This window comes from Streptomyces sp. NPDC046925, from assembly GCF_040644915.1.
Taxonomy (GTDB): Bacteria; Actinomycetota; Actinomycetes; order Streptomycetales; family Streptomycetaceae; genus Streptomyces.
This window is the reverse complement of the sequence record NZ_JBEYWZ010000001.1, coordinates 57,672-115,342: the sequence shown is the minus strand read 5'-3', so window position 1 is coordinate 115,342 and position 57,671 is coordinate 57,672. Positions and strand designations below refer to the sequence as shown.

Annotated in this window: 45 protein-coding genes (2 of these 45 cut by a window edge); 14 read left to right on the top strand and 31 right to left on the bottom strand. The window is 70.5% G+C overall.

From position 1 onward, the window contains the following. A protein-coding gene (locus ABZ906_RS00460) for a GTP-binding protein (protein ID WP_361375667.1) crosses the window boundary here: on the bottom strand, nt 1-1,071 show its 5' portion. The gene continues 33 nt to the left of window position 1, outside the view; 1,071 of the gene's 1,104 nt are visible here — the first part of the coding sequence; its start codon is at nt 1,069-1,071; its stop codon lies off the left edge, out of view. Between the two features lie 350 nt (nt 1,072-1,421). Between ABZ906_RS00460 and ABZ906_RS00455 the strand changes: the two genes are divergently transcribed. Together ABZ906_RS00455 and ABZ906_RS00450 are read left to right on the top strand one after the other, a co-directional pair. After that, nucleotides 1,422-1,946, top strand: a complete 525-nt coding sequence (locus ABZ906_RS00455) for a DUF6082 family protein (RefSeq protein WP_361197742.1) — start codon at nt 1,422-1,424, stop codon at nt 1,944-1,946. Nucleotides 1,947-2,080: 134 nt separating this feature from the next. Then, complete coding sequence (locus tag ABZ906_RS00450) at nt 2,081-2,317, top strand: hypothetical protein (protein ID WP_361197745.1); 237 nt, start codon at nt 2,081-2,083, stop codon at nt 2,315-2,317. A 188-nt stretch (nt 2,318-2,505) separates the two neighbouring features. Here the strand turns inward: ABZ906_RS00450 and ABZ906_RS00445 are convergent, their stop codons facing one another. Continuing rightward, nucleotides 2,506-3,681 (bottom strand): citrate synthase/methylcitrate synthase, encoded by a 1,176-nt coding sequence (locus ABZ906_RS00445; protein WP_361375664.1) that lies wholly within the window; start codon nt 3,679-3,681, stop codon nt 2,506-2,508. A 109-nt stretch (nt 3,682-3,790) separates the two neighbouring features. Here ABZ906_RS00445 and ABZ906_RS00440 point away from each other — a divergent pair, with 109 nt between their 5' ends. Genes ABZ906_RS00440 through ABZ906_RS00425 form a run of 4 tightly spaced genes read left to right on the top strand, consistent with a single transcriptional unit; the run spans nt 3,791 to nt 8,428 of the window. Further along, nucleotides 3,791-5,098, top strand: a complete 1,308-nt coding sequence (locus tag ABZ906_RS00440) for a citrate synthase family protein (protein ID WP_361375661.1) — start codon at nt 3,791-3,793, stop codon at nt 5,096-5,098. Between the two features lie 36 nt (nt 5,099-5,134). Continuing rightward, nucleotides 5,135-6,082 (top strand): sucrase ferredoxin, encoded by a 948-nt coding sequence (locus ABZ906_RS00435; RefSeq protein WP_361375658.1) that lies wholly within the window; start codon nt 5,135-5,137, stop codon nt 6,080-6,082. Between the two features lie 28 nt (nt 6,083-6,110). Beyond that, complete coding sequence (locus ABZ906_RS00430; RefSeq protein WP_361375655.1) at nt 6,111-7,751, top strand: sensor histidine kinase; 1,641 nt, start codon at nt 6,111-6,113, stop codon at nt 7,749-7,751. Continuing rightward, nucleotides 7,748-8,428, top strand: a complete 681-nt coding sequence (locus ABZ906_RS00425; RefSeq protein ID WP_361197758.1) for a response regulator — start codon at nt 7,748-7,750, stop codon at nt 8,426-8,428. Before ABZ906_RS00430 ends, ABZ906_RS00425 begins: the two co-directional genes overlap by 4 nt. A 52-nt stretch (nt 8,429-8,480) precedes the next feature. Here the strand turns inward: ABZ906_RS00425 and ABZ906_RS00420 are convergent, their stop codons facing one another. The 6 genes from ABZ906_RS00420 to ABZ906_RS00395 form a co-directional block, all read right to left on the bottom strand. Then, nucleotides 8,481-10,073: a cation acetate symporter gene (locus tag ABZ906_RS00420; protein ID WP_361375652.1), complete on the bottom strand. Its 1,593-nt coding sequence runs from the start codon at nt 10,071-10,073 to the stop codon at nt 8,481-8,483. Next, complete coding sequence (locus tag ABZ906_RS00415) at nt 10,070-10,621, bottom strand: DUF485 domain-containing protein (RefSeq protein WP_361375649.1); 552 nt, start codon at nt 10,619-10,621, stop codon at nt 10,070-10,072. Before ABZ906_RS00415 ends, ABZ906_RS00420 begins: the two co-directional genes overlap by 4 nt. 125 nt (nt 10,622-10,746) lie before the next feature. Continuing rightward, nucleotides 10,747-11,451 carry a response regulator transcription factor gene (locus tag ABZ906_RS00410; RefSeq protein ID WP_361197766.1) on the bottom strand — a complete coding sequence of 235 codons (705 nt, stop codon included), beginning with the start codon at nt 11,449-11,451 and terminating at the stop codon, nt 10,747-10,749. Further along, nucleotides 11,448-12,590: a histidine kinase gene (locus ABZ906_RS00405; protein WP_361375646.1), complete on the bottom strand. Its 1,143-nt coding sequence runs from the start codon at nt 12,588-12,590 to the stop codon at nt 11,448-11,450. Before ABZ906_RS00405 ends, ABZ906_RS00410 begins: the two co-directional genes overlap by 4 nt. After that, the gene (locus tag ABZ906_RS00400) at nt 12,587-13,099 is read right to left on the bottom strand and encodes a DUF1453 domain-containing protein (protein ID WP_361197772.1); all 513 of its coding nucleotides are present in this window, start codon (nt 13,097-13,099) and stop codon (nt 12,587-12,589) included. The genes ABZ906_RS00405 and ABZ906_RS00400 overlap by 4 nt, the downstream gene beginning before the upstream one ends. A 143-nt stretch (nt 13,100-13,242) precedes the next feature. Then, nucleotides 13,243-15,366 (bottom strand): DNA topoisomerase IV subunit B, encoded by a 2,124-nt coding sequence (locus tag ABZ906_RS00395; protein ID WP_361375643.1) that lies wholly within the window; start codon nt 15,364-15,366, stop codon nt 13,243-13,245. 441 nt (nt 15,367-15,807) lie between these two features. Between ABZ906_RS00395 and ABZ906_RS00390 the strand changes: the two genes are divergently transcribed. Then, a complete protein-coding gene (locus ABZ906_RS00390) occupies nt 15,808-16,035 on the top strand; it encodes a hypothetical protein (RefSeq protein ID WP_351173659.1) in 228 nt (75 codons plus the stop codon). Between the two features lie 169 nt (nt 16,036-16,204). Here ABZ906_RS00390 and ABZ906_RS00385 read toward each other — a convergent pair whose 3' ends face one another. The 7 genes from ABZ906_RS00385 to ABZ906_RS00355 form a co-directional block, all read right to left on the bottom strand. Then, nucleotides 16,205-17,035, bottom strand: a complete 831-nt coding sequence (locus ABZ906_RS00385; RefSeq protein WP_361375640.1) for a serine protease — start codon at nt 17,033-17,035, stop codon at nt 16,205-16,207. A 189-nt stretch (nt 17,036-17,224) separates the two neighbouring features. Continuing rightward, nucleotides 17,225-18,769 (bottom strand): RNA polymerase sigma factor, encoded by a 1,545-nt coding sequence (locus ABZ906_RS00380; protein WP_361197781.1) that lies wholly within the window; start codon nt 18,767-18,769, stop codon nt 17,225-17,227. A 419-nt stretch (nt 18,770-19,188) separates the two neighbouring features. Continuing rightward, the gene (locus tag ABZ906_RS00375; protein ID WP_361197784.1) at nt 19,189-20,076 is read right to left on the bottom strand and encodes a FadR/GntR family transcriptional regulator; all 888 of its coding nucleotides are present in this window, start codon (nt 20,074-20,076) and stop codon (nt 19,189-19,191) included. Between the two features lie 162 nt (nt 20,077-20,238). Beyond that, on the bottom strand, nt 20,239-22,341 hold the full coding sequence (locus ABZ906_RS00370; RefSeq protein ID WP_361375637.1) for an ABC transporter ATP-binding protein: 2,103 nt from the start codon (nt 22,339-22,341) through the stop codon (nt 20,239-20,241). 192 nt (nt 22,342-22,533) lie between these two features. Further along, the gene (locus tag ABZ906_RS00365; RefSeq protein ID WP_361197789.1) at nt 22,534-23,295 is read right to left on the bottom strand and encodes an NUDIX hydrolase; all 762 of its coding nucleotides are present in this window, start codon (nt 23,293-23,295) and stop codon (nt 22,534-22,536) included. 165 nt (nt 23,296-23,460) lie between these two features. Further along, nucleotides 23,461-25,365, bottom strand: coding sequence for a glycogen debranching N-terminal domain-containing protein (locus ABZ906_RS00360; protein WP_361375634.1), 1,905 nt, complete (start codon nt 25,363-25,365; stop codon nt 23,461-23,463). 465 nt (nt 25,366-25,830) lie between these two features. Continuing rightward, nucleotides 25,831-27,270, bottom strand: a complete 1,440-nt coding sequence (locus tag ABZ906_RS00355; protein ID WP_361375631.1) for a DUF4192 domain-containing protein — start codon at nt 27,268-27,270, stop codon at nt 25,831-25,833. A gap of 133 nt (nt 27,271-27,403) precedes the next feature. On the opposite strand from ABZ906_RS00355, the gene ABZ906_RS00350 reads away from it, so the two are divergent. Next, complete coding sequence (locus ABZ906_RS00350) at nt 27,404-29,593, top strand: RecQ family ATP-dependent DNA helicase (RefSeq protein ID WP_361375628.1); 2,190 nt, start codon at nt 27,404-27,406, stop codon at nt 29,591-29,593. Between the two features lie 213 nt (nt 29,594-29,806). Continuing rightward, a complete protein-coding gene (locus tag ABZ906_RS00345) occupies nt 29,807-30,445 on the top strand; it encodes a hypothetical protein (protein WP_361197798.1) in 639 nt (212 codons plus the stop codon). Between the two features lie 234 nt (nt 30,446-30,679). Here the strand turns inward: ABZ906_RS00345 and ABZ906_RS00340 are convergent, their stop codons facing one another. The 3 genes from ABZ906_RS00340 to ABZ906_RS00330 all read right to left on the bottom strand — a co-directional run bounded on the left by ABZ906_RS00340 (nt 30,680) and on the right by ABZ906_RS00330 (nt 32,795). Beyond that, nucleotides 30,680-31,354: a hypothetical protein gene (locus tag ABZ906_RS00340; RefSeq protein ID WP_361375625.1), complete on the bottom strand. Its 675-nt coding sequence runs from the start codon at nt 31,352-31,354 to the stop codon at nt 30,680-30,682. Between the two features lie 77 nt (nt 31,355-31,431). Beyond that, complete coding sequence (locus ABZ906_RS00335) at nt 31,432-32,133, bottom strand: ribonuclease HII (protein WP_361197803.1); 702 nt, start codon at nt 32,131-32,133, stop codon at nt 31,432-31,434. A gap of 47 nt (nt 32,134-32,180) precedes the next feature. Further along, nucleotides 32,181-32,795: a TetR/AcrR family transcriptional regulator gene (locus ABZ906_RS00330; RefSeq protein WP_361375621.1), complete on the bottom strand. Its 615-nt coding sequence runs from the start codon at nt 32,793-32,795 to the stop codon at nt 32,181-32,183. Between the two features lie 125 nt (nt 32,796-32,920). On the opposite strand from ABZ906_RS00330, the gene ABZ906_RS00325 reads away from it, so the two are divergent. Next, complete coding sequence (locus ABZ906_RS00325) at nt 32,921-34,477, top strand: MFS transporter (protein WP_361375618.1); 1,557 nt, start codon at nt 32,921-32,923, stop codon at nt 34,475-34,477. Between the two features lie 62 nt (nt 34,478-34,539). On the opposite strand, the gene ABZ906_RS00320 is transcribed toward ABZ906_RS00325, so the two are convergent. The 5 genes from ABZ906_RS00320 to ABZ906_RS00300 form a co-directional block, all read right to left on the bottom strand. Continuing rightward, on the bottom strand, nt 34,540-36,000 hold the full coding sequence (locus ABZ906_RS00320; RefSeq protein WP_361377983.1) for a DUF4173 domain-containing protein: 1,461 nt from the start codon (nt 35,998-36,000) through the stop codon (nt 34,540-34,542). Nucleotides 36,001-36,509: 509 nt separating this feature from the next. Next, on the bottom strand, nt 36,510-37,418 hold the full coding sequence (locus ABZ906_RS00315; RefSeq protein ID WP_361375615.1) for an ADP-ribosylglycohydrolase family protein: 909 nt from the start codon (nt 37,416-37,418) through the stop codon (nt 36,510-36,512). A 12-nt stretch (nt 37,419-37,430) separates the two neighbouring features. After that, nucleotides 37,431-38,090 carry a histidine phosphatase family protein gene (locus tag ABZ906_RS00310; RefSeq protein WP_361197815.1) on the bottom strand — a complete coding sequence of 220 codons (660 nt, stop codon included), beginning with the start codon at nt 38,088-38,090 and terminating at the stop codon, nt 37,431-37,433. Between the two features lie 100 nt (nt 38,091-38,190). Further along, nucleotides 38,191-38,796 carry a YdbC family protein gene (locus ABZ906_RS00305; RefSeq protein WP_361197818.1) on the bottom strand — a complete coding sequence of 202 codons (606 nt, stop codon included), beginning with the start codon at nt 38,794-38,796 and terminating at the stop codon, nt 38,191-38,193. An 83-nt stretch (nt 38,797-38,879) separates the two neighbouring features. Continuing rightward, complete coding sequence (locus ABZ906_RS00300; protein ID WP_361375612.1) at nt 38,880-39,215, bottom strand: arylamine N-acetyltransferase; 336 nt, start codon at nt 39,213-39,215, stop codon at nt 38,880-38,882. A 216-nt stretch (nt 39,216-39,431) separates the two neighbouring features. Between ABZ906_RS00300 and ABZ906_RS00295 the strand changes: the two genes are divergently transcribed. After that, nucleotides 39,432-39,968: a TerD family protein gene (locus tag ABZ906_RS00295; protein WP_361197824.1), complete on the top strand. Its 537-nt coding sequence runs from the start codon at nt 39,432-39,434 to the stop codon at nt 39,966-39,968. A gap of 141 nt (nt 39,969-40,109) precedes the next feature. Here ABZ906_RS00295 and ABZ906_RS00290 read toward each other — a convergent pair whose 3' ends face one another. Then, nucleotides 40,110-43,004, bottom strand: coding sequence for a vitamin B12-dependent ribonucleotide reductase (locus ABZ906_RS00290; RefSeq protein ID WP_361197827.1), 2,895 nt, complete (start codon nt 43,002-43,004; stop codon nt 40,110-40,112). A 134-nt stretch (nt 43,005-43,138) separates the two neighbouring features. Further along, the gene (nrdR, locus tag ABZ906_RS00285; RefSeq protein ID WP_361197830.1) at nt 43,139-43,693 is read right to left on the bottom strand and encodes a transcriptional regulator NrdR; all 555 of its coding nucleotides are present in this window, start codon (nt 43,691-43,693) and stop codon (nt 43,139-43,141) included. A 496-nt stretch (nt 43,694-44,189) separates the two neighbouring features. Between nrdR and lexA the strand changes: the two genes are divergently transcribed. Then, complete coding sequence (gene lexA, locus ABZ906_RS00280) at nt 44,190-44,972, top strand: transcriptional repressor LexA (RefSeq protein ID WP_190085118.1); 783 nt, start codon at nt 44,190-44,192, stop codon at nt 44,970-44,972. A gap of 108 nt (nt 44,973-45,080) precedes the next feature. Here the strand turns inward: lexA and ABZ906_RS00275 are convergent, their stop codons facing one another. From ABZ906_RS00275 to ABZ906_RS00255, 5 genes are all read right to left on the bottom strand, one after another. Beyond that, the gene (locus ABZ906_RS00275; RefSeq protein WP_361375609.1) at nt 45,081-47,093 is read right to left on the bottom strand and encodes an ATP-dependent DNA helicase; all 2,013 of its coding nucleotides are present in this window, start codon (nt 47,091-47,093) and stop codon (nt 45,081-45,083) included. A 40-nt stretch (nt 47,094-47,133) separates the two neighbouring features. Further along, nucleotides 47,134-48,978 carry an IucA/IucC family siderophore biosynthesis protein gene (locus ABZ906_RS00270; protein WP_361375606.1) on the bottom strand — a complete coding sequence of 615 codons (1,845 nt, stop codon included), beginning with the start codon at nt 48,976-48,978 and terminating at the stop codon, nt 47,134-47,136. Between the two features lie 74 nt (nt 48,979-49,052). Next, nucleotides 49,053-49,907 (bottom strand): GNAT family N-acetyltransferase, encoded by an 855-nt coding sequence (locus ABZ906_RS00265; protein ID WP_361375603.1) that lies wholly within the window; start codon nt 49,905-49,907, stop codon nt 49,053-49,055. A 36-nt stretch (nt 49,908-49,943) separates the two neighbouring features. Next, nucleotides 49,944-51,923, bottom strand: coding sequence for an IucA/IucC family protein (locus tag ABZ906_RS00260; RefSeq protein ID WP_361377980.1), 1,980 nt, complete (start codon nt 51,921-51,923; stop codon nt 49,944-49,946). A 172-nt stretch (nt 51,924-52,095) separates the two neighbouring features. After that, on the bottom strand, nt 52,096-53,511 hold the full coding sequence (locus ABZ906_RS00255) for a diaminobutyrate--2-oxoglutarate transaminase family protein (protein WP_361375600.1): 1,416 nt from the start codon (nt 53,509-53,511) through the stop codon (nt 52,096-52,098). A 327-nt stretch (nt 53,512-53,838) separates the two neighbouring features. Here ABZ906_RS00255 and ABZ906_RS00250 point away from each other — a divergent pair, with 327 nt between their 5' ends. After that, nucleotides 53,839-55,086 carry a hypothetical protein gene (locus tag ABZ906_RS00250; protein WP_361375597.1) on the top strand — a complete coding sequence of 416 codons (1,248 nt, stop codon included), beginning with the start codon at nt 53,839-53,841 and terminating at the stop codon, nt 55,084-55,086. Between the two features lie 221 nt (nt 55,087-55,307). Next, nucleotides 55,308-56,534 (top strand): hypothetical protein, encoded by a 1,227-nt coding sequence (locus tag ABZ906_RS00245; RefSeq protein WP_361375594.1) that lies wholly within the window; start codon nt 55,308-55,310, stop codon nt 56,532-56,534. A gap of 114 nt (nt 56,535-56,648) precedes the next feature. Here ABZ906_RS00245 and hflX read toward each other — a convergent pair whose 3' ends face one another. Next, nucleotides 56,649-57,671, bottom strand: the 3' portion of a protein-coding gene (hflX, locus tag ABZ906_RS00240) for a GTPase HflX (protein WP_361375591.1). 477 nt of this gene lie beyond the right edge of the window; the window shows 1,023 of its 1,500 coding nt (coding positions 478-1,500); its start codon lies beyond the right edge, outside the window — the gene reads right to left on this strand; the stop codon is at nt 56,649-56,651.

Below are 57,671 nucleotides of genomic sequence, written 5' to 3'. Positions count from 1 at the left end.
CTGGACGTATCGGAGGACGCCCCACATGCCGTGCTCATCGGCACCGGCCTGTGGGGCGTCCTCACGAGCCGCCCCGAGCTCCTTCTCCAGAGCGGGTACGTCGATGCCCGACCCGATGAGCACGAGCTGGGTCAGACGCGGCTCCCCCGCGGCCCACGGCTCGGGGTAGAAGCGCAGGAACCGTCCCACGGCGTGCACGGCGTACTTGTTGCGCGGGTCGGCGGCGCCGAAATCGACGTACCCCTTGATGCGGTAGAGCCCTTCGGGCCGACTGTCGAGGAAGGCCATGAACGGGCGGGGGCCCATGGGCACTTCGGAGGAGAAGGAGAGGCTCTCGTAGGCGGAGTGCAGGTGGTCGTGGTGCTCGGCCCCGTGCTCGTTGCTGTCCCCGGCCCCATGCTCGTGACCGTCCTCGTGACTGTGCAGGTCGTCGAAGGACAGCTGCCCGACCCGCTCCCCCACGGGCTTGCGGTCGAGGAGCAGCTCCACGTCGACACGCCCGTACGAGGCGGGGACGACGGCCGCGCGGTCGGCGAAGCCGCGCACGACGCCGGTGATGCGTTCCAGCTCCTCGTCGGGGACCCGGTCCGCCTTGTTGACGACGACGAGATCGGCGATCCCCAGATGCCGGTCGACCTCGGGATGTGCCTGCCGCGTCGCATCGAACTCGGCGGCATCGACGACCTCGACGAGCCCTCCGTACACAATGTGCGGATTCTCGCTGGCCAGCACCATCTTCACGAGCTCCTGCGGCTCGGCGAGCCCACTGGCCTCGATGACGATCACGTCGATCCGGGCGGCGGGCCGGGCGAGCTTCTCCAGATACACGTCGAGCTCACTGGCGTCCACGGCGCAGCACAGACAGCCGTTGCCCAGCGAGACGGTGGAGTCACCGAGCTGCCCGGCGACGGACATGGCATCGATTTCGATGGACCCGAAGTCGTTGACGATGGCACCGATTCTGCTGCCGCCGCTGCGGTGGAGCAGATGATTGAGCAGGGTCGTCTTGCCGGACCCCAGAAATCCGGTGATGACGACGACAGGGATCTGCCCCGCACTCGGCCGAGTCAACGCGCGACCCCTTTCACACTGACGCGTGCACCGGCGCGTGGCCGGCTCTCGTACGACGAATGACTTCCGCCCCAGCATACGAGCGCGTAGAAGGGCCGCGAAGTGAACGATTGTTAGCGGCGCAGGCGGGGCACACATTGGGCACGGCGTCGGGACATGCGACCATCGCTGCCTTCCGTGCGCCTCCTCTCCGCCTCCCTGCCGATCAGAGCCGCTCGGCATCCTGGGAGGCGGCAAGCGCGCCGCCCATCGCTCGCCGGTCCTCATCCTGTCGACCCGCATCCGACGACCGGCGGACGGTCGCCGAATCGGGGGTTGACATGGCCACACAGAAATTTGGGGTACGGAGGTTGGGGTCCGCCGCTGTCGCGGGCCTTGCTTTCACCGTCGGGGCTCTGACGGTCCTGACCGCCCAGCAACGCAAGCACGGGGCGCTGCGGCTGCGACTCGCGCGCACGGGACAGTCCGAGCAGGAGCGCAACGCCGCCTTGATCGCGCAGCAACAACTGCAGTTCAACATGCTCAGCAAGGCGATGGACGACCCCGACCTGGCGGCCGTCCTGGACACCTTCGACGTGACGCTCGACGCCCGGACGCTGCGGCAGTACCTCTTCGCGAACGCGGTGTACACCAACACCCTGCTGTTCTGGCGCGTCGGCAACCTCAGCTGGGAAGAGGCGCACGGGCATCTGCGTCTGATCTGCCAGAACCCGGTCTTCCGCAACTACTGGAAGGCCACCCGACCGCACCGGGCCAGCCTGCTCGACACTTCGGACGAGGCCCGCCTGGGCCGAATGGTCGACAAGCTCATACACGATCTGGAGGAAGCGGACACCGACGAATGGTGGGTCGTCGGGGAACCTCCGTACGAATAAGGGAAGTTGGCCCCTTCAGCGACGTCACACGCCGGGATGACCCGGCTTGTCTCGGGCATCTCCAGTCCCTAAGGTGGGCGCGCGCGCACGAATTACCCAATGCGCGGCCCCCCAAACTTCTTAAAGGGATACCGTTGAAAATCGTGCGTCGCATCGGAGTCTCTCCCCAGCAGCGAGGCAGCGCGTCGGGGCAGTCGTGCCCTGATGTGTTCGAGCTCAGCGACGGGAACTTCGCTGTCATCGGGACAGAGGCAACGGCGTCGCTCGAGAAAGAACTTCCGCCGGACGCCTCGCGGGCGGACTACGAACGCATCGTGATCGTGAGCCGCGAGACGCTGGTCCGCGCGAAGGTCGACATCCCTGACGCCTGACGCCTGCCGTCAGTCGGTGGACGTTCGTCGACGGACGTCAGTCGGCGGACGTCGGTCGATGGACGTCATGACGGGCTCGGCCGCTTCGGCGGCCGAGCCCGTTTCGCGTCTCTCCGCCTCCCGGAGGGGCCCTTCGGCCTGCGGGCCCCCGTGGTCCGGATGTCCGCCCCCTGTGGCCTGGAGGCCCTTCAGAGGGCGGCGGGCACCGGCTGGGGTGCCTGCTCGCCCACGTACCGCGCCGCAGGTCGGATGATCTTCGAGTCCCGCGCCTGCTCCAGGATGTTGGCTCCCCAGCCCACCACCCGCGCCGCCGCGAACGTCGGCGTGAACATCTCGCGCGGCAGCCCGCAGAGCTCCATCACGACACCCGCGTAGAACTCCACGTTGGTGTGCAGCTCACGCCCCGGCTTCAGTTCGGCGAGGATCGCCTCGACCTGCCGCTCGACCTCGACCGCGAACTCCACCATGTCGCCGCCGAATTGCCGCGCGATGTCCCGCAGCATGCGTGAACGCGGGTCCTCCGTGCGGTAGACGGGGTGGCCGAAGCCCATGATGCGGTCACCGGCGAGGACCCGCTCGCGGATCCAGCCGTCGATACGGTCGGGGGTGCCGATGGCGTCGAGGGTGTCGAGCGCGCGGCTCGGCGCCCCTCCGTGCAGCGGCCCGGACAACGCGCCCACGGCACCCACCAGGCACGCCGCGACATCCGCACCCGTCGAGGTGATCACCCGGGCCGTGAACGTTGACGCGTTGAATCCGTGATCAATGGTGGAGATCAAGTACCGCTCGATCGCCCGCGCACGTTCGGGGCCTGGCTCCGAACCCGTGAGCATGTAGAGGTAGTTGGCCGCGTACGACAGATCCTCGCGCGGCTCCACGGGGTCGAGCCCCTGGCCGAGCCGGTAGAGCGCCGTGAGCAGCGTCGGCACCACGGCGGACGCGGCGAGGGCGTCCTCGCGGCGCCGGTCCTCGTCGATGTCGTACACCGGGCGGAAGCCCTTGGCCGCGCCGAAGAGCGACAGCGCCGTGCGCAGCCCGGAGAGCGGTCCCGACAGGGCGCTGGCCCGGGCTATGGCGGGGAGCGCCGCGCGTACGTCGTCGGGCAGCCGGCGCAGGCGCGCGGTCCGCGCGACGAAGGCGGATCGCTGTCCGGCGTCCGGCAGCGTGCCGTGGAACATCAGGTGCCAGACGTCCTCGAAGCTGCGGGTCCGCGCGAGCTCGACGGCCGAGTACTGGCGGTAGTGGTAGAAGCCCTCGTACCCCCTGACGTCCCCGAGCCGGGTCTCGGTCACGACGACGCCCGCAAGACCGCGGGGAACTTCCACGGGTGCGGTGGGGGTGGTGGCGGAGCCATTGATCGGCATGTTCTTCCTCGACTTCCTCCCTGGACTTGATTTGACTGTCCATGCTTGACTGAATACCTGTCAATATTGATTGAATCAATGTCAGGTCAATCTGGATACGGTAACGCCCATGACGGATCGAGAAGTGCCCCGCACGGACGCCGGAACGTCGGGTCACACCACGTCGGAAGCCACCCGCGAGGGCCGGCGTCTGAGCACCCGGGAAGCCGCCGAACTGCTCGGCGTGAAGCCGGAGACCGTGTACGCCTACGTGAGCCGCGGTCAGCTCAGCAGCCGCCGCGGCCCCGGCTCACGCGGCAGCACCTTCGACGCCAAGGAAGTCGAGTCGCTCGCCCGCAGGAACCGCCGGGAGCCCGCGGCCGCCTCCGCGAGCGGCGAGCTCTCCGTGCGCACCCGCATCACGCTCATCGACAAGGACCGCTACTACTACCGCGGCGTCGACGCGACACGACTGGCCCTGGCGCACTCCTACGAAGAGGTCGCCGAGTGGCTGTGGACCGGCGTCATGCGCCCCGGAATCCGCTTCACCGCCCCCAGGGAGACCGCGAGCGCCGCACGCCGTGCCGTCGACGCACTGCCCGAGCACAGCGGCCCCACCGACCGGCTGCGCGTGGCGGCCATCTCGGCGGCCGCGGCCGACCCTCTCCGCTTCGACCTCTCCGAAGAGGCCGTCATCGGCACCGCACGCACCCTCATCCCCACCCTCGTCACCGCTCTCCCCCTGGCGAACCGCACCCACCGGGACGAAGGCCCCCTGGCCCACCGCCTCTGGGCCCGGCTGTCCGGACGGCAGCCGGACGACGACTCGCTGCGTGCCCTGGACACCGCGCTCGCCCTGCTCGTCGACCACGACCTCGCCGCGTCGACGCTCGCCGTCCGCGTCGCCGCATCCGCCCGCGCCCACCCGTACGCGGCGGTCTCCGCGGGCCTCGGCGTCTTGGAGGGCCCTCTGCACGGCGCGGCCAGCGGCCTCGCGCACCGCATGCTCCTGGACGTCCTCGACCGGGGCAGCGCGGCCCCCGTAGTGGCCGACGAACTCCGCGCGGGCCGCCGCGTCCCCGGCCTCGGCCACCGTCTCTACCCCGGCGACGACCCGCGCGCGGAGGCCCTGTTCACCCTCCTGGAGGCCGTCCCCGGAGCGGGCCCCGCCCTGGCCGCGGCCCGCGACGTGGTGGCCACCACGGCCCGCCACACCGACCTGCACGCCAACGTCGACCTGGCCCTCGCCGTCCTGACCGCCTCCTCCGGGATGCCCGCGGAGGCCGGCGAGACGATCTTCGCCGTGGCGCGGACGGCCGGCTGGATCGCGCACGCCCTGGAGGAGTACGAGGAGCGCCCGCTGCGCATGCGCCCCAGCGGGCAGTACGTCGGCCTGCGCCCGCCCCAGCCCATGCCCGCGCCACCCGACGCCGGATGAATCACCGCAGGCCCGGCGCAGGTTAGGCTCACCTCTGTGAGTACGTGCGCCACCGCATCGCGGGATCTGGACGAGCCCCTCGCGGGGACCGCGGCCACCGCCAGGACCTGGCTGCTGCTCGAGCAGCCGGGCCCGTGGGGCGCCAAGGCGCTGACCTCGAGCCACCTGGATCCCGAGGTCGGACGCGCCCTTGAGGCCGCCGCCGAGGGGACCGGCGTCCGCGTCGCGCTCATCCGCCGCCCCGGCCGCCATGCCGACAGCCACACGCCCGCTCTCCGCCGGGTGTACGCGGCCCACACCACTCCCGGCAACACCTGGCTGCGCGGCCACGTCACGGACGAGCCGCGGGAACTGCTCGACCTGGACTTCGCTGCCCTCGGCGCGGGCGATCACGGCGGATTCGGCACCCCGCACACGGGCGACCCGCTCGCCCTCGTCTGCACGAACGGCAAGCGTGACCGCTGCTGCGCCCTGCTGGGCAGGCCCCTGGCCGCGGAGCTCGCCGCGTCCGGTGAACAAGGTGCCTGGGAAGTCACTCATCTGGGTGGCCACCGCTTCTCCCCCACGCTCCTCGTCCTGCCCTACGGCTACGCGTACGGCCGCTCCGGGCAGGCCGCCGTCAAGGAGATCCTCGAAGGGGTGCGCACGGGCCGCGTCGTCACCGGAGGCTGCCGGGGCAATTCCGCCTGGGACCGGCCCGGACAGGCCGCCGAGCTCGCGGTGCGCACCTCGACGGGCGAGGAGGCCGCGGGCACCCTGAGCGTCGTCCGCACGGAGGGCGCGGCCCCGCGCTGGGACGTGACGGTGGCCCACGCCGACGGGCGGAGCTGGCGCGTGACGGTCGCACAGGGTGCTTCGCTGCCGCCGCGGGCGGAGAGCTGCGGGGCGGCACTGGCGACCCCGGCGCGGATGGATGTCGTGGCGGTGCGGCAGGTCGCATACGACGCCGTACGGGAGATCCGCGCCACAGTGACTTCGGAGTAGCCCTCCGGCCGCCGTACCGTTCGTACACATGAGCCCGACCTCCCCCGCCAGACGACTGCGCCTCGGCCTGCCGCGACGCGTCTTCTCGCAGGTGCTGCTGATGCAGCTGGCGATCGCCGCCGGGGTCGCCGTGCTCGCCACGGGACTCTTCCTCGCGCCGCTCAGTGACCAGCTCGACGACCAGGCGATGCGCCGCGCGCTCGCCATCGCGCAGACGACGGCGGCCCAGCCGCAGATCGCCGATGACCTGAAGCGTTCGAAGCCGGCGGTCGACGGGCCCGTGCAGGCGGAAGCCGAACGCATCCGGCGCGCCAGTGGCGCCGAGTACGTCGTGATCATGAACAAGGACGGCATTCGCTGGTCCCACACCGACCACGACCAGATCGGCCAGGTCGTCTCGACCGACCCCAGCGACGCGCTCGCGGGCGACGAGGTCATGGAGATCGACGACGGCACCCTGGGCCGTTCGGCGCGCGGCAAGGTGCCGCTGCGGGACATCGACGGGGACATCGTGGGCGCCGTCTCCGTGGGCATCGAGTACGACAGCGTCCGCGCCCGCCTGGTCCACGCGATCCCCGGTCTCTTCGCGTACGCGGGCGGGGCCCTCGCCGTCGGCGCGCTCGCCGCCTATCTGATCTCACGCAGAGTCCAGCGGCAGACCCGTGACCTGGCCTTCTCCGATATCTCGGCGCTCCTCGCGGAGCGCGAGGCCATGCTGCACAGCATCCGCGAAGGCGTCGTCGCACTGGATCGCGCCGGCCGGATCCGCCTGCTCAACGACGAGGCGCAGCGGCTTCTCGGCCTCGGCGCGGATGCCATCGGGCAACCGCTGGACACCGCGCTCGGTCCGGGCCGTACGACGGACGTGCTCGCCGGACGGGTCACGGGCACCGACCTCCTGACCGTCCGCGGCCAGCGCGTACTGATCGCCAACCGCATGCCCACGGACGACGGGGGCGCCGTCGCCACCCTGCGTGACCGCACCGAACTGGAGCAGCTGGGCCGCGAACTGGACTCCACCCGCGGTCTCATCGACGCGCTGCGCGCCCAGGACCACGAACACGCCAACCGCATGCACACGCTGCTCGGCCTGCTCGAACTGGAGATGTACGAGGAGGCCGCGGAGTTCGTGGGCGAGGTGGCGGGCGCGCACCGGGTGACCGCCGAGCAGATCACGGAGAAGATCGGCGATCCGCTGCTCGCCGCGCTCCTGGTCGGCAAGGCCACGGTCGCCGCGGAGCGCGGGGTCGTCCTCTCCGTGCCGCGCGACACCGCGCTGCCCGACCGTCTCATCGATCCGGGCGGTCTGGTCACCATCGTGGGCAATCTCGTCGACAACGCGCTCGACGCGGCCGCGGGCACCGCCCACGCGCGCGTGGAGGTCGATGTGCGCACAGAGGGACGCGCCGTCGTCCTTCAGGTGCGCGACACGGGACCCGGCGTACCGTCCGACCAGCGCGAGACGATCTTCACCGAGGGATGGTCCACCAAGGAGCCTCCGGCGCACGGCAAGCGCGGCATCGGGCTCGCCCTGGTGCGCAGGCTCGCCGAGCGGCAGGGCGGCAGCGCGCGGGCCGGCGCCGCGCCCGACGGTGGTGCCGAGTTCACCGTCGTCCTGCCCGAAGCGCTCGCACAGTCCGAACTGGCCCCCACGGAGGAGGCACGATGATCGAGGTGCTCGTCGTGGACGACGACGTCCGGGTGGCGGACGTCAACGCCGCCTACGTGGCGAAGGTGCCCGGCTTCCGGGTGGCCGCGAAGGCCCACAGCGCCGCCGAGGCGCTGCGGCTCGTCGATGAAATCCCCGTCGACCTGGTGCTCCTGGACCACTATCTGCCGGACGAGACGGGCCTCGCGGTGGTCCGCACGCTGCGGGAGCGCGGCCATCAGACCGACGTGATCATGGTGACCGCGGCGCGCGATGTCGCCACCGTCCAGGCCGCGATGCGGCACGGCGCCCTGCAGTACCTGGTCAAGCCGTTCTCCTACGCGGGACTTCGCGCCAAGCTCGACGCGTACGCCACCTTGCGCCGCACCCTGGACGGCGGGGGCGAGGCCGAGCAGGCCGAGGTGGACCGGATCTTCGGCGCCCTCTCGGCGACTCCGGCGCCGGAGCTGCCCAAAGGGCACTCGCCCACCACGGCCGAGCTGGTGCGCAGGGCCCTGATGGGCGCCGAAGGGCCGCTGTCCGCCCAGGAACTCGCGGACCGCACCCGGCTGAGCCGGCAGACGGCCCAGCGCTATCTGAAGCTCCTGGAGCGCTCGGGGCGGGTCCGGCTCAGTCTCAAGTACGGCGACACGGGCCGCCCGGAACACCGCTACGAATGGGCCCCGAGCGCTTCGTAGGCGGGTGTTACGTAGGGGGGCGTTACGTAGCCGGACGCTACGTAGGCGGGCGTTACGCGGCTCCCGCCCCGGTGAGCGCCCGCACCTCGGTCTCCGCGTGCTTGGCCTCGTCCGCGGGCTCCGGCGAGGTGACGGTGCCGAGCCATCCGGCGAGGAAGCCCAGCGGGATGGAGACGAGCCCCGGGTTCTCCAGCGGGAAGTACTGGAAGTCCACCCCGGGGAAGAGCGAACTCGGCCCTCCCGAGACCACGGGCGAGAGCACGACGAGCACCAGGGAGGGCACCAGGCCGCCGTAGACCGACCAGACCGCTCCCCGCGTGGTGAAGTTCCGCCAGAACAGCGAGTAGAGCAGCACGGGCAGATTCGCGGACGCGGCGACCGCGAAGGCGAGACCCACCAGGAACGCCACGTTGAGGTCGCGCGCGAGCAGCCCCAGGCCGATCGCCACCACCCCGACCCCCGCAGCGGCCAGACGCGCCACCGCCACCTCGCTGCGCGGCTTCGCCCGCTTGCGCCGCAGCGACGCGTACAGGTCGTGGGCCACGGACGCCGAGGAGGCGAGCGTGATCCCGGCGACGACGGCGAGGATCGTGGCGAAGGCGATCGCGGCGACGACGGCGAACAGAACCGTTCCGCCTGTGGAATCCGCGCCGCCCCCGAGATCGAGCGCGAGCAGCGGAACCGCCGTGTTGCCCGCGGCGTTCGATCCCCGCACGGCATCGGTACCCACGATGGCGGCGGCACCGAAACCAAGGACGATCGTCATCAGGTAGAAGCTGCCGATGAGGCCGATGGACCAGACGACGGAACGGCGGGCGGCGCGGGCGGTCGGCACCGTGTAGAAGCGGGAGAGGATGTGCGGGAGACCGGCCGTGCCGAGGACGAGCGCGAGCCCGAGGCTGATGAAGTCCAGGCGCGACGTCCAGTCGCCGCCGTACTTCAGGCCGGGCGCGAGGAACTGGCTGCCGTGCCCGCTGCGGTCGGCCGCGGTCCGCAACAACTGGTCGAAGTCGCCGTGGAAACGCACCAGAACGAGCACGGTCAGCGTGATCGCGCCGCACATCAGCAGGACCGCCTTGACGATCTGGATCCAGGTGGTGGCCCGCATCCCTCCCAACGACACATAGACGACCATCAGCGCGCCGACGCCGATCACCGTCCAGGCCTGCGCCGCCCCGCTCGTCCCGCCGAGCAGCAGCGCGACCAGTGAGCCCGCCCCCACCATCTGCGCCACCAGATAGAGAACGGACACGGTCACGGAGGAAGTTCCCGCCGCGATGCGCACGGGCCGCTCCCGCATCCGGGCGGCGACGACATCGGCGAGCGTGAACCGGCCGCAGTTGCGCACCAGTTCGGCCACCAGGAACAGCACGACCAGCCAGGCGACGAGGAAGCCCACCGAGTAGAGCAGCCCGTCGTACCCGAAGAGGGCGATCAGTCCGGAGATGCCGAGGAAAGAGGCGGCCGACATGTAGTCGCCGGCGATGGCGAAACCGTTCTCCATGGGCGAGAAGAGCCGCCCGCCCGCATAGAACTCCTCCGCCGAGCCGTGCCGGTTGCGGCTCACCCACGTCGTGATGCCGAGGGTGACGGCCACGAACACGCCGAACAGCAGCAGCGCGAGCGTCTGGTGGTCCCCCGTCATCGCTCGCTCCCCCGGACCGGCTCCTGCACGCCCCACGCGCCGGGTTCCCGCTGATGATCGTGTACTCGCTGGTCCTGCTCACGCTTCTGCTCGAACACGGCCCAGCGCAGATCGAGCGCCGCGCGATCCCTCCTCAGCCGGGCGTGCCGGGCATACGCCCAGGTCAGCAGGAAGGTCGTGAGGAACTGCCCGAGGCCCGCGACCATCGCCACGTTCACGGATCCGGCGACGGGCCGCGCCATGAGGCCGGGCGCCGTCGTCGCCGTCACGACATACGCGACGTACCAGGTGAAGAAGACGGCCACCCCGGGGATGACGAAGCGCCGGTAGCGGGCGCGCACCTCCTGGAAGGCAGCACTGCGCTGGACCTCCAGGTAGATGTCGGCCGCGCTCGCGCTGCGCTCCGGCGCGGCTCGGGGCGGCACCACGGGCGCCGGCGCACCTGTGCCGTCCAACTCGCCCCAGCCGGAGGCAAGCGCGTCGTACCAGGGATCTCTCGGATCACCGGTCCGCGCCTGCCCCGCATCGCGCCCGTCGTGCTTCTCCACCGAACTCTCCTTGTCCGCAGCCTTGTTCGGCCGCGTGCCCAAGGATGGACAGAACGGGAAGATCCCTGACTCTTCTCTCCCTTCTCTTCACCCCATCAGGTGAAGGACCTCATCAAAGATCCCATTTAGGTCGGCCTGGCGCCCGGCGGCTTGCCCGGCGGCGCGACGAGACCGTGCCCGTAGGCATAACGGACCGCCTGCGCGCGGTCCTTGAGGCCGGTCTTGGCGAAGAGATTGTTGATGTGCGTCTTCACCGTCGCGGTGGAGACATGCATCGCGCGGGCGATCTCCTGGTTCGTCATGCCCTCGGCGATCAGGACGAGCACTTCCGTCTCGCGCGTGGTGAGGCCGTCGGGCGGCTCCACCGGGGGCGCGGGCTGTTCGGGCTCCGAAAGCCGCTCCAGCAGACGCCGCTGGATCCGCGGAGACAGCCCCGCGTCGCCCGAGAGCACGTCCTCGACGGCCCGCACGATCTCGTCCCCGCCCGCGTCCTTGGTGAGATATCCGCGAGCACCCGCTCTCAGCGCGGGGAAGAGCGAGTCGTCGTCGGCGTAGGTCGTGAGGACGACGACCTGTGTCCCCGGATGCTCGGCACGGATACGGCGGGTGGCCTCCGCGCCGTCGACCCGCGGCATACGCAGGTCCATCAGAACGACATCCGGAGCGAGCTCGGCCACGAGCCGCACGGCCTCCTCCCCGTCACCCCCGGAACCGACGACCTCGATACCGGGCAACAGCCCCAGCAGCATCACGATGCCCTCGCGCACCACGGTCTGATCGTCGACCACGACCACCCGCGCCGGCGCCTTGGCGCCGCCGTCCGTCGTCATGTGGGCACCTTCAGCGTCACGTTGAAGCCCTCCTCGCCCGGCCCGGCCGTCAGGGACCCGCCCAGCAGCTCGGCCCGCTCCCGCATTCCGAGCAGACCGTACCCGGCTCCGGACGCCGCGAGTTCACCCGGCGGCCCGCCCGAATCCCGCACGTCCAGCGTCACTTCGCCCTCCCCGTAAGCCAGGCGCACGAACACCTCGGCGCCCGGCGCGTGCTTGCGGACGTTCGTCAGGGCCTCCTGCGCGACGCGCCGCACCGCCTGTGACGCCTCGGCGGGCAGAGCGCGCCGCTCCCCCGTCACGGACACCGAAGCCTTGTCCGAAGCGACCAGATCGTGCAGGAAATCCTCGACCGGTGTCATCTCTCCGCGCAGCGCGGAGAGCGCCTGGCGGGTCTCCGAGAGCCCTTCGCGGGCCATGGAACGCGCCGCCACCACACGCTCCAGTATCTGATCGCGTGTCGCGTCCCCCTCGATCAGAAGTCGCGCCGCCTCCAGGTGGACGAGCTGCGCGGAGAGGCTGTGCGCGAGCACGTCGTGGATCTCCCGGGCGATGCGGGCCCGCTCGGCCAGCGCGGCCGTCTCGGCCTCCGCGGCGCGGGCGGCCCGTTCCTGGGCGAGGAGCCGCTGGGCGTTGCCCCGTGCGTCGGCATCGAGCCGCAGGGTGTATCCGGCAAGCGCGAGCCCGACGACGATGAGGCCCGTGACCAGCCAGTTGTCGTTGTTGTGGACGGCGAATCCGATCATCGCCACCGGCACACAGACCGCGGCCGCGACGAGCGGCAGCCGCTCCAGGGCCAGGACCCCCGTGCCGCACCAGAGGACGAGCGCCAGCGCCTTCCAGTCGCCCGCCTGCGCGGCGTATCCGGCCCCCGTCAGCAGGAGCAGCAGGGTGACCGAGGGCCACAACCGCCGGTCGAAGGAGGTGCGCAGGAAGGCCACGGCGAGCCCGCAGGAGAGCACGACCAGGCCGATCCCGGCCGCAAGAAGCCAGCCCCTGTCGTGCCGGAACGCGTTCCACAGCAGGACGCAGGCGACCACCACCCTCAGGACCCTGACGAACCACAGTCGGGCGACGCTCTGCCCTCCCTGGCTGAACGCTTCCCGTGAGGGCCATCTCATCCACCGGTCCGCGATCACACGGGGTCCTTCCGCATCGGCTCGTACGCCGCGTCCGCAACACCGTACGCCGGGCGGAACAGGCCGGCCCGCTGCGCCAGCATGCCGCTGCGCACCAGGAGCGTGGCCGCGAGGGCCAGCATCAGAGCGGCGCTGCCCTGTCGCACCCCGAACAGCGCGCCGATGCCGAACAGACCGAGCCGCAGCCCTATCCCGACGGCCCAGACGATGGCGGTGGCCCTGGTCCCCTTGCCCCACACGGCACCGTCCGGTGCCGTCCACACATGGGTGGTCCGTGCCCAGCCGAAGCCCATGGCCAGAGCGACCAGCAGCTCCGCGCCGAGCAGAACGGCGGCCGCCGCCCGGTGATGCGGATCCAGCAGGTCCGGCTCGCGCACGGCCATGAAGACCAGCACGGCAGGTATGACCCACCAGCGCCTGTCCGTGGTGATCTCCTGCGCCTTGAACTGGCGCACGATCACCAGCACGACGACGGCGCAGATCACCAGAACATTGGTGAGCCCAGACATGACGGCCTCCGTATGGCGAAGAAGTGCGGAGCCGATCCGGGGAGGATCGACGCCTTCGACGCTACGGAAATGGCCTGGTCAAGGCATCGGAGCAGGGGTGGAACGTGGGTGGAGCCGTCGGCTCCACCCACGGGTGGAGGGCGCTACGCGTCGATGCGCGAGCGGTCCAGCGTCGCCGCAGAGCTCGTGATGAACTCCTTGCGGGGCGCCACGTCGTTGCCCATCAGCAGATCGAAGACCTGCTCGGCGGCCTCCAGGTCGCCGATGTTGACCCGCCGCAGAGTGCGGTAGCGGGGGTCCATGGTGGTTTCCGCGAGCTGGTCCGCGTCCATCTCGCCGAGGCCCTTGTAGCGCTGGATGGAGTCCTTGAAGCGGATTCCCTTGCGCTGGTACTCGAGGAGCGTCTCGCGCAGTTCGTTGTCCGAGTACGTGTAGACGTACTTGTCCTGGCCCTTCTTCGGCTGCACCAGCTCGATCCGGTGCAGCGGCGGCACGGCCGCGAAGACCCGGCCCGCCTCCACCATCGGTCGCATGTACCGCTGGAAGAGGGTGAGCAGCAGAATCCGGATGTGGGCGCCGTCGACATCGGCGTCGACGAGGAGAATGATCTTCCCGTAGCGCGCCGCGTCGATGTCGAAGGTCCGGCCGGACCCTGCCCCTATGACCTGGATGATCGCGCCGCACTCGGCGTTCTTCAGCATGTCCGTGACGGACGCCTTCTGAACGTTGAGGATCTTTCCGCGGATCGGCAGGAGCGCCTGGAACTCGGAGGTCCGCGCCAGCTTGGCCGTGCCGAGCGCCGAGTCGCCCTCGACGATGAAGAGCTCGCTGCGCTCCACGTCGTCGCTGCGGCAGTCCGCGAGCTTCGCGGGCAGCGACGAGGACTCCAGGGCCGTCTTCCGGCGCTGGGCGTCCTTGTGCTGACGGGCCGCGATGCGGGTGCGGGCCGCCGCGACGGCCTTCTCCATCACGGCGCGGGCCTGCGCCTTGGCGTCGCGCTTGGTGGAGGTCAGGAACGCCTTGAGCTCCTTGGCCACGACGTTGGCGACGATGCGGTTGGCCGCCGAGGTGCCGAGCACCTCCTTGGTCTGGCCCTCGAACTGCGGCTCGGCGAGACGGACCGTGACGACCGCGGTGAGGCCTTCGAGGGCGTCGTCCTTGACGATGTCGTCCTCGGCGACGCGCAGCACCTTCTGGGCACGCAGCGCCTCGTTCATCGTCTTGGTGAGGGAGCGCTCGAAGCCCGACACATGGGTGCCGCCCTTGGGGGTGGCGATGATGTTGACGAAGGACCGCAGCGTGGTGTCGTATCCGGTGCCCCAGCGCAGCGCGATGTCCACGCCGAGTTCCCGGGTGACCTCGGTGGGCGTCATCTGGCCGTGGTCGTCGAGGACCGGGACGGTCTCCTTGAAGCTGCCCTGGCCGGTGAGGCGCAGGACGTCACAGACGGCCTTGTCCTGCGCGAGGTACTCGCAGAACTCGCTGATGCCGCCGTCGAAGCGGAAGGACTCCTCGCCCTTGCTGCCGCCCTCGCCGAGGCCGTACTCGTCGCGTACGACGATGGTCAGGCCCGGCACCAGGAACGCGGTCTGCCGGGCGCGCTGGTGCAGCGTGTCGAGGTTGAGCTTGGCGTCCTTGAGGAAGATCTGGCGATCGGCCCAGTAGCGCACGCGCGTGCCGGTGCGCGTCTTGGGGATCTTCTTGGCCTTGCGCAGCTTGGCCGACGAGTCGAAGTCGGCGTCGGGGCCGGGCTTGGCGAAAGCTCCGGGGACACCACGACGGAAGCTGATCGCGTGGGTGTGCCCCGCGCGGTCCACCTCTACGTCGAGGCGCGCGGACAGGGCGTTCACCACGGAGGCACCCACGCCGTGCAGGCCGCCGGAGGCGGCGTAGGAGCCACCGCCGAACTTGCCGCCCGCGTGGAGCTTCGTCATGACGACCTCGACCCCGGAGAGGCCGGTCTTGGGCTCGACATCCACCGGGATGCCTCGGCCGTTGTCCCGGACCTCTACTGAGGCGTCGTCGTGGAGGATGACTTCGATGTGGTCGCAGTAGCCGCCCAGGGCCTCGTCGACGGAGTTGTCGATGATCTCCCAGAGGCAGTGCAGCAGGCCACGGCTGTCCGTGGACCCGATGTACATGCCAGGACGCTTGCGAACGGCCTCGAGCCCCTCCAGGACGAGCAGGTGCCGCGCGGTGTAGTTGGAACCGTCCCGGTCTGCTCCGGTCAGCAACGCTGTGGACGGCACGGACGTCTCGGCGGTCACGCGGTTCGCTCCTCGCTGAATTTCAAATGGGGCCCTTTGGGGTAAGGACCCGGCTTCGGTTGCCGCTCAGAGGGTACCGAGGCCTGGTAGAGCCGTTGTAACGCCACCCTCGTCTCAACTCACACTAGTCCAGTGCCGCACGCTTGTTCGATCCCTCGATGGAGTGAAGCGCACGTCACGTTCCCTTCCAGGCATGAACCATTTAGGCTCCGGGCACGTCCTCATGAACAACCGGCAACCCAGCCGGCGGACGACCGACCTGACAGACAGCGCGAAACCGTACGACACGTTAGAGACGTAATACGGCACATTCGCCGCCAACCGGCAGCAGACAGCCGCCTCGGAAAAAACATTCGAGGAAAAGCCACGAGCGGGAACGTTTTCGGCCTGGTTGGATGTTGACCCTGGTACGACAGCTCGTCGAGCTAGAGAAGAGGCGACGTGACTACTGTTCTGACCCCCGCGAGCCCCCTGACGGCCGCTGATCGCTGCGACCGCTGCGGCGCCCAGGCATACCTGCGCGTCGTCCTGTTGAGCGGCGGTGAACTGCTCTTCTGCGCCCACCACGGCCGCAAGTTCGAGCCGGAACTCAAGAAGATCGCCGCTGAGATACAGGACGAGACGGAGCGGCTGACGGCCGTTCCGGAAACCACGGACGAGGATCGCTGACACCTCGCACCCACGACGAGCCATCCGGCGCTCTTCAGGCCGGTGATCGGGCGGCCGCCCCTGCCAACCCCAGGGGTGGCCGCCCGCTCTCGTCACACGGGCGCCCAGGCGCCTTCTCGGGGCTCCCGGGCGACGCCCCGCACTGCCCGTGCCGACAACTCCCGCGTTCTCAGCCGCGCAGAGGCATGTCCTGCGCGACACCCGAGATCCGCGTGTAGACGCCGGGACTGCCGGCCCGACCGCATCCGCTCCCCCACGACACGAGGCCGATCAGCCGCCCGCGCGCGATGAGCGGACCACCGCTGTCCCCCTGGCAGGCGTCACGGCCTCCCCTGACCTCGCCCGCACACAGCATGGATGCGGGCATGTACGTACCGTCAGCGCTGCCCGGATAGGCCTTCTTGCACGTCGCGTCGGGCAGCACGCGCACATTCGCGGCGTGCAGTGTCCGCGCGTAATCACCCGCTCCCGTCGTGTCACCCCACCCGTAGACGGCCGCGCGCGTGCCGGGCTCGTACGCCGGGTCGCCCTCCCCGGCCATGCCGATGACGTAGTCCTCCGGCAGCGGGGTCGCCAGCTTCACCACCGCCACGTCACCGGAGTTCGAGGTGCTGTCGTACTTCGGATTGACCGTCGCCCCACTAACCGGAATCTCACGGCCGTCCGACGTGCCCAGATCGTCCCGGCCTGCGATCACCTTCAGGTCACTCATCTTCCTCAGCGGCACTCCGAGGACTTCCTCGCCCAGGCAGTGCGCCGCGGTGAGGACCGTCGAGCGTCCGACGACCACTCCTCCGCAGAACTGTCCCGAGCGTGTACCTCCGAACCGGTCACGGCTGGACAGCGCCACCGCCCACGGACTGTCGGCCACCTTGACCGGGCTGCCCCCGATGACGACGCTGTCGGCCGCCGCGGGGGCCGGTGAGGCCAGCGGCAGCACCGCCACCGGCGTGACAAGGGCCAACGCCGCCGTAAATGTTCGGGCGAAAGGACGAGGCATGCGATCTCCCCACTCTGGGTTGCCATGGCACACCCACAGTGATCGAGAGCGGCACGCCCCGCACCCCGCCACGCGCGTCCGGACCAGGCCGGACACATAGAACAGGACGCCGCCGGGTGAACGCATCGAACAAACAGAAGACCCGAAGCCTCGCCGAGGCTTCGGGTCTTGTGTCTGGAGCGCTGGTGACTAGTCGAGGTAGTCGCGCAGGACCTGCGAACGCGACGGGTGACGCAGCTTCGACATCGTCTTCGACTCGATCTGGCGGATGCGCTCACGCGTCACCCCGTAGACCTTGCCGATCTCGTCGAGGGTCTTCGGCTGGCCGTCGGTGAGGCCGAAGCGCATGGAGACCACGCCCGCCTCACGCTCGGACAGGGTGTCGAGCACGGAGTGCAGCTGCTCCTGGAGGAGCGTGAAGCTGACCGCGTCGGCCGGAACGACCGCCTCGGAGTCCTCGATGAGGTCACCGAACTCGCTGTCGCCGTCCTCACCCAGGGGGGTGTGGAGGGAGATCGGCTCACGGCCGTACTTCTGGACCTCGATGACCTTCTCCGGGGTCATGTCGAGTTCCTTGGCCAGCTCCTCCGGGGTGGGCTCGCGGCCCAGGTCCTGGAGCATCTGGCGCTGCACGCGCGCGAGCTTGTTGATGACCTCGACCATGTGCACCGGGATACGGATGGTGCGGGCCTGGTCGGCCATGGCGCGGGTGATCGCCTGACGGATCCACCAGGTGGCGTACGTGGAGAACTTGTAGCCCTTGGTGTAGTCGAACTTCTCGACCGCGCGGATCAGACCGAGGTTGCCCTCCTGGATGAGGTCCAGGAAGAGCATGCCGCGGCCGGTGTAGCGCTTGGCCAGGGAGACCACCAGACGGAGGTTGGCCTCCAGCAGGTGGTTCTTGGCGCGGCGCCCGTCCTCGGCGATGATCTCCAGCTCGCGCTTGAGCTTCGGCGCGAGCTTGTCGGCGTTCGCCAGCTTGTCCTCGGCGAACAGGCCGGCCTCGATGCGCTTGGCGAGCTCGACCTCCTGCTCGGCGTTGAGCAGCGGGACCTTGCCGATCTGCTTCAGGTAGTCCTTGACGGGGTCGGCGGTGGCACCGGCGGCGGCGACCTGCTGGGCCGGGGCGTCGTCCTCGTCCTCGTCGGACAGCACGAAGCCCTGGGCACCCTCTTCCGCGGGCTCGCCCTCACCGGGCTTGCCCTTGGCGGGCGCCTCCTCGGTGGCCTCGTCGTCCAGGATCTCGTCGTCCTGCTTGGACGCACTCTTCTTCGCCGTCGCCTTCTTGGCGACGGTCTTCTTGGCGACGGCCTTCTTTGCCGTCGTCTTCTTGGCGGCGACCTTCTTCGCGGGCGAGTCCTCGGCTGCGACATCTGCGGCCGACGCCTCGGGGGCGGCGGTCGCGGTGGCCTGCTTCGCCGTGGCCGTCTTGGCCGCGACGGTCTTGGTCGCGGTGCGCTTGACCGGGCTCTTTGCTGCGACGCTCTTGCGGGGGCGCTTCGGCTCCGCGGCACTGACCATCAGCGTCACACCCTCTTCCTCGAGGATCTGGTTGAGGCTGCGCAGAACGTTCTTCCACTGAGTGGCCGGAATCTGGTCAGCTTCGAAGGCACGACGCACGTCATCGCCGGCGATCTGCCCATCAGCCTTTCCCCGCTCGATGAGCGCCATGACAGAGACGGATTCGGCGATCTCCGGCGGGAGCGTACGGGATGTGCTGGCCGACACGAACAACCTCTCGGAACGTTGGAAAACGGCTTCCGGCCCCGTCCATTGTGGACCAGGACCGACGACCGACGACTGGGGATGGGCCGACGGCGCAGGCGGGGCCGGGGAGCTACACAGCGCCGCGAACGACTGCTGTATTCCTTCCTCGGCTATCACCTCTTAGGTCATCGCGCTGCCCCGAGGAGCGTTACGCCCAATCTACGTGGCCCGAGTCACACCCCGTAAGCATTCAAAAGCGGCCAGATGCGGTCAGAAGTGTCCAGACCTGGGCTCTGACGGCCGCTCGCAGGGCAACAACCGCGTCGCCGGGCTCTGACGGATCCCCGAGGAACCCGCAGAGGCCCGGCGACGCGGCCGCGCCAACGGAGTGATGCGGTCGGGCCGCGAGGCGCATGATCCGGCCGTACGGACGCAGACCCGGCCCGTCAGTGCTCGCGGGGGGCGGGCACGACGCGCTCCACCTCGGGGTGGGCCGTGAGCAGCTGACGCATGGCGGCTTCGGCGCCGGGCCCGTCGCCCGCTCCGAGAGCGTCGACGATGCGCGAGTGGTGGACCAGTGACGTCTCCGTGGGGCGGTCACAGCCGGTGACCGGGCCTCCCGAGACCTGGAGCGCGGCCGAGACGATGCCGGACAGGTGCTCCAGCATGCGATTGCCCGCGAGCTGGATGAGCAACGAGTGGAACTCCGCGTCGGCGCGGGAGAACGTGATCCCGTCGCCCTGGCTCAGGGCATGGCCCATGATCTCGACCATGTCGGCGAGCCGCTGCTGCACCTCCTCGCGGCCATGGCCCGCGGCGAGCCGGGCGGCGAGGGGCTCGATCGTCCAGCGAAGCTCGCCGAGTTCGCGGCGCTGGTCGTCGCGCTGCGGCCCGAAGGCACGCCACTCGATGATGTCGGGGTCCAGGAGGTTCCAGTCGCTGACGGGGCGCACGCGCGTGCCGACATTGGGCCTGGCGCTGACCAGGCCCTTGGCTTCGAGTACGCGCAGCGATTCCCGGACGACGGTGCGGGAGACCTCGAAACGCTGGCCGATCTCCTCGGGGACCAGCGGGCGGTCTGCGCCCAGGTCACCGGAGACGATCATCTGGCCGAGCTGTTGAACGAGTTGGCCGTGCAGTCCACGGCCGCGGCTGCCTGCGGTGCGTCGGCCGACGCGGCCGAGATCCTGGTCGGCGCTGTCCCACGAGGGCGCGACGACGCGATCGGCACCGGAGGCCTCCGCGTAGGGGTAGCGGTCGAGTTCGCCCGGGCCGGCGAGGCCGGAGTCGGCGGAGCGGGCGGCGGTCATCATGGTGTGCGCAAGGGTACTCACGGAACCTTTGTCGGCGTGGCTCCCAAGTCCCTTGAGGTCTTTGGTGAAAAGCACACGAAAGGGTGATCGCTTACCCCGCCGCAATTGACGCCTTATCGGAAGGAAGCGGCCGTTCTGTGAGGAGTTGTGCGCAGGACGTGAACGGAAGCGCCGGGTGGTCGTCTATCGAGCTCTGGTTCGCATCCCTGTGAGCAGAAACGCGCAGAGCAGAGCGGTAACCGACAACATCAGTGCGCTGCCCACAGGTTGGGCGATCATCCGGACTCCACCGGCCAGATACCGCTCGACGCCGAACGGCCACTGCACCAGAGCGAGGTCGCGAAGCCGCCCCGGCAGCCCCGCCGCCGATCGCACAGACGGTCCCTCCAAGGCCTTTTGTACGAGCGGTACGACGACGATCGGCACGGCGAGAACAGCGGCCAGGCCGGCGGTCGTGGACCGGAAAACCCCTCCGGCGAGCACCCCCGCCCAGGCGCATCCCGCCACCAGGGCAACCCAACTCGCGCTCAGCGAGAGCCAGTCGGCGGGAACTTTCGCGACCTCGTCTCCGTATACCAGGTGAAGCAACGCGGCGTCCGAGCCCAGCACGAGCAGGCTCAGGAGGAGCGCGGTGGCCGCCGAGACGATCAACTTGGCGCAGAGCAGCCCCAAGCGGCGGGGGACGGTGCCGCGGTCGACGGCGAGTGCGGGGTGGCGGAACTCCTCACCGAAGGCGAGCGCGCCGAGCAGCCCGGCGCCAAGCGCCGCGGGCGGCAAGGGAAGTTCCTCGGGCCAGGCGGCGAGCAGGAGCGGCTGCGGGGTGTGCCCGTTCCTGGCGAGGAAGACACAGAGGACGGCGGAGACAGCGAGCACCGCGGCGATGGTGAGGTACCCGGTGCCGATACCGGCGGCGCGGCGCAGCTCGTAGCGCAAGGGGCGAAGAGGGCCGCGGGCGGGACGGATCGAAATGGGAGGCGGCAAGGGGGTTGGAGCCGCGGCATCCTGCGGGGCGGGGGTGCTGGTCGGGGTTGTGGTGACGAGGGGGATGAGGGTCTTGGTCTCGGCGGGGGCTGTGGCGGTGGCGGTGGCGGTGGCCGCAGTTTCGGCGGGGGCGGTGGCCGTGGCCGCGGTCTCGGCCTTGCTTTCGGTGCTGGCCTCGGTGCTGGTCGCGGTGGCGGCGACGGTGGCGGCCTCGGTCTCAGCCTCAGCCTCAGCCTCAGCCACGGTGCCGTTATCGCTGTCGGGCCGCACATCGGCTGCCCCAGTCGGGCCACCCTCCCCCGAGTTGATTCCCACCGGGCTCTCTTCCGTCCCGCCCGCAGCGGCTGTTGCCGCTGTTGCCGCTGTCGCCGCTCCAGAAGGCTCGGTTACGCGTTCGGGCGCGGGCGTCGGTGACGGCACCGTGGCCACGGGCCCCGCATCCCCGATCTCGTCGGCGAGTTGGTGGACGAGAATCCCGTGGCGGAACGCCGTCTCTCCGATCTCGGCGCAGTGGCTGCCGTACACCGAAAGCCGGTTGCCCTCCTCCTTCACCACCTCGATGGAGCGTCGCCCGGCACGGGCTTCCTTGGCCAGCAGCGCACCGAGGCGAGCCGCGTGCGGGCTGCGCACCGCAACCCGCGGACGCAGCCGGGTGCGGGCGAAGTCACCGGCTTCCTGGTCGGCGACCAGACGGCCCGCTTCCAGCGTCACGACCCGGTCGGCGGTCCGTGCGGCCTCCTTGGGGTCGGCCGTGGAGAACAGGACGGTTCCGCCCTGGGCGGCGTGCGCGCGCAGAACACTGTGCAGCCACGCGCCCTCCCGTGCCGAGAGCCCGTCGGCGGGACCGTCGAGGACAAGCGTGTGCGGGTCGGCGAGCAGCGCGCAGGCCAGGCCGAGACGCCGGTCCATGCCGCGCGAGAGCATGCCGAGCCGCTGATCGCGGAGGCCGACGAGACCGACCACTTCGAGTACGTCGTCGGCGCGCTGGACGGTCACACCGGCCGCGGCGCACAGCATGCGCAACTGGCCCCGGACCGTGCGGCCGGGGTGCCCCGGCACCTCGCCCAGAAGGACACCCACCTCGCGCGACGGATGGCTGATGCGGTGCAGCGGGCGCCCTCTGAAGTAGGTGACTCCTCGGCCCTGTTGGATTTCGAGCATGAGCCTGAGCGCCGTCGTCTTGCCGGCGCCCTGCGCGCCGAGCAGTGCCGTCACGCGGCCTGTTCGCGCCTCGAAGGACACGTCGTCGACGGCGGGCGGCAGCTCCTGACGGGTATTGCTGGTCAGTCCGATGGCCTGGATCATCGCTTCTCTCGCGGGATGTGCGACCGCTCGACGGCCGGGATCCGTCCGCCGGGTCGGGGGCGGGCGAACCCCGTGGGTACTTCTGCAAGATAACGCGATATTTCCGTCATTTCGGTCAAGACGTGGGCCGCGGGTGTCTCCATCACGTGACAGGAACGGCAGTTGACCAGCGCGTGACCCCCGGCGCGGGCCTCAGACCTCGGGGCGCAGCATGGGCGGGTTGAGCAGCGTCGCGCCGCCCGCGCGGAAGAGCTGGGCGGGGCGGCCGCCCTGGCGGGTGGTCGTGCCGCCGGTGGGGACGAGGAAGCCCGGCGTGCCGGTCACCTTGCGGTGGAAGTTGCGCGGGTCGAGCACGACGCCCCACACGGCTTCGTACACCCGTCGCAGCTCTCCGACGGTGAACTCGGGCGGGCAGAAGGCCGTCGCGAGGGAGGAGTACTCGATCTTCGAACGCGCGCGCTCCACGCCGTCCGCAAGGATCTGCGCGTGATCGAAGGCGAGCGGCGCGGCCTGCTCGTCCTCACGGCCGTATCCGCCCTGGTGGAGCAGTGCCTCGACCGGTGCCCAGCGCGCGCTGTTCGCGTCACCGCCGGCCCGCGGTGCGGGCAGATCGGGAGCGAGCGCGAGATGGGCGACGCTGACGACCCTCATCCGCGGATCGCGCTTGGGATCGCCGTACGTGGCGAGCTGCTCCAGGTGCGCGCCGTTCGCCCGGGCCGGAGTATCCGGATCGTGCGCGCACAGCCCCGTCTCCTCGACCAGCTCCCGCGCGGCTGCCGACGACAGGTCCTCGTCGTCGCGCACGAATCCGCCGGGGAGCGCCCAACGCCCCTGGAACGGCGGCTCACCCCGCCGTACGGCAAGCGCACAGAGCGCGTGACGGCGCACGGTCAGCACGACCAGATCGACGGTGACAGCGAAGGGCGGGAAGGCCGACGGGTCGTAGGGCGACATGCCGCGATCATAGTCGTCTGCCTGACGATAAACAGCTCCTCCGGCAACCGTTCCCGGCCGGATTCACCGGCTCCCACGTCGGGTTCGCGCCACGCCCGCCGCAGACTCCCCCGCCCTAACGTCCAGCCCACGGCCGCAGCCCGCCGCAGGTCCCTTTCCCGTACGTCACACCCCCAGCTGCAGTCCCTCGGCGGCCTCCTCGACCATGGCGAGGCCGAGCCTGCTGACCCGCACGGAGAACGGAGCGCCCGCGACGCGCAGCGCCGTCAGCTCCAGCTCCCCCAGGGGCGCGCTGCGGACGGGCCTGAGCGTCACCGTGCCCGCCGGGGCGTCGGGACGGATCCCGGCCAGCGCCGTGAGGAGCTGGACCCCGGCGGCCGCGGCGGTGGCCGCCGGGCGGCACGCCGCGGGGTGCGGCAACGGAGCACCGCCCTCCGTGCGCTGCTCCCCCGCGTACATCTCGGGCAGCCGGTGGCCGAACGCCTCGGCCGCCGCCAGCACCCCTCGCAGCAGTCCGCTCGCCTCCTTCTCGTAGCCCGCGGCGGCCAGACCCGAGAAGGCGACCGCCGTCTCGTGGACACGGACCGCCCCGGCCCGGTGCCCGAACGGGTTGTACGCGGCTTCCTTGACGCCCAGGCTCCGCAGCCCCCACCCCGAGTCCATGGCGGGCCCGCCGAGCAGCCGGGCGAGCTGCTCGGTCTGCACCTTGTCCAGGAGGCCCGGCGCGAGCGCGCCCGCCCCGAGCAGGCCCGTGTCGAGGAGGTGGGCGGCGGCGCCGGTGAGGAGGGGCACGGGGCGGCCGTCGGCCAGAAGGGCCGCGGCAGGCCGCCCACCCGTCCGGTCCCCCACCCAGAACTTCTCCTTGAAGGTGTCCCGCAGCCGCTCCGCGCACCGCCGCAGCTCGCCGGCGCCCGACCGGCCGTGCGCGTCGAGCAGGTCGGCGCCGAGCAGCGCGGCCCGGTGGGCATGGGCCTGGGTCTCGCAGCGCGCGGGGCCGTCCGGATAGGGGTCCGGCAGGAGCACCCCGTCGCCGCCCGCGGCAAGCAGCCACCGCAGACAGCGTTCGGCCACCGGCAGCAACTCCTCCGTCTCCTGCGCCGGAAGCCCCCAACGCCACGCCTCCGCCAGCAAGGCCGGAAAGAGCAGCGTCGCCTCCACCCCCGTACATCCGGGCGGCAGATGCGGTCCCGTGTTCCGCAACGGCCCGGGGATCATCCCCGCCCGTGGCCCCTTGCCCGCGAGCTGACGGCGGCCGAGGGTACGCAGCGTCCCCGCAGCGATCCGCGTGCCCAGCGGCAGGGCCATCCGGGCGGCTGCGAGCGCCTCGGCCGGCGCGAGGCCACAGCGCCACGGCGCCCCCGCGGCCAGGTGGACGTCGGTCGGATGCTCGGGGTCCCGCAACAGCAGCGCCTGGAGATCCTCCACGGAACGGTCCAGCAGGGGCCTGGCCCCCGGATCGTCGCCCGCGGCCCGTGCCGTGGCGAGGGAGCGCGACGCCCCGTGCCCGACCGCTCTCACCGGGCCCGCGCCCTGGGGCCGCACCCGCAGCTCCAGGCTCCAGGTGCCGCCCGGCGGCAGCTCCACCTCCCAGCGCAGCAGCCCCGCAGAGGCCAGCGCATCCGCGGGCGCGGGGTGCGCGGTGACCGCACAGTGACCCGCGGGCGAGGACCAGCGCATGCCGGAGTCGTGGACACTGGCGGCCAGTTCGGGGCCGGTGTTGCCCGAGGCGACCGCGCCGAGCTCCGCCAGGTCCGTGCCGAGCGACACCTCCACGGGCAGCCGCAGGGGGCGGCCTGCGGCGCTGCGCAGGACGATCCGCTCCGTGCCGTCCGCGTACCGCGTCCGCTCGACGACCACGTCCGGATCCGGGCCACCGTCCGCGAACGGTCGCAGTGTCGCGACGAAGCGGGCACGGTCGGCGGAGATCATCCGGGCCTGGACTGCGATCGGCTCGCGCCCCGCCACCCGCACTTCGCAGCGCGACAGCAGCCTGCGCCCCGCGCGGTAGAACCCCTCGAGTCCACGGCCGGTCAACTGCCCCTGGTCCGAAGAGATCGCCAGCGCGGGCATGGCGACACAGATCAGCGCGGTGTGCGCGGGCGGCAGCTGAGCGGGGCGGCGCGGCGCGGGAGCAGTGGCCTGCCCACCGGGCGGACGCGGTGCGGCCGACGCGGGGCGCCGGGGTCCCTCTCTGCCAGAGGCACCGGAGAGACCGGAAACGCCGGAGACAGGAAACGGGGCGGGCCGGGGCATGAGGCGGCTTCTTCCGCGCTGTCCGCGCTACGGGGAGTCGGAGGTCGTACGGCGGCTCGATCCGGGCACGGGTACCGCCACTCAGGTGAACGGACCGGCCCCGCCCGGAGTCACGCCCAGGGGCGGGGAAGCCACCCGACCGGCCCCTGACTTCCGCGTCCGGCCTCTCCTCAGGCAACCGCCTCGCACCCCTCCCCGCCCTCCGATCCGCCCTCCGTCCCGCCCTCCGCCGCGTCCTCCGGCCTGTCTCACGGACTGCCGTGCGGCGCCGGAGTCCCGCGTTCACGTGTCTTTCCTGGCTGCGCGCCGGACGGTGCGGCGGCGGTTCTGCGATCCGGTGCCCGGCCTGTCGGTGGGCCGTGCACCACTGCCGCTCTTCGGGCGCGCGGGGCGGCGGTGTCGCGGAACGGCGCCCACCGGCTCGCCCTCCGGGTCCAGGGGTTCCGCAGGGAGGGGCAGCTCGGCCTCGGCCTCCTCCGCGTCACGTCCGGTTCGCTCCCTGCGCAAGCAGCGGCGGATCGGCTCGGGGTCCAGGTCGCCGGCGCAGGCATGGTGCAGGAGCTGCGCGAAGGTGTAGCCGGGGTCGGCGCACAGCGCCATGTCCAGGGCTTCCTGCCCCTCGGTGGTGTCACCGAGGGACCAGGCGACCCAGCCCGCGAGGGAGAGGGGCGCGGCGGCGTGCTCTCCGTAACCGATGACGCAGCGGCGGGCCAGGGCCCTCCAGAGACGAAGCGCCGGTGCCGCGATGTCGCCTTCCATCCATTCCGCCGCCTGATCACGCGTCGTACGGTTCTGGAGGCCGAGGATCAGCGCCGCGGCCTCGTCGTGCGCCAGAAGTTCGTCGTCCTGGAGATCCGCCTCCAGCCTGTCGCTGACCGGGGGCGCGGCCGTCATGCGCCCCATGATCCTGCGGGCCAGGTCGAGCGTGTCGGCGGCGACCTCGGCGTGCCCGCCCTCTTCCATGATCCGGCGCACGATCGCCATGCCCGCCGCGTCGAGAGCGGCCCGCTGGTCAGGCACGGCGGCGGATTCCCAGGGCGTCAGGCGTGCCCGGATCTCCCTCGGTGTGACGCCCACCTGTGCGCCGGCGTAGGCCGTCGCCGCGGCCAGGACCGACGTGCCGGGCCGCAGCAGCGGCACGCCCTGCGGCGGGCAGCACTCCTCGCTCGGGCAGCAGTAGGTCCAGAAATGCCCCGCGGAGATGCACACGACCTCGAACACGGGGACGTCGAGGCTTCCACAGGCGGTGCGGAGCACTTGTGCCAGCGGTCGCAGGCGCTCCATGACCTGCCGCCCGGATTCGGCGCCGTCGGGCTCCGCGCACAGGAACGCGACGATGCCGTCAGGCCGGGCCCCGCGCCGCTCGCAGCCGCCCACCAGGCACTGGGCGAGCTGCTCCGCGATGGGCGGCCAGTCCTCCGGGCGCCCGGGAATGCCGAGGCGCACCCGTCCGCCGAAGCGCCCCCGCTCGCCGTGCAGGGCGATGAGGACGACGCTCTCCTCGGGCCGGAACCCGAGCAAGTACGGCAGGGCGTCCGCGAGTTCGGCCGGGGTGCGCAAGGTGACCAGGGCCTCGTCGACGGAACCGGGGGTGCCGGGGGCGCCAGTGGAATCGCCGGTGGAATCGAGGGTGCCGACGGCGTCGGCGGAATCGGGGGCGCCAGGGACGTCGGTGGAGTCGGTGGGATCGATCGGGTCGTTTTGTTCGCTGTGGTTCGCCATGCGCCGACTCTCCCGCGGATCACCAGATTCCGGTTTGCCCTGTGGATAACTGCGGGCAGGGGCACGCCAAGAGTTATCCACAAGCCGGCGGACGCGTTCGCCGAATGTCAGACCCATCGGGTTGCATGGGGGCATGAGCAACGAAGATCTGCGCACGGCGGCCGATGCCGTACTCGCCCGCCTCGTCGGCGGTCCCGCGCCCGCAGACGGCGAAGTGCCGCCGTCGGACGGTCCACGACTGCGCGAGGACCAGTGGCGCGCGATCGAAGCGCTGGTAGCGGACAAGCGACGGGCGCTGGTCGTGCAGCGCACGGGGTGGGGCAAGTCCGCCGTGTACTTCGTCGCGACCGCGCTGCTGCGGGAGCGGGGCAGCGGCCCCACCGTGATCGTCTCGCCGCTGCTCGCGCTCATGCGCAATCAGGTGGAGTCGGCCGCGCGAGCCGGGATCACCGCCCGCACGATCAACTCCTCCAACACGGAGGAGTGGGAGACCATCCAGGCCGAGGTGGCCTCCGGCGACGTGGACGTCCTGCTGGTCAGCCCGGAACGGCTGAACAACCCGGACTTCCGCGATCAGGTCCTGCCCAAGCTCGCCGCGGCCACCGGCCTGCTCGTGGTCGACGAGGCGCACTGCATCTCGGACTGGGGCCACGACTTCCGGCCCGATTACCGACGGCTGCGCACCATGCTCGCCGACCTGCCGCCGGGCGTCCCCGTCCTGGCCACCACCGCGACGGCCAACGCGCGTGTGACGGCCGATGTGGCCGAGCAGTTGGGCACCGGCGGCAGCTCGGACGCGCTCGTGCTGCGCGGACCGCTCGACCGGGAGAGCCTGAGCCTGAACGTGCTGCAACTGCCCAACGCGGCGCACCGGTTGGCCTGGCTCGCCGACCACCTGAACGAGCTGCCGGGCTCGGGAATCATCTATACGCTCACCGTCGCGGCCGCCGAGGAGATCACCGCCTTCCTGCGGCAATGCGGGCACACCGTCGCCTCGTACACCGGAAAGACGGAGAACGCCGACCGCCAGCAGGCCGAGGAGGACCTGCTCGCCAACCGCGTGAAGGCCCTGGTCGCCACCTCCGCCCTGGGCATGGGCTTCGACAAGCCCGACCTCGGCTTCGTGGTGCACCTCGGCTCCCCCTCGTCCCCGATCGCCTACTACCAGCAGGTCGGCCGCGCGGGCCGCGGCGTCGATCACGCGGAGGTGCTGCTCCTGCCGGGCAAGGAGGACGAGGCGATCTGGAACTACTTCGCCTCGCTCGCCTTCCCTCCCGAGGAGCAGGTCCGGCGCACGCTGGACGTGCTGGCGCAGGCGGGCAGGCCACTGTCGCTGCCCGCTCTGGAGCCGCTGGTCGAACTGCGCCGGTCCCGGCTCGAAACGATGCTCAAGGTCCTCGACGTGGACGGCGCGGTCCGGCGCGTCAAGGGCGGCTGGATCTCCACGGGAATGCCCTGGGAGTACGACGCCGAGCGCTACGCCTGGGTCGCCAAGCAGCGGCAGAGCGAGCAGCAGGCGATGCGTGACTACGCAACGACACCCGGCTGCCGCATGGAGTTTTTGCGGCGGCAGCTGGACGACGAGGCAGCGGCGCCCTGCGGTCGATGCGACAACTGCGCGGGCGCCCGATTCACCGACGCCGTGTCCTCCGGTGCGCTGGACACGGCACGGGGCGAGCTGGTCCGCGCGGGTGTCGACGTGGAACCCCGGAAGATGTGGCCGACCGGGCTCGCCGCGGTCGGCGTCGACCTCAAGGGACGTATCCCCGCAGGAGAGCAGGCCTCCACCGGACGGGCCCTGGGGCGGCTCTCGGACATCGGATGGGGAAACCGGCTCCGGCCGATGCTCGCCCCGCAGGCCCCCGACGGCCCCGTGCCCGACGACGTGGCCAACGCCGTGGTCGGTGTCCTCGCCGACTGGGCGAAGGGCCCCGGCGGCTGGGCCCCGGGCAACGGCGACGCCCAGCCGCGGCCGGCCGGCGTCGTGACCATGTCCTCGCACACCAGGCCCCAGCTGATCCAGACCCTGGGTGCGCGGATCGCCGAGATCGGCCGCCTCCCGCTCCTCGGCTCCATCGAGTACGCCGCGGGAGCCGATACGGCGCATGTGCCGCGGAGCAACAGCGCGCAGCGGCTGCGCGCCCTGGACGGAGCGCTGACCGTGCCCGACGAGCTGGCCGCGGCGCTCCGGGAAGCGGGCGGTCCCGTTCTGCTCGTCGACGATCTGACGGACAGCGGCTGGACCCTGGCGGTGGCCGCTCGCATGCTCCGCCGGGCCGGGGCCGAGGGGGTGTTGCCGCTGGTCCTGGCTGTACAAGGCTGACCCAAGCGTCAATGCGGTGTGCCCTGGGCAGGGATATAGGTGGCGCATCGTCAGATACCGGTCGGCGGACCCAATTGCTCGTTGCCGCAAGGCAGTACGACGGGAAGAATTGGCACCGCTCCCCGCGCGCCTTCCCGTGGTCCGGCAGGGCTGTGCCGCGGTGCGCTCCACAGTCCGACCCCGCCCTCTGGGCGCGTAGCCGAAGGGAGGACCGTGACCTTCGGATTCTCTTCGTCCGGTGCGGCATCGATGTCGGATTTTTCGACGTCGGCTGAGATGTCCGCCGACTCCGCCAACCGACTGGCCCGGATGCTCGAGCCCGCGGAGTGGTCAGCCGCGGGAATTCCCCTGCTGCGCAATCCGCGTGAGGTCGTCAGTGGCCTGCATGCCCGGCATCGTCCGACGCCCGCGACCGCCGTCGTCGCGGTGCTCGATCCGGAGGAACGACTCCGGGCGAGCGCGTCGTTCGCCCGGCGGCCGAGCGCCGCGGACGGCTGGGTCTTCCGTAACGCGCTGCTCGCGCAGCTGCGCCGGGTCATACCGCACGACCTGCGCCGCCGTACTCCGGTGCGCACCGCCGTCCTGCTCTACTGCCGTGACGGTGACGCGCGTTGGACGCAGGAGGACGGGGCGTGGATGTGGGGGCTGCGGGACGCGTGCACGCTGCACGGCCTGCGGTGCGGCGCCTACATCACGCTGACCCGCGACGGCTGGCAGGTGCTCGGCGAGGGCCGCGGCGGCCGTCGGCCGAGTTCCGGCTCACGCCCCGAGGCCTTCGCCGAAACCGATCCTCCGCCACCACGCACCGGCGGCGCGGCGTCCGATGTACTGCGCCGGGCGGCGGCACGCTGAAGCGCTCTCCGAGCTGCCGCGCAGTACGTGACGCCGCGCAACACGCGACGCCGCGAGACGGGCCACCGGCACACACCGGTCGCACGCCGCCGCCTGCGTCACACGACACGTCGCACGACACTCGACGCACGCACCGTTCGAGCCCGCCCGACCACCCGGCTCGGGCATCCGGCATCGGACTTCAGGAAGTCGGAGCCGGAGCACCGCGGCGCAGGTGCCGGACAGCGAAGAACGTCAGACGCCTGCGCCCAGCATCGCGTTGATCCGCTGCGGGTCACCGCAGACGATCAACAGGACTCCGGCCCGGGAGAGCGCCGTCGGCAGGGCGCCGACCGCGGTCTCCTCGCTGCCGCCGTTGATGGCGACGACGACCACGGGACGGGACGCGGCACGGTTGAGGGCGGCGGCGTCGGCGTAGAAGACGTCGTCACCCGCCTCGTGCTGGGCCCAGTAGGAGGCTTCGCCGAACGACAGCTCGTGCGTGGCCCACGGGTGCGGGTCACCGGTGGTGATCACCAGGACCTCGCCCGGAGCACGGCCCGAGTCGAGCAGCAGGTCGACGGCTTCCTCGGCGGCGTCGAGCGCCCCCTCGGCGGAAGCCGGGATCAGCTGGATCTGCGGCACCGAAGCACCGGCAGCCGTGGCGGAGCCCGCGGTGGAACCAGCGGGAACGGCGGAGGGTCCGGAAGCAGCCGGGGCCGACGGCCCGGGCTGTACGGTCGGCTCACGCGACGTGCGCTGCGCCGGCGGCGTCGGCCGGGCGGGGCCCGGTCGGCCTGGACGCGGCACAGCGGCGGGACGCGGGCCGGGTACGGGGCGGGGGGTCGGCGTGATGCGGCCGCTGGCCGGGGTCACGCGGGGACCCTGGGCACTCTCGTGAATCTGAGGCTCCTCGGGACTGAGAGGCATGCGTTGTTGTCTGTCAAATGCCGATGCGGGTCGCATCGGCGGGTGGCACATGAGTGCGAGTGGAACTGCCGGAAGCATCAGAAATCGAAGCCGAGCTGGCCCTCGATCTCCGGAACGCCTCCATCCGCCCAGCTGCGGGCCTTCTTGAGGTGCCGCCACTGGGGCAGCGCATCAAGATACGCCCACGACATCCGGTGGTACGGGGTGGGCCCCCGCTCCGCCAGCGCGGCCTTGTGCACCGGCGACGGATAGCCGGCGTTGGCCGCAAAACCGAAGTCTGCATGTTCGATACCCAGTTCGGCCATCATTTTGTCGCGCCGAACCTTGGCGATCACCGACGCCGCAGCGACGGCCACACAGGATTGGTCGCCCTTGATCACCGTACGAACCCGCCAGGGAATCCCGAGATAGTCGTGCTTCCCGTCGAGGATCACCGCGTCCGGACGCATGGGCAGCGCCTCCAGGGCGCGCACCGCGGCGAGCCGCAGCGCGGCGGTCATCCCCATGTCGTCGATCTCCTCCGGCGAGGAGTGCCCCAGGGCGTAGGCCGTGACCCAGCTCTCCAGCTCCCCGGCGAGCGTGGTGCGCCGCTTGGGAGTGATCAGCTTGGAGTCGGTGAGCCCTTCGGGCGGCCTGCGCAGTCCCGTGATCGCCGCACAGACGGTGACCGGTCCCGCCCACGCGCCGCGCCCGACTTCGTCGACACCGGCAACGATCTTCGCTCCGGTGGTAGCGCGAAGGGAGCGCTCGACGGTGTGGGTGGGTGGTTCGTACGGCATGGCGCCAGACAGCGTACGCCGCCGCGTGCCACCCGCGACACCCAGGCCTACCGACGAAGCAGCGGAACCATCACCTGATCGATGAGTTCGGTGAACTCATCGTCCCCCCATTCGCTCCCGCACACCTTGGAGCGATACATCATCATCGCCGGAAGAACGTCGCACACATACGGATCCATGGCGTCCGCGCGCACCTCTCCGCGCTCGACCCCGCGGCGCAGGACCTCTTTGATCAGCTCCACGCTCGGGCCGATGACTCCGTCGAAGATCACTCCATGGAACCGCTCGGCAGTCACCGTGTCGCACTCGTGAAGCACGGCACGCAGTGCGAATCCGGGCCGCGAGAACATGGCCTCGCGCATCTGGCGGCACAGCTGAAGGAGATCTTCCCTGACCCCGCCGCAGTCCGGCGCGGAGTCGAGTTTCGGAAGACCGGCCTGCAGGGCGTCCACGACGAGGTCCTCCTTGGAGGGCCAGCGCCGGTAGACCGCGGCCTTGCCGGTCTGCGCGCCCGCGGCCACGCCCTCCATCGTCAGGCCGTTCCAGCCGACGGTGCTGAGCTGCTCCAGTGCGGCCTCGAGGATCGCCCGTTCAAGGACAGGGCCCCGCCGGCGCAGGGAGGCCGTCGGAGCGGAGGCGGCGCTCCAGCGCGAAGTAACCATCGATATCTCTCCGTTGGGCGATCGAGGCAGTGTCAGTGAACGGTTGCGTTCACTGATGGGGAGTCACTACCGTTGACGAGACAGTGAACGGTGCCGTTCACTAACGCACTTGTGGGGGACCCATAGTGACAACCTCTCAATTAACTCAAGATCACAAGCCCGGCGCCGCACGCAGAGGAAGCCGGCCCGGAATCGCTCTGACCGTCATCGCGGCCTGCCAACTCATGGTGGTCCTGGACGCGACGATTGTGAACATCGCGCTCCCGCACATTCAGAACGCGCTCGAATTCTCGACCACCGACCTCACTTGGGTCGTCAGCGCGTACACCCTCACCTTCGGCGGACTGCTGCTCCTCGGTGGCCGCGCCGGTGACATCCTCGGCCGCCGCCGCGTCTTCATGACCGGCATCCTGGTCTTCACCCTCGCCTCGCTTCTCGGCGGATTCGCGCAGGAGCCCTGGCAGTTGCTGGCCGCGCGGGCCCTGCAGGGCGTGGGCGGCGCGATCGCATCGCCCACCTCCCTCGCACTCATCACCACGACGTTCCCCGAAGGCCCCGAGCGCAACCGCGCGTTCGGTGTCTTCGCGGCCGTCTCCGCGGGCGGCGGCGCCATCGGGCTGCTGGCGGGCGGCATGCTCACGGAGTGGCTCGACTGGCGCTGGGTCCTGTTCGTGAACGTGCCCATCGGCGTCCTGATCGCCTTCCTCGCCCCGCTCTACATCAGCGAGTCCGAGCGTCATCCGGGCCGGTTCGACATCGCCGGCGCGCTCACGTCGACCCTCGGCATGGCCTCCCTGGTCTACGGATTCATCCGGGCGGCCGAGGAGGGCTGGAGCGACAACCTCACGCTGGGGTCGTTCGGCGCGGCGGCCGTGCTGCTCGTCGCCTTCACCCTGATCGAGAGCCGGGCGAAGGAACCGATCACTCCGCTGAAGATGTTCGCCGACCGGAACCGCTCCGGCTCGTACGTGATCATGCTGAGCCTGGCCGCGGCGATGTTCGGCATGTTCTTCTTCATCGTGCTCTTCGTCCAGAACGTGCTGGGCTACACACCGATCGAAGCGGGCCTCGCCTTCCTGCCGGTGACGGTCGCGATCGTGGCGGGCGCGGGCATCTCCCAACGGATGCTCCCTGTCCTTGGCCCCAAGCCGTTCATGGTGATCGGCTCGGCGCTCGTCGCCGTCGGGCTCAGCTGGCAGACCCTCATCAGCCCGGACAGCTCGTACGTGGGCGGGGTGCTCGGCCCGATGCTGCTGTTCGGCTTCGGCATGGGTCTGAACTTCGTGACCCTTACACTGACGGCCGTCTCCGGAGTGGCCCCGCACGAGGCGGGCGCGGCATCCGGCCTGCTCAACGCGACGCAGCAGGTGGGCGGTTCGCTCGGCCTCTCCATCCTGACCACGGTGTTCGGCACGGCAAGCCGGAACGAGGGCAAGGAGCAGATGGCGGACTTCATGGCGAACGCCTCGCCGGAACAGAAGGCCGCCTTCGCCAAGACGGGCGAGCTCCCGGCGCCCTGGGGACACGAAGTGCTGTCCGAGGGGATCTCCACGGCCTTCATACCGGCCGTCGCCATGGCCCTGCTCGCGCTCGTCACCGCCGTGGTGCTGGTGCGGGTGCGCAAGAGCGACATGGAGGCGCTGTCCGGTACGGCGAGCGCGGCGGGCCCCGCGGCCGGCTGACGAAGGCGTCGTACGTGCCGGGTCGGCGGCCCCGATGAGACCGCCGACCCGGCAAAGCGACCTCAGCGGTACGAGACCTCCCGGTCGGAATCCTCGCAGTCCCCCGGGCCGGCCGTGGGCGGCCGTTCCTCGATGATCTCCCTGGCGCGCGCCTCGCCCAGGCTGGTGGCGTACCAGGGGTCGCGCTCGGACCCGAGGCTGTTCGCGATGCCCTCGAGGGCGCAGGAGCGCAGCGGCTCCGGCAGCTCGTCGATGGCCGGAGCGGCATCGGCGGAAAGACCGCGCGCGTACTCCAGGTCGAACTTCCCGGCGTCCTCGTAGCGCTGGACATTGCGCTCGGCGACGAGACCGTCGGGCGAGAGCAGCCCGAAGGCCAGCACCCCGGCTGCGGCGCTCGCGGCCACGGCGCGCGGCAGCCAACGTGCGCCCCACACCCCCGCCGCCATGATCAGCACGACGATCAGGCCAAGCCACAGCTCCACGGCCACGACGGACACCCGCAGCCGGGTCAGGCCGTACGCGTCGACGTACATGTCCATGCGTCGCACCGCCGACGCCACGACGACGAGCGTGAGCGCGCAGAGCGTGCCGAGCACGGCCCGCACCAGTGCACGGTCGCGCGCCCCGCCCCGCGGCGCCCAGCGCAGGGCGAGCACGATGACGACCAGGGTGAGCAGCGTGGCGAGCAGCAGCTGCCAGAAGCCCTGGCGCGCGTACTCGGAGTACGAGAGGCCCGTCTTTTCGAGGACCGCGTCATAGCCACCGAAGAGCACGGCCAGCTGCACCGCGTTGAACGCCGCGAACAGCACGTTCAGGACGATCATCGGCAGCGCCCACTCCACGCGGCTCCGCTCCCGGCCGGGACCCACGACGAGCCGGTCCCAGCGCACGGGTGCGGCGGCGGTGCGCGCCGCCGCGAGCGCTCCGAGGACACCGGCCGCGAAGAGCAGCAAACGCCACGGCCCCTCGCCGACGGAGGCGTCGGGCAGCAGATCGCCCAGCAGCCCCGCGAAGGCGGCATCGGCCCCGGCGAAGAGCGCCCCGAAGACCAGCAGCAGTACGGCGGTCACCACCACCGCCCGCAGGACGGGCCCGCTCCTGGACCCGCTCGCGCGACTGCGCACCCCGTGCCAGCCCCAGCCGAGGCCCGAGACCACCGCTTCGAAGAGTCCGAGCGGGCCGAGCAGGACGCCGGGCCAGGTGCGGCAGCCGTGCAGGGCGAGTGAGCCGAGCGCGACCGCGGAGACGACGGCGAGGAACGAGGGCCAGGCCGCGTCCCGCAGGGCGGGCACGGCCAGCAGTCCGAGGCCGCCGATCGCCCAGACCAGCGTCCAGGGGCGGGGCCTGCGACCGGCCTGCTCGGCGGCGAAGTACGCGGCGAGTGCGGCCGGGAGGGCGACGATCAGCAGATTGAGCGCGAGCCCGTCGCCGAGCAGCAGCATGCTCAGCAGGCCGGTCGCGAGGACCGCGCCGAGCGTGCCCGTCCGGATCGCGGCGGGCGGTTCGGCCCTCAGATCGGCCAGCAGGGGCTCCGGCTTGCCCGCCGGGTAGGCCCAGTCGGCAGGAGGCGCCGGTCGCCTCGCCGCGGCACGCGGGCCGGGCACGGCGTCCTCGGGCTCTCTCGGCTCAGCCGGTTCTCCTGGATCTCTTGGTGGATCTTCCACATCTGAATGCGATGGCTCAGGCGTGGACGGTGTGTCGGACACGGGACCCCCTCCCGGCCGGTCCGCACATGCAGCAGTCGGCACGCACGCGTGGCGGGGCCGCCGGGAGACCGGCATCTCGTTGAAGACACGCAAGTCATGATCAACTCGCGGCCTGCCGGAAAGAGTAGCCGCGCGGCCGACGACGGCTCCCGCATCGGCCAGGCTGTGGCATGACCGTGACAGTCAGAGGGGGCCCGGACGGTCAGATGGGGTCCGGACGGTCAGATGAGGTCCGGACGGTCACATGGGGCCGCCTGGGACTGGCGCGTGGGGCCATGACAGACACACGGAGCCGCGACAGCCACACGGCGAGCCGGACCCCAAAATCAGTCCGCCGCTACCGGCACCCAGTCGGGCAACGCCTCGGTCTGCTCCAACCACTCGCCGCTGGGCGCACCGCCCTCACCGGAAGCGACCACACCGCCCACGATGGCGCAGGTCGTGTCCATGTCGCCGCCCACCTGCGCGGTGGACCAGATGGCCCGCTCGAAGGCGCCGAGGCCACGGGCGGCCGACCACAGGGCGAACGGCACCGTGTCATGGGCGGTCGTACGGCGGCCACAGCCCAGGACCGCGGCGACCGTCGCCGCGTCCCCGTAGTCGAGCATGTCCCGCGCCCGGCGCAGCCCCGCGCCCACGGCACTGCGGGGCACGAGGTCGATGACGCCGTCGAGCAGCGCCTTCGGGGCGGGCGGCCCCGCGGGGTCGGCGGCCAGTGCGGCGGCGGCAGCCACCGCCATGGCTCCCACGACCGCCTCGCGGTGCTGATGGGTGGGGTAGGCGGAGATCTCCGCCTGGTGTGTCGCCTGCTCCGGATCGTCCGCGTACCAGGCGCCGAGCGGGGCGATGCGCATGGCCGCGCCGTTACCCCAGGAGCCCTGCCCCTTGAACAGTGCGGAGGCAAGCTCCCGCCAGTCCCCGCCCTCGCGGACGAGCCTGAGCAGGCGGTTCACGGCGGGGCCGTAGCCGCGGTCGAAGTCGTGGTGCTCGGCGAAGGAGAGGGCGAGCGCGTCCTGGTCGATCCGGTCGTGCCGGACCAGGATCGCGAAGACGGAACAGGCCATCTCGGTGTCGTCGGTCCACTGCCAGGGGCCAGGGGGCGCTTCCCGGCGCTTCAGCAGCGGGTAGTTCGCGGGCACGAAGAACTGAGAGCCCAGCGCGTCCCCCACCGCCAGTCCACGCAGGCTGGCCAGAGCGCGGGCCAGGCGCCGTTCGGGAGAGGAGTCAGCGGTCATCGCTGTCCCACTCTATCCGGTGACGCCATACGGTTCCGGTTCGCGCCAGCGTTCGAACGGCCGGTCCAGCGTGTATTTGCCGTCGTCACCGAGCACGAGGGTCCGCATCTCGCCGTTCCCCGGGTTCGACAGCGACTCGAACTCCGCCACCGACCAGTGGAACCAGCGCATGCAGAACAGCCGCATCGTCAGGCCATGGGTGACGAGGAGGACGTTCGGGGGGTGGTCCGGGGCCTCGAAGCTGCGGTACAGGCTCTCCAGGAACGCGCCCACCCTGTCGTACACGTCGGCCCCGGACTCACCCTGGGCGAAGCGGTAGAAGAAGTGTCCGTACGCGTCGCGGTACGCCTTCTGGAGCCTTACGTCGTCCCGGTCCTGCCAGTTTCCCCAGTCCTGCTCCCGAAGCCGCGGCTCCTCGCGCACCCGTACGAGATCGGGATCGAGCCGCAGGGCCCGGAAGGTCTCATGGGTGCGCCGGTAGGGCGAGACGTACACGCTGACCCGCTCCTGGCCGACGGCGTCCCGTAGCTGCTCGCCCGTCTCGTCCGCCTGCCGCCACCCCTTCTCGGTGAGCGCCAGCGCGTGGTCGGGTTCGCGTTCGTACACGGTGTCGTCGGCGTTTCCGGCCGACTCGCCGTGCCGGACAAGGAAGATGCGCTGCGGACGTGCCATAAGGAAACCCTAGATCGGCCGCCGCCGGACGGCCCAACCGGTCAGCCGCCCCAGCTCCATCCGGCGCAAGGGACGGACACTCGCCACCGCCCGCGCGCCGTCACACCGTCCACGACGGCTCCAGTTCCACGATGTCACCGGCCAGCGCCGCGACATCGGCCTCCGTCTGGGCACGCAACGAGAGGCGCTCCACCCGTTCCCTGCGGTATTTGCCGTGCTCGGCGGCCGAGAGCCACATCGACAGGACGAGGAACTCGTGCCCCGGCGCCTCCCCGAAGAGCCCGCGCACCATCCCCGGAGAGCCCGCCATCGCCGGGTTCCAGACCTTCTCCTGCATCAGCGCGAAGTGCTCCACGCGCGCCTCACGGACCCGGCAGTGCGCCACACGCACCACGTCGGCGTCGGAGAAGCGCGGCTCGAAGCCCGTCTTCACGTCGAAACGGTGGACGAAGAGCTTGCTCTGGATGTCCTTGAAGGTGCCCGACTGCGCGGCGGCCAGCCGGTCGTGGGAGCGTGCCATGAAGGAGTCGTAGAAGGCCCGGCTCTCCCAGAAGGCGAAGACATGCGCCACGCCCGGCCGCTCACGACTCCATCCTCCGCCCTGTCCCCGGAACCCCGGCTCCCCCAGAAGCCCCGCCCACTTCCGCTGCCCCCGCTCGAACCCCCGTCGGTCCACCACGGTGCAGCGAATCCACTTGACCAGCACCGCGCCATCGTACGGCGCCGGACGTGGCCAAGGTCATGCTCCGGCGTAGTGCACCCGGATCAGCTCGGCTCCGTCATCGACGTTCAGTTCGATACCGAACTCACGGACGAGGATCTCGCCCAACTCATGGGCGGATACGTCGCGTTCGTCCGATGTGCCGTCCGGACGGTCACCGTCAAGCGCTCGCCGACCAAGGTCCGGCGCGCGTCCGGAGCGGCCCTCTGGATCACCGGGCGGCGGATGAACGACGACTTGGGGTGGGTCGACGTGTAGTGGTTCATCACTACGTAGTCGACGGGAAGGCGTTCTTCCAGCGTGTACTCGTAGAGATCGAACCAGCCGTCCGCGTGCTCGGTCCGCAACACCCGCGCGCCGTCCGCCTCCTGGACGATCCCGAACCGCCACTCTCCCTGTCGCACGTCTTGGTTCTTCCCCGTTCCACGTCATGGCGCCCACGATCTACGCGCCCGCGCACGCACGCCACCCGCAAACCTCCGCCGGCCTCAACGGCCCTGCGCACCCGGAAACTTCAGAGATGTCAGTCATGCGTCGTAGCGTGTGCGTGGGGCATGCCGTGAGGACAAGTGGACATGTCTGGTGCGAGGGCGTCAGCCGGGACGCGAGGAGGGGACTCTGTGAGCAGTGTCAGCAAGGGGATCACAAAGGTCGAGGTGGGGCTCAAATGGGATCCGAGCCCTGTCGGATCGCCGCCGCACGATCTCGACATCATCGCCGCGACCTACTTGGCGGACGCTCCGTACGACAGCCCGGTGTACCTGGTGCACTTCGACAGTCGCGCCCCTGACGGGACCATCACCCTCAACAGGGACAGCAAGACGGGCCAGGGTTTCGGCTTCGACGAGGTCATGACCCTGGAGCTCGACCGGCTCGCGGCCACGTACGCGCGCGTGGTGGTCGGTGTGGCCATACAGCCCCACACCCACGACGACAGCGAGAAGGTCTTCGGCGACATCCCGAACACCGCGGTGCGCATCCGCACGGGACACACGGACCTGGCGCTGAACGACCTCGCCGCGGTCTCCGGATCCACGGCCGCGACGATCGCCGAGTTCACCCGGAACGAGACGGGTGCGTGGTCCTTCCGCGAGCTCATCCGCGGGTTCGACGCGGACCCGACATCCTTTGCCGCTGCGATGGGCACCGCGATCTGAGAACGGCTCCCGGAGACAGCCCGGGGTCTTCGCGTCGCGGGAAACGCCAAGGGCGGTGACGCCGATTTCTCGGCATCACCGCCCTTAGCGATCAGGCTTTACCACCGGCCAGCGCCGGGAGCTCCCGGCGCTGCGCGGGGATCAGCTGCAACCGCTGGTCGAGCCGCAGCCCTCGCAGATGTAGCAGGAGCCGGCCCGCTGCATCTTCGTGCCGCAGGAGAAGCACAGCGGCGCGTCGGCCTGGATGCCCAGCTGCATCTCGACGAGCTCGGCGCTGGTGTGCGCCTGCTGCGGAGCGGGCTTCTCCGCCTCGGTCCTCGGCGCGGCGACCGCCTTCAGGGGCTCGGTCTGCGCGGGGGCGGACCGGGCCAGGTCGTCGTCCAGGTCGGAGCTGTCCAGGGACGGCTCGTACGAACCGGTGTCCAGGTGACGCTGACGCTCCTCGGCCGAGTGGATGCCGAGCGCGGAGCGCGTCTCGAAGGGCAGGAAGTCCAGCGCCAGGCGGCGGAAGATGTAGTCGACGATCGACTGCGCCATCCGCACGTCCGGGTCGTCCGTCATGCCGGCCGGCTCGAAGCGCATGTTCGTGAACTTCGAGACGTACGTCTCCAGCGGGACGCCGTACTGCAGGCCCACGGAGACGGCGATCGAGAAGGCGTCCATCATGCCCGCGAGGGTCGAACCCTGCTTGGACATCTTCAGGAAGACCTCGCCGAGACCGTCGTCCGGGTAGGAGTTGGCGGTCATGTAGCCCTCGGCGCCACCCACGGTGAAGGAGGTGGTGATCCCCGGGCGGCCCTTGGGGAGGCGCTTGCGGACGGGGCGGTACTCGACGACCTTCTCGACGGCCTCACGGATCGTCGCCTCGGTCTTCTCGGTGACCTCGGCCTTCTCCTGCTCCTTCTTCTTGGCGGAGAGGGGCTGGCCGACCTTGCAGTTGTCGCGGTAGATGGCGAGCGCCTTGACGCCCATCTTCCACGCCTCGTAGTAGACCTCTTCGACGTCCTCGACGGTGGCGGTCTCCGGGAGGTTGACCGTCTTGGAGAGCGCGCCGGAGATCCACGGCTGGATGGCCGCCATCATGCGGACGTGACCCATCGCGGAGATGGAACGCTCGCCCATCGCGCAGTCGAAGACCTCGTAGTGCTCGGTCTTCAGGCTCGGGGCGTCGATCACATTGCCGTTCTCGGCGATGTGGGCGACGATCGCCTCGATCTGCTCCTCCTGGTAGCCCAGGCGACGCAGGGCCTGCGGCACGGTGCCGTTGACGATCTGCATCGAGCCGCCGCCGACGAGCTTCTTGAACTTGACCAGGGCGAGGTCCGGCTCCAGGCCGGTGGTGTCGCAGGACATCGCGAGACCGATGGTGCCGGTCGGGGCGATGACCGACGCCTGGGAGTTACGGAAACCGTTCTTCTCGCCGAGGCGGACGACGTCCTGCCAGGCCTCCGTGGCGGCGGCCCAGACCGGCGTGTCCAGGTCGTCCATGCGGACGGCCGCGCCGTTGGCGTCGGCGTGCTGCTTCATGACGCGCTTGTGCGGCGTGGCGTTCTTGGCGTACCCGTCGTACGGACCGACGACCGCGGCGAGTTCGGCGGAGCGCTTGTACGAGGTGCCGGTCATCAGGGAGGTGATGGCACCGGCGAGCGCGCGGCCGCCGTCCGAGTCGTAGGCGTGGCCGGTCGCCATCAGCAGGGCGCCGAGGTTGGCGTAGCCGATGCCGAGCTGGCGGAAGGCGCGGGTGTTCTCGCCGATCTTCTGCGTCGGGAAGTCCGCGAAGCAGATGGAGATGTCCATCGCGGTGATGACGAGCTCGACGACCTTGGCGAAGCGCTCGACCTCGAAGGACTGGTTGCCCAGGCCGTCGTCCTTCAGGAACTTCATCAGGTTCAGCGAGGCGAGGTTGCAGGACGTGTTGTCCAGGTGCATGTACTCGCTGCACGGGTTCGAGCCGTTGATGCGGCCGGACTCCGGGCAGGTGTGCCAGGCGTTGATGGTGTCGTCGTACTGGATGCCGGGGTCGGCACAGGCCCAGGCGGCCTCGGCCATCTTGCGGAAGAGCGACTTGGCGTCGACCTCCTCGATGACGTCACCCGTCATGCGGGACGTCAGGCCGAACTTTCCGCCCTTCTCGACCGCCTTCATGAACGTGTCGTTCACGCGGACCGAGTTGTTGGCGTTCTGGTACTGGACGGACGTGATGTCGTCGCCGCCCAGGTCCATGTCGAAGCCCGCGTCGCGCAGGGCGCGGATCTTCTCCTCTTCCTTCACCTTGGTCTCGATGAAGCCCTCGATGTCGGGGTGGTCGACGTCGAGGATGACCATCTTGGCCGCGCGGCGCGTGGCGCCGCCCGACTTGATCGTTCCTGCGGAGGCGTCGGCACCGCGCATGAAGGAGACCGGTCCCGAGGCGTTGCCGCCGGAGGAGAGCAGTTCCTTGGAAGAACGGATACGGGAGAGGTTCAGGCCGGCGCCGGAGCCGCCCTTGAAGATCATCCCCTCTTCCTTGTACCAGTCCAGGATCGAGTCCATGGAGTCGTCCACGGCCAGGATGAAGCAGGCAGAGACCTGCTGCGGCTGGGGCGTGCCGACGTTGAACCACACCGGGGAGTTGAAGCTGAAGATCTGGTGCAGGAGGGCGTACGCCAGCTCGTGCTCGAAGATCTCGGCATCGGCGGGCGAGGCGAAGTAACTGTAGTCCTCGCCGGCCTTGCGGTAGGTCTTCACGATGCGGTCGATCAGCTGCTTGAGGCCGGTCTCGCGCTGCGGGGTGCCAACGGCCCCGCGAAAGTACTTGCTGGTGACGATGTTGACCGCGTTCACCGACCAGAAGTCGGGGAACTCGACGCCACGCTGCTCGAAGTTGACCGAGCCGTCGCGCCAGTTGGTCATGACGACGTCTCGGCGCTCCCAGACCACCTCGTCGTACGGATGCACGCCGGGCGTCGTATGGATGCGCTCGATACGCAGACCCTTGCTGGCCTTGGATCCCTTGGCGCGGGAACCTCGTGCCGGGCCGCTCGTCGTCTCGGTCATGCCGCCTCCCTGTATCAGGCTAAAACGCCCTGAAGTGCCACGATGTTCCCGTGACACGGTGTTGTCTGGTGCCGCAGAGGCCGCGAGGGCATCCGCAACAGGTCTGTGTGTGTCGCCGTCGGCCGTTCGGCCGGTCAGTCGGCGGCAGTGGCGGGCACCGGGACTTCGGCAGTCCCTCCGGGCCCGCATTCGTTCGCGCCGGGCTCCCCGCCGGCGCCCTGCGGCTCTTCGTCGAGCCGCTTTTCCCGCTTGTCCCGCAGCTCGCCGACGGCAGCCTCGAAGTCGTCGAGCGAGTCGAACGCCCGGTACACGGACGCGAAGCGCAGGTAGGCCACGAGGTCCAGCTCCTGCAGCGGACCCAGTATGGCCAGACCCACGTCATGCGTGGTCAGCTCGGCGCTTCCGGTGGCCCGCACCGCTTCCTCGACCCGCTGGCCGAGCTGCGCGAGCGCGTCCTCGGTCACCGGCCGCCCCTGGCACGCCTTGCGTACGCCGTTGATCACCTTCGTACGACTGAAGGGCTCGGTCACGCCGCTGCGCTTGACCACCATCAGTGAACACGTCTCCACCGTCGTGAAACGACGGGAGCAGTCGGGGCACTGACGCCGCCTGCGGATCGACGTGCCGTCATCGGTGGTCCTGCTGTCGACCACGCGACTGTCGGGGTGCCTGCAGAAGGGGCAGTGCATGGAACTCCCAACCCTCCTTCAAGACACGACTCGTAGGCCTCACCGGGCCCGTGAGGCCCTCGAAGCAGCCCCAAGCATAGGCGATGCCCCGGGCCTGAAAAGACCGGGGACCACAACTTCTGGGCCGTGGTTGCAATCCAACCACTAGATCTGGGGTTTGGCCGTACATCCGACCCCAGCGCGTGTCGCGCGCCCGGGCCACGTCGTGAAGGTTACGAGTCCACTGCGCGCGACCCACAGGAAGGGGGGCGGTACGGGATCGACCGAGCAACGAGTGGCAGTATGAGAGCCCCACCGAGGGGGCCGCGATCCCGGCGGTGAAGCGTACCGTAATCAACCGAAATGCCATTCGGCTCGAACGTTAGCCATACACCCAGACGCATGATCACGGCAGACCTTCTGCGATTTTTCACTCGAACGTGTGTTTGGCGCAACCTTTCGAAAGCAACTACCGTTGGCTAACTAGGGAGAACATTCTCGAGAGGGGCCGACCGACGTGACCACCACCGCAGACAGTGCCACCATCACTGCTCAGGACCGCCAGAGCCGACTCGAGCCGGTGCATGCCATGAGTGACGCAGACACGAACCAGGAGGGCGCCAAGCCCACTCGCTCCCTACCGGGCCGACCTCCAGGTATCCGCGCCGACAGCTCGGGCCTCACCGACCGGCAGCGTCGTGTCATCGAGGTCATCAGGGACTCGGTGCAGCGGCGCGGCTACCCGCCGTCGATGCGCGAGATCGGCCAGGCGGTGGGCCTCTCCAGCACGTCGTCGGTCGCCCACCAGCTGATGGCCCTGGAGCGCAAGGGTTTCCTGCGCCGTGACCCGCACCGCCCCCGGGCGTACGAGGTGCGCGGCTCGGACCAGCCGAGCAGCCAGCCCACCGACACGGCGGGCAAGCCCGCCGCTTCGTATGTCCCGCTGGTCGGCCGTATCGCAGCCGGTGGTCCGATCCTCGCCGAGGAGTCGGTCGAAGACGTCTTCCCGCTCCCCCGGCAGCTCGTCGGTGACGGTGAGCTCTTCGTCCTCAAGGTCGTCGGCGACTCCATGATCGAAGCCGCGATCTGTGACGGGGACTGGGTGACGGTCCGCCGCCAGCCCGTCGCGGAGAACGGCGACATCGTCGCCGCCATGCTCGACGGCGAAGCGACGGTCAAGCGGTTCAAGCGCGAAGACGGTCACGTATGGCTGCTGCCTCACAACTCCGCGTATCAGCCCATCCCCGGTGACGAGGCGACGATCCTCGGCAAGGTGGTGGCGGTGCTGCGGCGGGTGTGAGCCACCGCCCCCGACCGGGCCCCGGAACCAACTGCGCCGGTTCCGGGGCCCTGCTGCGTCCGGAGGGCCGGTCGCGGGCTGCTTCCGCGCCGCGCCGCCGCTCCTCCGCTACTCCTCGTCTGCCTCGCCCTTGTCGGCGTCCTTGATCGTGACCGTGGCCTTGGCCGCCGCGTCGATCGCGGCCAAGGAGCGGCGCGCCTGATTACGGTCCGTCGTGTACCAGAAGTCCGGCAACGAGGCCTTCAGATAGCTGCCGTAGCGCGCCGTGGCGAGCCGGGGGTCCAGGACGGCGACGACGCCCCGGTCCGCGGAGGCCCGCACGAGACGCCCCGCTCCCTGCGCCATCAGAAGCGCCGCATGCGTCGCGGCGATGGCCATGAAGCCATTGCCGCCGTTGTCGTCCACCGCCTTCTGGCGTGCGCTCATCAGCGGGTCGTCGGGACGCGGGAAGGGGATCTTGTCCATGACCACCAACTGACAGCTGTCGCCCGGCACATCGACGCCCTGCCACAGGGAGAGCGTCCCGAACAGGCAGGTCTGCGGGTCCGCCGCGAAGTTCTTGATCAGCTCGCCCAGCGTCTCCTCGCCCTGCAACAGGATGGGCATGTCCAGGCGGCCGCGCAGCTCCTCCGCGGCGTTCTGGGCGGCGCGCATGGACGAGAACAGACCGAGCGTACGGCCGCCTGCCGCCTCGATCAGTTCGGCCAGCTCCTCGATCATGTCGGTGCGCGTGCCCTCACGGCCCGGCCGGGCCAGGTGCTGGGCCACGTACAGGATCCCCTGCTTGCGGTAGTCGAAGGGCGAGCCGACGTCCAGGCCCTTCCAGGCGGGGGCGTCCTCGGACTCGGTGCCCTCGGGAGAGAGGCCCAGAGACGCTCCCACGCCGTTGAAGTCGCCGCCGAGCTTGAGGGTGGCCGACGTCAGGACCACGGAGCGGTCGCTGAAGAGCTTCTCGCGGAGCAGGCCCGACACGGACATGGGCGCCACCCGCAGGGAGGCTCCGAAGCGGTCGTGACGCTCGTACCAGACGACGTCCCACTCGGAGCCGTTCGAAATGCGCTCCGCCACGTCGTGGATCGACTCGACGGAGGCGAGGGCCTGCTTGCGTACGGCGTCCTCGTCCTGGACCGACTTGTCGCGGGTGGAGCCGAGCGCCGAGATGACCGTCCGCGCGGCGTCGCGCAGGGCCATCAGTGCGTACCCGAGGTCTTCCGGAATCTCTTCGAGGCGGCCGGGGAGGGCCAGCTCCATCACCCGCTCGAAGCCTTCGGACGCGGTCTGGAGCTGATCGGCCGCCTTTTCGTTGACGAGCTTGGCGGCTCGGCGCACCGCGCGGCTGACCTGGCCGGGGGTGAGCTCGCCGGTGGCGACACCGGTGACCCTGGAGACCAGCTCATGGGCCTCGTCCACGATCAGCACCTCGTGCTGGGGAAGGACGGGAGCGCCCTCGATGGCGTCGATCGCGAGGAGGGCGTGGTTGGTGACCACGACCTCGGAGAGCTTGGCCCGCTCGCGCGCCGCCTCGGCGAAGCACTCCGCTCCGTAGGCACACTTCGACGCTCCCAGGCACTCCCTGGAGGAGACGGACACCTGGGACCAGGCGCGGTCGGAGACTCCGGGGGTGAGGTCGTCCCGGTCGCCGGTCTCCGTCTCGTCCGCCCAGTCGCGCATCCGCAGCAGGTCCTGGCCGAGCCTGCTGGTCGGGGCGGCGGCCTCGAACTGGTCGAAGAGCCCGGGCCCCTCCTCCTCTTCCTGCGGCACGCCTTCGTGCAGGCGGTGCAGGCACAGGTAGTTCGAGCGGCCCTTGAGCATGGCGAACTGGGGGCGGCGGCGCAGCAGGGGATGCAGGGCGTCGACCGTCCGCGGCAGGTCGCGCTCCACGAGCTGGCGCTGCAGCGCGAGCGTGGCGGTCGCGACCACCACGCGCTCGCCGTGCGCGAGGGCGGGCACCAGATAGCCGAGGGACTTGCCCGTGCCGGTACCGGCCTGGATCAGGAGGTGGGAGCCGTCGTCGATCGCCTCGGCGACGGTCTCGGCCATCGTCACCTGGCCAGGGCGCTCCGTGCCGCCGACGGCGGTGACGGCGGCGTGCAGGAGCTCGGGAAGGGAGGGCTTTGTCATAGCGCGACCACCCTACGGGTCTCCACTGACAATCCCTCGATCAAGGCCGGTGGAGGGGGTTGGGCACGGTCCCGTGCACGGCGGCGTGCGGGCGCTCGGGACGGTCCCGGTATCCGTCGAGGTGGAGCCTGTTCCGGTTGAGGCAGAGCCGCTCGATGCGGGGGGTGAGCAGGTCGAACATGTCGTATCGCTCCCTGAGCTTCGGGGCGCGGGCCTGATGGCGGAGGATCTCGGCGCGGACGAGACCCCAGAATTCGGTCTCCGGGACGCCCAGCTGCTCGTGGCACAGCGGGGCGAGGTAGCGGAAAACCCCCACGAAGAGCCCCGAGTGGATGAACTGCGTGAGGAAATCGGGCCGTTCGGTGAGCAGTACGTCCCGTACGTCGTCCGGCATCGACGCGTGCTCCGGAAGCGCCTCGGCACTGACGTTGACGTCGTCGACGAAGTCCTTGACCGCGAGCCGGACGGGCACGTCCCGTTCGTCGAAGACGACGATGGCGTTCTCCCCGTGGGGCGAGAACACGGTGCCGTACCGGTACAGGAACTGCAGGAGCGGAGGGAGCAGGGCGGCGAAGAGACGCCGCAGCCACACATCGGGGGCAAGGCGCGAGCGCTCGACGAGCTCGGCGACGAAGGCCCTTCCTTGCGGGTCGGTCTGCAGTAAGGAGGCGAGGGTGCGGGCGCGCTCACCGGGAGCGAGATACCGGGTGATCGGCTCGCGCCAGATCGCGCCGAGCAGTTCCTTGTACTGGTAAGGGACCTCGGGAAGCCCGTCGTACAGCGGGTGCTCGACGGTCACCGACGCGACCTCGCCGAGCAGGATCACCCGGCATTCGTCCCGCAGGAAGGGGTCCGCGTCGCGCACGGCGTGCATCCAGGCGGTGACGGCGGGGGCGGCCAGGGTGCGCTCGGTGGGGAGCCCGCGCCACACCAGGGTGTTGAGGACCGACAGCGGCAGCTTGACCGTGTGGCGGTCGGGCCGGGTCAGGTTGAGGAACGTACGAATGGACTGCTGGGGCAGCCGCAGATCGCTGTCGGCGGCGAGGGGGACGATCATTCCCGCGGCCACGGAAGGGGCGAAGAGGGGCAGGACGATGTCGTCCCACTGCCACGGATGCACCGGCAAGTAGAGGTAGGCGTGCGGGTCGAGTCCGCGTGCCCTGAGTATGTCCGCGAAGGCCTCCCGTGTGGCGGAGGGGAGTTCGCGTGTGTACAGCTCCTCCGCGGCCTCCAGGCCGGCGACGCCCCGATAGACGGCGAGTTCGTTGTGCACCGCGATCCAGGGAAGCCGCGTGGTGCGGCGGGCCTCGGGCGCCCACCGGGCGGTGTCGCTCGCGGAGAACCCGATGCGGCCCTTGTTGAGCACGAGCCAGGGGTGGCCGGTCTGCTGCCCTTCGAGTTCCGCGTAGTCGAGATCGGCGAGCTGCGCCGCGGTGAGGGCGGTCTGGTCGAGCCGGGCGTCGGCGGCAAGCGTGACGGTCAGCTCGCGGATGAGGTGGCCGAGCGTGGCGCCGTCGATTCCCAGGGTGCGGCGGGCCCTGGCCAGGAAACGGAGGGGGTCGCTGAAGGGGAGCGGCGGGCCCTCGCCCTCGGCCAGCGTCAGGGTTGCCGGGTCGACGTACCAGCTGCCGTACGAGCCGCGGCGCGCGCGGAAGAGGAGCCGTCCCCCGTCCTCGGCGTCCAGGCCGAAGCTGTAGCTCTGCGACTCGCCTTCGTCGCCCGGACCGGCCGGGATGGGCTCGATGATCTCCTCGTAGGCGAACTCCGCGACCATTTTGGCGAGGAGGCGACGCCCTGCCTTCGCCCACCGATCCGTGGTCAGCTCGGGTGGGTCGTAGAGAACGGACGGTTCTCGGGATGTCGAGTGAATCGTCGGATTCGGCACGGGGACTCCTCAGGGAGGGAACCGGATCAGGTCGAGCGGTGCACCACGTCGAGCGGTGTACCAAGAGTGACGGGTCAGAGCACTGCGCGAAGAGCCCGGTCCCGGACCATGAGCGCCGCGCGCTTGTCGGGCAGATCCACCTCCGCAGAGAAGCGGAATCCGGCGCTCAGGAATGCGGAGACGGAGGGGGTGTTGCGCAGGTCGGGTTCCGCGACGACGCGTGCGCTTGCGGCCCGGTGGTCGAGCACGAGGTCCGCGACAGCTCTCAGCAGAGAGGTGCCGAGTCCCCGGCCGCGGTCGGCGACACCACCGATGAGGAGATGCAGGCCGGTGTCGTGCGGGCGGGCCGGATAGTGCCGGGCCAGGCCGTCCAGATCGGCACGGTAGATCTCCCAATAGCTCATCGGCGTGCCGTCCAGGACGCCGAGGCAGGGGACGCTGCGGCCGTCGCCGTCGAGCTGTCCGCGCAGATGTGCCTCCGTGACGGCGTCGGGGCCGGCCAGCTCCCAGAATGCCGCCACGGCGGGGTCGTTCATCCACCGGCTGATGAGGGACAGATCGCGTTCGACGCATACAGGGACGAGTTGGAAGACACCGGCAGGGGTGGTCGCGGGGCCCCAGTCGGCGACGTTGTCGAGCAGATCGTCGGCCGACGATCTGACCGCCGGTGCGGGAGCACGCTCTGCCGTGCGTACGTCGGCGCCTTCGCCTTCCCCGGTGTGCGTCTCCCGCGCTTCGTCCGCGTGACCCGGATGACCCGCGTCACCCGGTTCGCCCGGTTCGCCCGTGCCGAACAGGGCGATGAGTTCGTCCGGGAGTCGCAGGTCGAGGGTGTCCTGGGCGTCCGCCCTGTCGGCGGCGGAGGACTCGGTGGCGGACTCGGGGGCGGTCTCGGTTCCGGCGTCGGTACTCGCGTCAGGCGGAGGCACGGCGTCGCTCCTCTCAGGAAAGGCGGGTCATGTTCCTCAGGAATGCAGGGGGTTGGCGATGGAGACGTAGACGGACTGGGTGTCCACCGGGCCCACCAGTTCGTCGAGTCCTCGGAGCCGGGTCAGCAGGTTGGCCTTGCACCGCAGCACGGGTGAGTCGAGAAGCAGGGCGGGAAGGGACGTACGCAGAGCGGCGGGACCCGAGGCGACATCGCCGAGGAAGCGCCGGAACGCCGCGAGCAGCAGCCGCTCGTCGGCCAGGCGTTGGGCTCCGAGCGCTCCGATGAGGCCGAGGACGTTGTTGATGCCGAGGTAGTAGGCGAAGCGCTCGTCCGCCACCTCGTCGGACACGAACGAGTCGCTGTGCTCGCCGATGCCGGGGAGCCGTCGTTCCAGTTCGGCCCGCCGGGACTCGCGGTAGTAGTAGCCCTGGTTGTCGCGGTACCGGCCGCCCACGGGCCAGCCGTCGGGGTCGAGCAGCAGGAGGGTGTTCTGCTGGTGGGCCTCCAGGGCGACGCCTGCCTCGCTGTCCAGCCAGAGCACGGGGCGTACGACGTTCTCCAGGTAGCGCAGGAACCACTCCGTGGCTGCGGCACCCACTGAGCGGCCCGTCCGACCTGCTAGGCAGGTGACGATCTCGCCGAGCCGGGAGAGCATCGGGGCGTGGTCATGCCCGGTGGAGTGCGGTGACGGCCTGGGCGAGACGAGCCCTGCGATGCAGGTGACGTCGTCGCCGGGGCCGAAGGGGTTGTGGCGGATCATGACGTCGAGTCCGGCGACGGGCGCTCCGTCGGGGCCGGTCACGGCGAGCCAGGCCGGGTCGCGGATCACGTCGAACCCCGGGTGGGCTGCCAGCCACTGCTCGGCGAGGCCGCTGCGGAGCAGCCGGTGGACCTCGACGCCGCGGTGGAGTTCCTTGCGGAGATTCTCCCGGCGGGAGTTGGTGATGCGCAGGCCGAGCGAGAGCTTCAGCATGGCTGCGGCGCCCGAGCGGTAGAGGGTGCGCACGGAGGAGGTCGGGTACCACGGTGCGCCGTGCGGGCCGAGGTCCTGGAGGAGCCCGGCTTCCAGGAGCGCGGCGGTCGCGGGGCGGTGCCTGAGCTCACGGATCTGCCACGGGTGCAGGGGCAGGGCGGCGCGGCCTTCCGGCAGCGACAGGTCGGGGCCCGCGAGGCGGGCGGTGAGCTGCTCGGCCGGGAGGGTGCGGCCACGCTCGGTCCAGGCCGAGTCCGCGGCGAGCACGGAGGCGTCGACGGCGAGCCAGTGCAGCGCGAAGGCGCCGCGCAACTCCGGTGAGTAGAGCCGGGACTCGGTGTCGGAGAGCCCTTCGCGGCTCTTGGGCGTGGGGTGCAGGGGGTGGCCGAGGACCAGGGACTGTTCGGCGGCGAGAAAGAGGTCGGGCTCGTCGACGGGGTTGCTGCGGCGGTCGGCGATGAAGGTGGCCGTGCGCCGCACCGAGTCGGCGACGCGGCCGACGAGGTCCCCTCCCTCGACTCGCTCGCCGTCGATGCCGCAGCCGGTGCCGGAGGCGGAGTAGGTGGCGCCGCCGACGTCGACGCCGGTGAGACCGGCCTCTTCCTGTGGCACCCCGTGCTCGCCCTGGCCGCCGGGCTCCTCTGCCCGCTCCCCCGCGTGCCCCTCCGGATCGGCGGCTTCTGTCCGCGTGCCCGTCTCGCGTCCCAGGAGCGCGGCGACGGTGACGGCGTCCGCCGGGGGCGCGCTCTGGGGGCCGTCTTCCAGGTACGGGAGGCCGAATCGGTGCCAGCCGGTGGCCGACCAGTAGTGGACGGGGACGAGGAGGGCGGTGCCGCTGGCGTCGAGCGGGATGCGCAGGGCGCCGTGCTCGGGGGCGGGGAAGTTGTTCTCGCGTACCCAGCAGCGCAGGAGGTTCTCGATGGCCGCGACTTGTGCGGCGGTGTGCGGATCGGGGTGCTCCAGGAAATCGGCGGTTCCGCCTGGCAGCCGCTCGGTGTGCCGGCCTCCCTTCTGCCGGGGAACCGTACCGGGCTCCGCCACCAGCGCGGATTGCTGGCCGCACACCTTCGGGGCGCGGAGCTGGGGTGGGCCGTCAGATGCGGGAGTGGCGTTCAAGAGGCTTCCTTGTGCGGTCGTTCGGGCTCCGGGGGGACGGGCTGGAGCTCTGCTGATGTCTCTCGGCCGTCGGCGGGACGGCCCGGTTGCGGCGTGGCTATCCGTGGTGCGGGCGTGCCGCGGCGGAGATCGCGTCGGCGAGGCGGTCCAGGATCGCTGCCGCCTGCTCGTCCGTGATCGTGAGAGGAGGAAGGAGGCGTACGACACTGGAGTGCCGCCCTCCCAGCTCGACGATGAGTCCGCGGCGCAGGCATTCCCGTTGCACCTCGGCGGCGAGTTCGGGGGCCGGGGGAAGCGGTCGTGGGGAACGGCCCGGGGACAGCAGGCCGGTGGTCGCCGGCCGGGCGCCGGGCTCGGGCCCGTCCGCGGCAGCCGGGTTCACCAGTTCGACGCCGATCATCAGGCCTCTGCCGCGGACGTCGCCGATACAGGGGTGCTCGGCGGCCAGGGACCGCAAGTGGGTGAGCATGCGGGCGCCCAGGACTCCGGCGCGTTCCGCGAGGCCGTTCTCACGGACGTACGCGAGGGTGGCCGCGCCAGCCGCCATGGCGAGCTGGTTGCCCCGGAAGGTGCCCGCGTGCGCGCCGGGGGGCCAGACGTCGAGGTCGTCGCGGTAGACCACGACGGCCAGGGGCAGGCTGCCGCCGATGGCCTTGGAGAGCACCATCACGTCCGGGACGACGCCGCTGTGCTCGACGGCCCAGAACGCGCCGGTGCGCCCGACGCCGGTCTGGACCTCGTCCGCGATGAGCGGGATCGAGCGCGCGGCGGTGATCGCCCGCATCCGGCGCAGCCAGTCGTCGGGGGCGGGGATCACTCCGCCCTCGCCCTGCACGGGTTCGAGGATCATTCCGGCGGGCCGGAGCACACCCGATTTGGTGTCGTCCAGGAGGCTTTCGGTCCAGCGGGCCGCGACTTCGGCGCCGTCCGCGCCGCCGATCCCGAACGGGCAGCGGTAGTCCTGCGGATAGGGCAGCCGCGCGACCCGTACGTCCGTCGCGCCCCCGGATGCTTCGAGCGCCCCTGCCGTCATCCCGTGATAGGCGCCGGTGAAGGCGAGCATGCCGTCGCGACCGGTCGCCGTGCGCACGAGCTTCAGCGCCGCTTCCACCGCGTCCGTGCCGGCGGGTCCGCAGAACTGGATCCGCGCACGGTCGGCGAGTCCGCGGGGCAGCGTGCGGAAGAGCTCGGTGGTGAACGCGTCCTTCACCGGCGTCGCGAGATCGAGGACATGCAGCGGCGCCCCCGAGTCGAGAACCTTTCTGATCGCTTCGAGCACGACCGGATGGTTGTGCCCGAGGGCCAGGGTCCCCGCACCCGAGAGGCAGTCGAGGTAGCGCCGTCCGTCGGCGCCCTCGATGGTCAGACCGCGCGCGCGGACCGGCACGATCGGCAGGGCGCGCGCGTAGGTGCGCGCCGCCGACTCGCGCGCCGACTGGCGTCGCAGGATCCCCTCGTGTGCTGCGGAGTGCGCCGCGGAAACCGCCGCGGGTGCCGGCTCGGTCACGGCCACGACTGTTGGACCTCCCGCTGGGTGGGCGCGTCCCGCGTGATCCGGGCCGGTGCGCCGACGAGTTGGCAGGGGAGATGAACGCAGGCCGCCAGCCCCCCGTACGTACCAACGACTGGGGCTGCGGAGGAACACGGGTCATCGGAAGATCCTTGCCGTGACGGAACCGTTGCCGTTCCGTCGGTTGTCCCCTACGGCACCGGCATAGTGTGAGGTGCCGTTCATCCGACAAGTGGGTGGGCAGCGCAACGGAAATAACGTGCTCAACGCACCGTTTGGCAGGCGGTGTCCGGCATGCGAACGATCTCGAAGCCCAGGGGGAATCTCTCTATGCGACCCATACGCCCGCTCAATGCCGCTCGTCGTGGGAGGAGCGCGCGCGGCAGAACCTCCCCTGTGGCGGCCGCTGTCGCCATCGGCGCGGCACTCGTCCTGACCGCGACGGCCTGCGGCCCGAGCGAGGACAACGCGGGCGACGAGGCATCCGCGTCCCAGCCCGCCGACGACGGCAACAACGACGGCAACGGCGACGGCAAGGTCAAGATCCCGCAGGACATCCAGGACCGGCTCAAGGAGCACGGCATCGACCTGGACAAGTGGAAGAACGGGGCCTGGAAGGACTTCAGCAAGGACGACTGGCTCCGCGAGGCCGGTGACTTCGTCAACCCGATCATCGAGGGCCTGTGGGACTCGGACCGCATGCGGGACGCGGACAAGAACCCCGACCGCGGTGTCGACGACAACGACATCTCCGGTGACCAGGGCGTGACCGACCCGACTCCCGAGCCGGTGGAAGCGGCGGCCGTGAAGACGCCGTACGACGCCAGCGTTCCCGAGTCGGGCAAGCTGTTCTTCGACGGCCCCGACGGCTCGATGGTCTGCTCGGCCACCGTCGTCGAGGACCCCGCGCACCCCGGCAAGTCCAACATGGTGTGGACCGCGGGTCACTGCGTGCACGCCGGCGCCCAGGGCGGCTGGTACCGCAACATCGCCTTCGTCCCCTCGTACAACAACACCGGCAAGTCGACCGCCGAGCTGGAGAACACCCCCAAGGAAGAGGTCGCTCCGCACGGTGTCTGGTGGGGTGACTGGGCACAGACCTCCGACCAGTGGATCGAGAAGGGCGGCCCGACGGGCGGCACCGGCGCACCCTACGACTTCGCGGTCATTCACGTGACGCCCGAGAAGGGCAGCGAGGGCAAGTCCCTCGAGGAGCAGGTCGGTTCGGCGCTCCCGGTGGACTTCAACGCCCCGGCCGTTCCGCGGATCTCCGAGATGACGGCGACCGGCTACCCCGCCGCTCCGCCGTTCGACGGCCAGAAGGCGTTCCAGTGCGCCGACAAGCCGGGCCGGCTCTCGATCAGCAAGCCCGAGCCGACGATGTACCGCATCGGCTGCACGATGACCGGTGGTTCGTCCGGCGGCGGCTGGGTCGCCAAGGGTTCGGACGGCAAGCCCGCCCTGGTGTCCAACACCTCCATCGGCCCGGTGACGGCAGGCTGGCTCGCCGGTCCGCGCCTCGGCAAGGAGGCCAAGGGCATCTACGGCGCGGTGAGCAAGAAGTTCGCCGGCCAGTAGAAGACCGGCAGCAAAGAAGTAACGGCAGCAGACGAGTAAGTGCCTGATGCATGACGGCGGGGTCGCCTGAAACCTTCACGACCCCGCCGTCATTCGTCCCCAATCGCACAGGCATAGTGAGGTGTTGCTTCGGCGGGAAGCCCTCGGGGTCTCCGCGGCCGCAGATGACACGTACATGGCAATTGCAGCAATCACACGTTCACTTCGGGGGTTACAGCTTCATGCGTTCCATACGTGCGCCCTACGCGCGCAGTCGCGGGCAGCGTCTCGCACTCGCCGCCACCGGGCTCGCCGCGGCTCTGGCACTCACCGCCACCGCCTGCGGCCCCAGCGAGGACAAGGCCGCCGACAAGGCCGATTCCGGCACCTCGCAGGGCGCCGACAAGGGTTCCGACACCGGCTCCGACAACGGTTCCGACGCCAAGCTGCCCGGCGGCCTCGCCGACAAGCTGAAGAAGCACGGCATCGACCCGGACAAGTGGAAGAACGGCGGCTGGAAGAACTTCGAGAAGGGGGACTGGCTCCGCGAGGCCAAGGACTTCGTCAACCCGGTCATCGAGGGGCTCTGGAAGCCCGAGCGGATGAAGGACGCCAAGGACCCGAACAAGACGATCGCCGCGAAGGACGCCCCTTCCGACCAGGGCGCGACCGACCCCGAGCCGTCGCCGGTCCAGGCCAAGCGCGAGAAGACGCCGTACCACGAGAACGCAGCCCCGGTCGGCAAGATCTTCTTCGACGCTCCCGCGGGCTCGATGGTCTGCTCCGGCACGGTCGTGAAGGACCCGCGCAACCCGGGCAAGTCGAACCTCGTGTGGACCGCGGGCCACTGCGTGCACGCCGGCGCCGAAGGCGGCTGGTACCGCAACATCACCTTCGTGCCTGCCTACAACGACCTCGGCAAGTCCGAGGCCGAGCTGAGCAACGCCGCCCCGCAGGAAGTCGCCCCCTACGGCCAGTACTGGGCCGACTGGGTCTCGACCTCCGCCGAGTGGATCGACCAGGGCGCCGCTTCGGGCGGTGCCGGTGCGCCGTACGACTACGCCGTGATGCACGTGAAGCCGCAGCAGGGCTCCAAGTCCCTCGAGGAGACCGTCGGCAACGCGCTGCCCGTCGACTTCACGGCTCCGGCCACGCAGAGCGTGAGCTCGATGGGCGCCTGGGGCTACCCCGCCGCTCCCCCGTACAACGGCCAGATCATGCACAAGTGCATCGACAAGCCGGGCCGTCTCTCGCTGACCTCCGCCCAGCCGACGATGTACCGCATCGGCTGCACCATGACCGGCGGTTCGTCCGGCGGCGGCTGGTTCCGGATGGTGGGCGGCAAGACCCAGCTGGTCTCGAACACCTCGATCGGCCCGGCCGAGAACACCTGGCTGGCCGGACCGCAGCTGGGCAAGGGCGCCGAGCAGGTCTACGACATGATGAGCAAGAAGTACGGCTCGCAGTAGCCGCACGGCGGACCACGTCCGCACCTCGCACCTGACGCGGCGAAGGCCCGCCCCCTACGAGAGGGGGCGGGCCTTCGCCATGTGGTCCGCGCGCCACGCGGTCCGGGGCTGGGCTCAGCCCGCGACTGGGACGTACGGCGCGAGGTCCGCGGCCAGTTCCGCGTGCACCTTCGCCTTGAGCAGCGTGCCCTCGGCGGTGTGCTCCTCGGAGAGCACCTCGCCCTCGGCGTGCGCCCGCGAGATGAGCTGTCCCTGCGTGTACGGAACGAGGGCCTCGATCTCGACCTCGGGCCGCGGCAGTTCGGCGTCGATCAGCGCGAGCAGCTCTTCGATGCCCGCGCCCGTGCGCGCGGAGACCGCGATCGCGTGCTTCTCGTTGCGCAGCAGCCGCTGGAGGACCAGCGGATCGGCCGCGTCCGCCTTGTTCACGATCACGATCTCGGGCACGTCGGTCGCGCCGACGTCCCTGATCACCTCGCGCACGGCGGCCAGCTGCTCCTCCGGCACCGGGTGCGAACCGTCCACCACGTGCAGGATCAGGTCGGACTCGCCGACCTCTTCCATCGTGGAGCGGAACGCCTCGACGAGGTGGTGCGGCAGATGCCGTACGAACCCGACGGTGTCGGCCAGGGTGTAGATCCGGCCGCTCGGCGTCTCGGCCCGGCGCACGGTCGGGTCGAGGGTGGCGAACAGGGCGTTCTCCACCAGGACGCCCGCACCCGTGAGGCGGTTGAGCAGGGAGGACTTGCCCGCGTTCGTGTATCCGGCGATCGCGACCGAGGGCACCTTGTTGCGCTTGCGCTCCTGGCGCTTGATCTCGCGGCCCGTCTTCATCTCCGCGATCTCCCGGCGCATCTTCGCCATCTTCTCGCGGATCCGACGGCGGTCCGTCTCGATCTTGGTCTCACCGGGACCACGGGTCGCCATGCCGCCGCCACCGCTGGATCCGCCGCCGCCCATCTGACGGGAGAGCGACTGACCCCAGCCTCGCAGGCGCGGGAGCATGTACTGCATCTGGGCAAGGGCGACCTGCGCCTTGCCCTCTCGGGACTTGGCGTGCTGGGCGAAGATGTCGAGGATCAGGGCGGTCCTGTCGACCACCTTGACCTTGACGACGTCTTCGAGGTGAATCAGCTG

Bases quoted from the DNA above. Each gene is read 5' to 3' on its own strand.
- ABZ906_RS00330 (WP_361375621.1), bottom strand. From the start codon at position 32,795: ATGGTTACTTCGCGCTGGAGCGCCGCCTCCGCTCCGACGGCCTCCCTG.
- ABZ906_RS00355 (WP_361375631.1), bottom strand. From the start codon at position 27,270: ATGGCGAACCACAGCGAACAAAACGACCCGATCGATCCCACCGACTCC.
- ABZ906_RS00420 (WP_361375652.1), bottom strand. From the start codon at position 10,073: ATGACGGGGGACCACCAGACGCTCGCGCTGCTGCTGTTCGGCGTGTTC.
- ABZ906_RS00290 (WP_361197827.1), bottom strand. From the start codon at position 43,004: ATGACCGAGACGACGAGCGGCCCGGCACGAGGTTCCCGCGCCAAGGGA.
- ABZ906_RS00275 (WP_361375609.1), bottom strand. From the start codon at position 47,093: ATGACAAAGCCCTCCCTTCCCGAGCTCCTGCACGCCGCCGTCACCGCC.
- ABZ906_RS00410 (WP_361197766.1), bottom strand. From the start codon at position 11,451: ATGACGACGGACGGCGGCGCCAAGGCGCCGGCGCGGGTGGTCGTGGTC.
- ABZ906_RS00245 (WP_361375594.1), top strand. From the start codon at position 55,308: ATGCGTTCCATACGTGCGCCCTACGCGCGCAGTCGCGGGCAGCGTCTC.
- ABZ906_RS00315 (WP_361375615.1), bottom strand. From the start codon at position 37,418: ATGACCGCTGACTCCTCTCCCGAACGGCGCCTGGCCCGCGCTCTGGCC.
- ABZ906_RS00425 (WP_361197758.1), top strand. From the start codon at position 7,748: ATGATCGAGGTGCTCGTCGTGGACGACGACGTCCGGGTGGCGGACGTC.
- ABZ906_RS00440 (WP_361375661.1), top strand. From the start codon at position 3,791: ATGACGGATCGAGAAGTGCCCCGCACGGACGCCGGAACGTCGGGTCAC.
- ABZ906_RS00250 (WP_361375597.1), top strand. From the start codon at position 53,839: ATGCGACCCATACGCCCGCTCAATGCCGCTCGTCGTGGGAGGAGCGCG.
- ABZ906_RS00385 (WP_361375640.1), bottom strand. From the start codon at position 17,035: ATGCCTCGTCCTTTCGCCCGAACATTTACGGCGGCGTTGGCCCTTGTC.
- ABZ906_RS00400 (WP_361197772.1), bottom strand. From the start codon at position 13,099: ATGTCTGGGCTCACCAATGTTCTGGTGATCTGCGCCGTCGTCGTGCTG.
- ABZ906_RS00445 (WP_361375664.1), bottom strand. From the start codon at position 3,681: ATGCCGATCAATGGCTCCGCCACCACCCCCACCGCACCCGTGGAAGTT.
- ABZ906_RS00365 (WP_361197789.1), bottom strand. From the start codon at position 23,295: ATGTCGCCCTACGACCCGTCGGCCTTCCCGCCCTTCGCTGTCACCGTC.
- ABZ906_RS00350 (WP_361375628.1), top strand. From the start codon at position 27,404: ATGAGCAACGAAGATCTGCGCACGGCGGCCGATGCCGTACTCGCCCGC.
- ABZ906_RS00335 (WP_361197803.1), bottom strand. From the start codon at position 32,133: ATGCCGTACGAACCACCCACCCACACCGTCGAGCGCTCCCTTCGCGCT.
- ABZ906_RS00360 (WP_361375634.1), bottom strand. From the start codon at position 25,365: ATGCCCGCGCTGGCGATCTCTTCGGACCAGGGGCAGTTGACCGGCCGT.
- ABZ906_RS00340 (WP_361375625.1), bottom strand. From the start codon at position 31,354: ATGCCTCTCAGTCCCGAGGAGCCTCAGATTCACGAGAGTGCCCAGGGT.
- nrdR (WP_361197830.1), bottom strand. From the start codon at position 43,693: ATGCACTGCCCCTTCTGCAGGCACCCCGACAGTCGCGTGGTCGACAGC.
- ABZ906_RS00310 (WP_361197815.1), bottom strand. From the start codon at position 38,090: ATGGCACGTCCGCAGCGCATCTTCCTTGTCCGGCACGGCGAGTCGGCC.
- ABZ906_RS00430 (WP_361375655.1), top strand. From the start codon at position 6,111: ATGAGCCCGACCTCCCCCGCCAGACGACTGCGCCTCGGCCTGCCGCGA.
- ABZ906_RS00370 (WP_361375637.1), bottom strand. From the start codon at position 22,341: ATGATCCAGGCCATCGGACTGACCAGCAATACCCGTCAGGAGCTGCCG.